We start from the raw sequence: 56,466 nt of genomic DNA, 5'->3' as shown, positions 1-56,466 counted from the left end.
GCCGGTGCGGGGCGGCCTGGGCGGGCGGCTGCGCAGGGGCGGCGGCGGTGTCCGCAGCGCCGGCGGCCGGCGCGCCGGGCTCCGCGCCGAGCAGCCCCTGCGGTACGACGAGGACGGCCTGCACCCCGCCGTAGATGTTGCTCTGCAACCGGACGTGGATGCCGTGCCGGCGGGCGAGCTGGGAGACCACGAACAGGCCGATGCGGCCGTCGGCCAGCAGGCTGGCGACGTTGACCTGGTCGGGGTCGGCGAGCAGGGCGTTCATCCGTTCCTGCTCGGCGACGGGCATGCCGAGGCCGCGGTCCTCCACCTCCACGGCGAGCCCCGAGGTGACGAGGCCGGCGCGGAGCAGCACCTGGGTGTGCGGGGCGGAGAACACGGTGGCGTTCTCGACGAGTTCGGCGAGCAGGTGGATGACGTCGGCGACGGCGTGGCCGCGCAGGGTGCCGTCGATGGGCGGGACGAGTTTGACCCGGGAGTACTGCTCGACCTCGGCGATGGCCGAGCGCAGCACCTCGGTCATGGAGACCGGGTTGCTCCACTGCCGGCGGGAGACGGCGCCGCCGAGGACGGCGAGGTTCTCGGCGTGCCGGCGGATCCGGGTGGCGAGGTGGTCGACGTGGAAGAGGCCCTTGAGCAGGTCCGGGTCCTCGATCTCGTTCTCCAGCTCGTCGAGGATCGAGATCTCGCGGTGGACCAGGGACTGCAGCCGCCGGGCGAGGTTGACGAAGACCTCGAGCTTCTGTTCGCTGCCGGCCTGGCTGGAGAGCTGGGCGGCCTGGACGACGGCGGTGACGGCCCCGTCGTGGGCGCGGGCCAGGTCGGTGGCGAGCAGGTCGAAGTCGTCCGCGTCCTCGGGCGGGCCACCGCGGGGAGTGCGCCCGGGCGGCGCTTCGCCGCGGCGCAGGGAGTCGACGAGGGCGCGCAGCTCGGCCTCGCCGCGGGCGCTGCCGCGGCGCAGGGCGCCGAGCCGTTCGCTGATGGACCGGGCGGTGCGGTCGGCGACCACGACGGCGACCACGATGCCGGTCAGGGCCACCGCGACGGCGCCGCCGAGCATGCCCCACAGGGTGGGGCCGGGGCGGGCGCCGGTGGCGCGGACGGTGAACAGCACGGCGGCGCAGGCGGCGAGGGCGACCGCGACGGGGGGCAGTACGGCGAGGCGGAGGAGCTGCGGCCGTATGTGCGTCTCGGGCAGCGCCGGGGCGGGGCGGGCGACCGGCCGACCGTGCCGCCCGCCCTCACGGCGGTCTGCGCGTGGGGCCGGTGCGCGGAGGTGAGACATCGGTGTCCTCGTACTGTCCGTCGGGAGTGCCGCCGGGCCGGAGCGCCGGGTGGGGGCGGCCTGATCCACACGCCGCCCGGCTCGTCGTGCGCGCCGGGCGTGCGCCATCGCGGTGTCGGCCGAGAGAGCCAAAATGCGGCCCTGCGTCGCCCGACGGACACTGACAGTAGTCGGCAACGCATCAGGTGCGGTGGGCAGTTGACAAACTCGCACGCGACTTGTCCGGCTCTGGTATGAGCGCTCGCACGACAGAGCGGGAGCGGGCGACGAGCCTCGCGCTCGAAGGACAAAACAACGATCAGACCTGTTCGGAACCGGTCCCGGACGGACAGCGAGGGCCGGGGGGCTTTCCGCTCCCCGGCCCTCGCTGTCCGCTTCTCCCCCGATCGCGGGTCAACCCTCCGCCGCCGGTTTCACCCTCCCGTGGGTTCTGGCCCGACCGTCACCCGCCGTGTCGGCGGTGTGCGCCCCCTGCTCAGCGGTCGCCGGCCAGGTCGAGGTCGCCGCGGGCGCCCCCGTCGGGCGAGGCGACCGGCTCCGGGCGCTGCCAGGGGCGCGCGAGGGGCGCCGAGACGGCTCGCCACCAGGGCTGCACGGGCAGCGTCCCGGCCGGCTCGAAGGGCTCGCCGGGCCGTGGGAAGGCCGCCGCCTGACCCGCCTCGTCGGCCGCGTCCCGGGTCCACTCCCCCGGCTCCGCCCAGGCGTGCGCGGCGAGGTTGAAGGTGGCCCAGTGGATCGGCATCAGCACGCCGTGCGGCTGCCCGCCCTGGAGGTCGAGGTGGGCCCGGACACCCTCCGCCGGGGTCATGTGGATGTCGGGCCAGAAGTCGCTGTAGGCCCCGATCTGGATCATCGTCGCGTCGAACGGGCCGTGCGCGGCGCCGATGTCCTTGAAGCCCTCGAAGTACCCGGTGTCCCCGCTGTGGTAGATCCGGTGCTCGGACCCGGCGACCGACCAGGAGGCCCACAGCGTGTGCTGGGTGTTGCGCAGGCCGCGCCCGCAGAAGTGCCGGGCCGGGGTGGCCGTCAGGGTGAGGCCGCCGACCTTCGCCGACTCGTGCCAGTCCAGTTCGCGCAGCCGGTCGACGGAGACGCCCCAGCGCTCCAGGTGGGCGCCGACGCCGAGCGGTACGGCGAACACGGTGTCCGTGCCGGCCAGCGCCTTGATCGAGGGCAGGTCGAGGTGGTCGTAGTGGTCGTGGGAGATCACGACGACGTCGACCGGGCCGAGCGCGGCCAGCGGCAGCGGCGCCGGGTGCAGCCGCTTGGGCCCGGCGAAGGAGAAGGGGGAGCAGCGCTCGCCCCACACGGGGTCGAAGAGCACCCGCTGCCCGTCGATCTCCGCGAGCACGCTGGAGTGGCCCATCCAGGTGAGCCGCAGTCCGGTGGCGGGCGGCCGGGCGATGTCGGCCAGCGTGGTGGCGTGCAGGGGCACGGCGCCGCGGGGGGCGCGGCGCGCCCGCTCCTCCTTGGCGAAGAAGACCTTCGCGAACTCCAGCATCGAACCGGACGGCCGGGTCCGGGCGACGCCTCCGGGGTTCTGGAAGACCCCGTTGTCGAAATGGGGCGATCTACGGATGCGCGCCATGCGCTCGCCGGTCGGGTCCGCGCCGAAGGCCGCCGGCTCCAGCGCGCGGAGCACGGAGCTCAGGGAACGGGAACCGGTCACGGTACCTCCAGGTGGAGTCGTAGAGGCATCCCATTATGGTCGGCCCCCGCGACAACGACCGCCGAGGTTTTCCCGCCGGGGATCCGTTCAGCGGATTGACAGTGCCGGGCCCCGGTCAAGATACTGACCCGCGATTCAGTAAGGAGACCCATGACGGCCCCGTTCCTCTCGCTGACCTGGACCGATGACATCACCGGCCGCCAGGGCTTTCTCGTGATCGACCGGCTGGTGCGCGGGGTGTGCAGCGGCGGTCTGCGGATGCGCCCGGGCTGCACCCTGGACGAGGTCACCGGGCTCGCCCGCGGCATGTCCATGAAGGAGGCGCTGCACTACGACCCGGACGGACGGTACATCCCGCTCGGCGGTGCCAAGGGCGGTATCGACTGCGACCCGCGCGATCCGGCGGCGTACGGCGTGCTGGTGCGCTATCTGAAGGCCGTACGCCCGTACGTCGAGGGTTTCTGGACCACCGGGGAGGACCTCGGGCTCAGCCAGGACCTGGTGGACCGGGCGGCGGCCGAGGCGGGGCTGGTGTCGTCGATCCAGGCCGTGTATCCGCTGCTGGACGACGAGGCCGCGGCCCGGCGGCGGCTGGCCGACGCCTTCGCCGTGGAGGTGGACGGCATCGGGCTCGACGAGCTGGTCGGCGGCTGCGGGGTGGCGGAGTCGGCGCTCACCGCCCTGGACCGGGCCGGGGTGCCGTACGCGGGCACCCGGGTGGCGGTGCAGGGGTTCGGCACGATGGGCGGGGCCACCGCGCGCTTCCTCGCCCGGGCGGGGCTGACGGTGGTGGCCGTCGCGGACCTCAAGGGCACCGTCGCCAACCCGGCGGGCCTGGACGTGGAGGCCCTGCTCGCCGCGCGCGACGCCCACGGCACCGTGGACCGCGGCGCGCTGCGCTCCGGGGACCGCGAACTGCCCGGTGACGCCTGGCTGTCGGTACCGGCGGAGGTCCTGGTGCCGGCGGCCGTGTCGTACGCCGTCGACGCCGCGAACCAGGAGCGGGTGACGGCCCGTTGGATCGTCGAGGCGGCCAACATGCCGGTGCTGCCGGAGGCGGAGGCGCTGCTGGCCGCGCGCGGCGTGACGGTGCTGCCGGACGTGGTGGTGAACTCCGGGACCAACGCCTGGTGGTGGTGGACGCTCTTCGGCGACATCGGCCCGGACGCGGAGGGCGCGTTCGCCCACACCCGCCGTTCGATGCGCGCCCTGACCGAGCTGATGCTCACCCGCGCGGAGGCCGACGGGACGACCCCGCGCGCGGCGGCGCACGCCATCGCCGCCGACCGGCACCCGGTGATCGCCGAACGGTTCGGCCACTACCGCTGACGGCGCCCCCACCGGTCGGGGCGGCCCGGAACCGAGGGATTAGGGTGTGCCGCGTGGCGAGGGTGCGGTTGAGTGTGGCGGAGCGGCGCGAGGAGTTGCTGCGGGCCGCCGTGGGGCAGATCGAGGCGCGGGGCGTGGCGGCGGTCAGGATCGCCGACGTGGCCGCGGCCCTCGGCGTCAGCAACGCCCTGGTGCTCTACCACTTCTCCACCAAGGAGAAGCTGGTCGCGGCAGCCTTCGCGTACGCGGCCGAGGACGACCTGGCCCATCTGCGCAAGCTGCTGGGCCGCCGTACGACCGCGCTGCGCCGGCTGCGGACCGCGGTGCGCTGGTACGCGCCCACCGGGCAGGCCAAGGGCTGGCGGCTGTGGATCGAGGGCTGGGCGGCCGCGCTGCGCGAGCCCGCGCTGCGCGAGGTCACGCAGGCGCTGGACAAGGAGTGGAAGGCCGCGCTCGCGGAGGTGATCGCCGAGGGCGTGGCAGCGGGCGAGTTCCACTGCACCGACCCCGCGGGGACGGCGCTGCGCCTGACGGCCCTCCTCGACGGTCTGGCCGTCCAGCTGACGTCCTATCCCGGCGCCCTCTCCCGCGCCCGCGCCCAGGACTGGGCCGACGAGGCCCTCGCCCGTGAACTGGGCCTGACCCGCGAGGCGTTGGCCCCGACCGCCCGCTGACGGCCGCGGGCCCGCACCCCGACCACCACGCCCCCGAAGAGGCTCGGACCACCCGGGAGCCTCAGACCGCCGCCTCGATGCGCATCTTGATGTCGTCCGGCGACAGGGCGCCCTTGGCCGTCACATGGTCGCCCGAGGACTCGCCGCGCAGTCGGCGGCCGATCCACGGCACGAGGTACTCGCGCGCCCAGTGCACGTCGTCCCGCCGGACCTCCAGCGTGCCGCGCGGCGGGAGCGGGGGCCAGGGCTGGTCGGGGTCGGCCGGGACCTGGAGGCCGAGGAGCTGGCCGGCGCGCAGCGCCACCCGGGTGTGGCCCTCCGCCGAAAGGTGCAGCCGGTCACCGTCCCAGGCGCGCCGGTCCTGGACGGTCTTCAGGGACCACAGGTCCAGCACCGGGCAGCCGTACCGGTCGGCGATGGCCCGGACATGCAGGTTGTACGTGGCGATCTTGCCCCGCAGGTGCTTCAGCACCGGGACGCCCCGGGTGTCGAAGCCGGTGGTCACCACGACGGTGCCGGCCGCCTCGGTGAGCTGTGCCACGGCCCGCTCGAAGCGCTCGGCGACCTCGTCGGGGTCGGTGCCGGGCCGGATGATGTCGTTGCCGCCGGCGCAGAAGGAGACCAGGTCCGGGGCGAGTTCCACGGCCCGCGGCAGCTGGTCGGCCACGATCTGGTCGAGCAGCTTGCCGCGCACGGCCAGGTTGGCGTACCTGAAGTCACCCTCGGGCCGGCGGTCCGCGAGAAGCACCGCGAACCGGTCGGCCCAGCCGACGAAGGCCCCGTCGGGGCCGGGGTCGCCCACTCCCTCGGTGAAGCTGTCCCCCAGCGCCACGTACGACCCGACCACTACCCTGTCGTCACTCTTCTCATCGTCTGCCACATCGGCTCATGATTCACCTTCCAATGTGACCTACGCGACCGTAAGGAGGGGTTGACGGACGGTGAGATAGGCCACTCGCAAAGGGTTGACCAAGCCCGGAATACGCCTCCGATCAGGGATGTTGAGGGCTCAGCCGCCACACCCGGAAGTCCGTGAAGCGGAAGTGGCTCCAGGTGGTGCGGAAGGCGAAGTGCCCACTGGTGTACGGCTCGGGATCGGTGAGGTCGAAGACCAGCCGGCCGTTGATCCACCAGCGCTGGCGGGTGCCGTCGGAGACGATCCGGACCCGGTGCGGCCGGTTCGCCGTGAGCAGCGGCTCGGTGTAGTCGAAGACCAGCGGGCGGACCCCGGCCTGGCCGACGTAACGGCGCAGCCGGGTCGTGGTGTTGGTGTTGGCGCCGTAGCCGACGTAGTACGTCCTGAGATGGTCGTACTCGGCCAGCGCTCCCCCGCGCGGGGTGGCGAAGACGTCCTCGGGGGAGCGCGCGTCGACCGCGTTCCAGAAGTTGTTGAGGTCGGAGACCCGGTCGTTGGCGCCGCCCTCGGAGACGGGCGTGGCGGTGTACTCGATGACGTACGGCCCGTCGAGTCGCCGCTTGAACCAGATCGTCGCGCCCGCGGGCACGTCGGTCTCCAGGATGCCCCGGGCGGCGGTGACGGTGCCGCCCTTCTCCAGTTCCACCGCCCACTGTCCGAGGCCGTGGCGGAAGTCGTCGTGGGCGATCAGCCGGCGGTGCCGGGGCCGGGCCGCGGCGGGGGTCGCGGGGGCGAGCGCGGCCAGGGCGGCGCCGGCCGTGAGGGCGGCGAAGGCTCTACGCGTGGTCGTCACGGGAGACGGCTCCTTCCGGGAGCGTGAGGGAGGGCCTGGGCGCCCGACGGGTCTCGGTGCCGAGGTAGTAGTCGGTGTAGGTGGACTGCAGGTAGCCGCGCACGGTCCAGCCGAGCCGGTAGGCGGGGTTCTGGGCGAGCGTGTACAGCCGGGTCCGGGTCGGCTCGGTGGTGGTGTAGAGGCGCAGGGCGGTGCGGTCGGCGGTCTCGGCGAGGATCTCCTCGCGCCAGTCGCCGAGCAGGTCGCCGTAGAAGGGGGTCGCGTTGCGGGCGCCGGAGACGACGCCGTCCGGCTGGAAGATCCGCTCGGAGGTCCCGGTCGCCGGGTCCCACTTCTCGACGTGGGTGAAGTCGAGGTTCTCCGACGCCCGGTCGCCGTCCCACCAGATGCGGAAGTTGACGCTGGGCGTGGTGGTGGAGACCTTGCCGTCGCGGACGTTGTAGACGCCCGCGCCGGGTGCGGTGACGTCGGCGGTGGAGGTCCAGTACTCGTAGCCGGGGTGGTCCGGGTCGATGTCGCCGGTGCTGCCCCGGCCGACGTCGATGTCGGTGTCGTTCACCCAGTCCGCCGGGTGCTGCCCGGTGACGAGGCGCTCGCCGGTGTCGGCGTCGTAGTAGTACCAGGGGAAGGCGGGTACGACGCCCAGTTCGGCCTGCTGGATGGCGAAGCCCTCCAGGCCGGGCCGGGCGGGGTCGAGGTCGGCGATGTGGAAGCGGTCGCCGTGCCCGGCGCCGTCGACGACGTACCGCAGGGTTCCGTCGCTGTTGACGACGTAGTTGCCGTCGGCGATCTCGTCCCTGCCGTCCCCGTCGACGTCGACGGTGCGGATCTGGTGGAAGCTCGTCGCCCCGCTGTCGGCCGGGACGACGTACTTCCAGCGGCGGGTGAGGTCGGTGCCGTCGAAGTCCCAGGTCTGGAAGAGGATCCGGAAGGCACCCCGCCTGGCGCCGACGCGGGTGACGAGCTTGGTGACCAGGCTCGGGTGTTCGCCGTCGAGGTGGGCGATGCCGAAGTGGCCGCCGGAGGGGCCGTCCGCCGTGAAGTCGTCCGGGACTGGCTGCCGGGTGCGTTCGGCGCCGGTGAGGCCGTCGATCACGGAGACGAACTGGTCGGCGGGCGAGGCGGCGGTGACCCGGGAGCCGTCGGCGAAGGTGGTCCCGTCGGCCGTGTGCGCCAGTACCTCGGCCCGGCCGTCGCCGTCGAGGTCGTACACGGTCACGTTGTCGTCGTTGCGGTAGCCGCCGATGGCCGTGGAGCCGCTGATCGCGGCGGGCGCCGGATCGTTGGCGCCGTTGCCGCCGGCCTGGGTGTACGAGCCGGGCCCCTGGTCGACGCGCCACAGCCGTTCGCCGGTGAGCGTGTACGCCTCCAGCAGGTCGGGGCGGTCCCGGGTCTGCGAGAGCCGGGAGACGACGATCTCGTACCGCCCGTCGCCGTCGAGGTCACCGGGCCAGGCGTGCTGGACGGTGTACCCGGTGGCGGTGGCGAGGCGGATCTCGGCGTACCCCCGCGCGAGGTCGAGGGCGGCCCGGCCGGGCCGCTGCTCACGGCCCCGGACGACGGCCCGTACGGTGTACACGCCCTCGCCGGGCGTCCTGTCCAGGTACGTCGTGGAGCGGGTGACCGGTGCCCGGTTGAGGCGCCGGCCGTCCTTGTAGACGTTGAAGGAGACGGCGTCGCCGTGGCGCGCGTACTCCGTGCCCAGCAGCCGCCAACCGAGGAAGGTGCCCTCGTCGGTCGGGACGGCCACCAGGCCGCGGTCCAGGTTCTCGACGACGCGGCGCGGCGTGTGCTCGGCGGTGTGACCGGACGGCGCGGAGACCAGTCCGGCCAGCAGGGTCGCCGCGACGACGGTGACGGTTCTTCGGCGATGCACCGATACTCCCTTGGAAAGCGCTTGCAATCCTTGCGGGCATCACTCTGACCTCACCTTCCCCCGGATGTCGACGCCCTGGCCACCCGTGCCACACGACCGCAATGCGGCGATCATGAACGCGCAAGAACACCGAAGGCCGGACCCGGGGATCGGGGGTCCGGCCTTCGGCTGCGTGTCAGGCAGGTGGTGCGTGGCGGCCGCGTCAGCCGATGGAGACGCCCTTGGCCCGGAGGTAGGAGACCGGGTCCACGTCCGAGCCGTAGCTCGGGGTGGTGCGGATCTCGAAGTGCAGGTGCGGACCGGTGGAGTTGCCGGTGGAGCCGGAGAGGCCGACCTGCTGGCCCGCGGTCACGCTCTGGCCGCTGGAGACGGAGAGCGAGGACAGGTGGGCGTACTGGGCGTAGTGGCCGTCGGCGAGCTGGATGACGACCTGGTTGCCGTACGCGCCGGCCCAGCCGGCCGAGACGACGGTGCCCGCGCCCACGGCCTTCAGGGAGGTGCCGGTCGGGACGACGAAGTCGACGCCGGTGTGGTAGCCGCTGGACCACATGCTGCCCGCGACCTTGTACTGCGTGCCGACACCGGCGCCGGAGACCGGGGCGGAGAAGGCACTCGTGGAGGTCTGCGCGGCCTGCGTGGTGGCGGCCGTGGACTCGGCGGAGTTCGAGGAGTTGGAGGAGTTGGAGGAGTTCGAGGACTGCTCGGTCTGCTCGGCCTGCGGGGACCGCTCGGCCTGCGAGGACTTCGCGGAGTCGGCGGAGCCCGAGGAGGACTCGGCGGACGACTTGGCCGCGGACTTCTCGGCACCGCCCGTCGCGGCGGCCTTCGCGCCGATCGACAGCTTCAGGCCCGGGTGGATCAGGGACGGGTCGGAGCCGACGGCGTCACGGTTGTCCTGGTAGAGCTTCTCCCAGCCACCGCTGACGTCCTGCTCGTCGGCGATCTTCGAGAGATAGTCCCCGGAGACGACCGTGTAGGACTTCGTCGCGGTCTTGGCGGTCTTCTTCGCGGCCTTCTTCTCGACCGACTTCTTCTCCACCGACTGAACCGTCTGGACCGACTGGGCGGCCTTTTCCGAAACGGACTGGGACGGGGCCGCGTGCGCACCCGCGGCTCCGAGGAGCGGAAGGGCGAGCGCGGCGCCACCGGTACCGGCGACGGCGATCGAACGGGTCAGGCTCAGGGTCTTGGGACGACGGTGCTTACCCTTGGCGGGCATGGCGCATTCCTCTCCGGCGCCTGCGAGGTGAGCTGTCGGGTTCGGACTGGAGATGTCCGGCCGCGCGCTGGGCGCGACTTGACCCCGAGCCTGTTCCGGAGACCGGAGCAGGCGGTGATGCCTGTGGGTCCCCCGCTCCTGCCGGGTACGGGTGAGTGTGCGGACTCCGGGCGGTGGCAGGATTCGGCGTCCGCTCGGATTGGTGGCGAACGTAAGCGACCAAGACGCAAACGGACAAGCAGAAGGTTCCGCCCGAAGGCGCCCTTCTTGATCCCTTGGGAGAATTCGCCGTCACTTTCCGTGCAAGGGGCGGCCGCGCTTTCCGGTAAACACCCTTGAAAAGCACATGCATTACGTGAACATGACGGGCGACTCACCGTCACGGTTATGACGCTGCTCACTGACGCTGCTCCAGCCTCCCTTATTCCACAGCGAGTTGGAATGAAGGCAGCAATTCGGACAGAAGGCCCAGAAGCCCCAGAGAAGGAGAACCGTTACATCGGAGCCGCACTCCAAACTCGTGGCGAATCGCAGGGCTTTAGGCGCCCTTAGTCCGTTTTGCGACACTCCGGGGGCGGCCGGGCCCGATGTCGTATCGTCGGAGCGTGCCCGCCGGACACCGGAGTCGGCGGGACCGGTGGGAGGAGCCCAAGTGACGCAGCAGGTCCCGTCGACCGAGCCCGAGCTGGCCGGAGTTCGCAACTTCCGCGACGTGGGCGGACTGCCCACCGTCGACGGACGGCGGGTACGGCAGGGAGTGCTGTTCCGCAGCGGTCACCTCGCGCACGCGACCGCCCAGGACGCCGCCTTCCTCTCCGAGCTCGGCCTCCACACGATCTTCGACTTCCGCAACACGGCGGACCAGAAGCTGGAGGGCCCCGACATCGAGCTGCCGGGGGTGCGCAATGTGAACCTCCCGCTGAGCGACCCGGCCGACGGCGCCGAGTTCTGGAAGATGGTCCGCGACGGCGAGATCGAGCAGCTGCGGGAGATCCTGGACGACGGCAAGGCCGCGAACCGGATGATCGAGTCGTACCGCACGATCGTCAAGGAGCGCACCGCCGAGCACTCCCGGGTGCTGCACTCCCTCGCCGAGGACAGCGTCCCGGCCCTGATGCACTGCGCGGCCGGCAAGGACCGCGCCGGTCTGTCGGTGGCCGTCACCCTGCTCGCCGTGGGCGTGGAGCGCGAGGCGATCCTCGCCGACTACCTGGAGTCGAACGCCAAGCACCGCCGCTACAAGGTGCAGCGCAGCAACACGTACACGCCCGAGATCATGGAGCTGCTCAGCCCGCTGTTCGACGCCCGCGCCGAGTACCTGAACGCGGCCTTCGAGACGATCGAGGCGACCTGGGGCGATGTGGACACCTATCTGACGGACGGCCTGGCCGTCGCCCCCGAAACCCGCGAGCGGCTGCGGGAGCGACTGCTCGACTGAGGGCGCCGGCTACTGCTTGGCGCCCAGCTCGAAGAGCAGGTAGATGAAGGCGGCGAAGACGTGTCCGACCGCGATGTAGACGAACAGACGGACCCACAGCGCGCGCGGGAACTTCTCCTCCATGTCCTTCATGGCATGTCTCCAGGGTTCGGGCCCAGGCACAGGGCGGCCGTCGGGCTCTGCAGCAGGGTGTGGACGAAGAGCAGCTCAGCCCCGTCCGGGTCCGCGGCGGCGATCCGGTGCGGGGTGAGCGAGTCGAAGTGGGCGCTGTCGCCCGGCGCGAGCCGGTGCGTGGCGTCCCCGAGGCGCAGCCGCAGCCGCCCGGTGAGGACGTAGAGCCACTCCTCGCCGGGGTGCACGCGCACGATGTCGCCCTGGGAGCCGAAGGGGACGTGCAGGCGCAGCGCCTGCATGCCGCGGCCGGGGGCGCCCGCCTGCCGGTAGGTCCAGCCGCCGGCCTCGGTGGGTTCCATGTCGGCGGAGCGCACCACGGCGTCCCGGTCGGCGACCGCCTCGCCGAGCAGGTCCGAGACCGTCGTACCGTAGACGCGGGCAAGCGCGAGCAGCATCGGCAGCGAGGGCTGGCGCCGCCCGGTCTCCAGCCGGGAGAGGTGGGCCGGCGACAGTCCGGCTGCCCGGGCGGCGGCCTCCAGGGTGAGGGCGGCCCGGCGGCGCAGGGCGCGCAGCTGGGGCGCGACCACGGGCAGGTCGTCGTCCGACCCGGTCTCGGGAGAGCTCATGCTCTCCATTCAGCCCGATTATTGCCTCGGGGGCAAATTCCTTGCCTCTGAGGCAAAAGGGCTACTGGCGGTTGGCGACGGCCTGCTTGACCAGGGTCTTTCCGAAGTCCCACATCAGCCCGCCGCCACCGTGCGCGTCGTCCATCACCTCGGTGAAGGCGTCCACGAACCGGTCCACCTCCCGTTCGCCGATGATCAGCGGCGGAATGAGCTTGATCACTTCGAGGTGGTCGCCGGAGACCTGGGTCAGGATCCGGTGCCGCTGGAGCAGCGGGACGACGACCATCTGCGCGAACAGGCCCTTGCGGGCGGCCTGGAGCATGGTCCACCGGCCGCGCAGTTTCAGGGAGGAGGGCCGGCCGAACTCGATGCCGATCATCAGGCCCCGGCCGCGGACGTCGGCGAGCAGCTCGTACTTGTCGACCAGGGCCGCGAGCCGGGACCTGAGCAGGTCGCCGGTGGCGCGGGCGCCCGCGACGATCTGTTCGTCCTCGATGACCGCGAGGACGGCGAGGCCCGCCGCCATGGCCTGGGCGTTGGAGCCGAAGCTCGCCGAGTGGACCAGCACCCGGTCCATCGACGAGTAGACCTTCTTGAAGATCCAGTCCTTGCCGAGGGTGGCGCCGACCGGGACGTAGCCCCCGGAGAGCGCCTTGGCCACGCAGACCAGGTCCGGCTCGACCCCGTCCTCGTGCTGGTAGGCGTAGAAGTCGCCGGTCCGGCCGAGCCCGGTCTGCACCTCGTCGGCGATGAGCAGCGCCTTGTGCCGGTGCAGCAGCTCCTGGGCGGCTCGGAGGTAGCCGGGCGGGGCCTCGTGCACACCCTTGCCCTGGATCGGCTCGACGATCAGGGCGGCGACGTCGCCCTTCTTCAACTCCCTGGCCAGCGCGTCGAGATCGCCGAGCGGGACGGCCGTGTCGGGCAGCAGCGGGGCGAAGCCGTCGCGGAAGCCGTCCTCGCCGTTGACGGAGAGGGAGCCGGTGGTCAGGCCGTGGAAGGCGTGGTCGCAGTACAGGACGCGGGGCCGGCCGGTGGCGCGCCGGGCGAACTTCAGCGCGGTCTCCACCGCCTCGGTGCCGCTGTTGGAGAAGAACACCCGGTCCAGGTGCGGGCTGTGGGCGAGGAGCCGCTCGGCGAGCAGGCCCGGCAGGGGCTGGCAGTCGAAGCGGGTGAGGTCGGCGAGCTGCGCGTCGAGGACGTCGTGCAGCGCCTTGCGGACGACCGGGTGGTGGCGGCCCAGGCCCATCACCCCGAACCCGGCGAGCATGTCCAGGTAGTCGGCGCCGTCCGCGTCCCAGAAGTAGGCGCCCTCGGCCCGCTCGTAGACCTTGTCGAAGCCGATGGTGTGCAGCATGCGCGGGAGTTGGTGGTTGAGGTGTCTGCCGTGCAGCTCGTAGCGTTCGGCGCCGCGCTCGGCCAGCAGGGCGCCGAGGTCGAACTCGGTGGTCATTCCGCGGTCTCCTTGGCTTGCTCCTGGACGGCCAGGCTCGCGCTGATCCGTCCGGCGACCTCGACGGGCGTGAGGCCGATGTCCGCGAGCACCTCGCCCCGTTTGGCGTGCGCGAGGAACTGCTCGGGGATGCCGAACCGCCGTACGGGCACGTCGACATCGGCGTCGCCGAGGGCGAGCGCGACGGCGGCGCCGACCCCGGCGGCCCGGCTGTTGTCCTCCACGACGGCCACCAGCCGGTGCCGGGCGGCGAGGCCGGGCAGCGCCGGGTCGACGGGCTTGATCCAGCGCGGGTCGACGACCGTGCAGCCGATGCCGCGGGCCTGGAGCAGTTCGGCGGCCTGGAGGCAGACCGGGGCCATGACACCGACGGCGACGAGGAGGACGTCGGGGGCGCCGGAGGAGCGGTGCAGCACGTCCAGTCCGCCGATCCGGTCCACCGCCGGGATGGACGGTCCCACGGACTCCTTGGGGAACCGCACCAGCGTGGGCGCGTCGTCGACGGCCACGGCTTCCCGCAGCTGCGCGCGCAGTTGGTCGGCGTCGCGGGGCGCGGCGATCCGCAGTCCGGGGACGACCTGAAGGATCGACAGGTCCCACATGCCGTTGTGGGAGGCGCCGTCGACCCCGGTGACGCCGGCCCGGTCCAGGACGAACGTGACGCCGCAGCGGTGCAGGGCGACGTCCATCAGGAGCTGGTCGAAGGCCCGGTTGAGGAAGGTGGCGTAGACGGCGACGACGGGGTGGACGCCGCCGGTGGCGAGGCCGGCCGCGGACACCGCCGCGTGCTGCTCGGCGATGCCGACGTCCCACACCCGGTCCGGGAAGCGGGCGGCGAACTTCCCGAGGCCGACCGGGTGCAGCATGGCCGCCGTGATCGCCACGACGTCCTGGCGCTCCTCGCCGATCCGCACGATCTCCTCGCCGAACACCGAGGTCCAGGACGGCCCGTGGGAGGGGGCGAGGGACTCGCAGGTGAGCGGGTCCATCACGCCGACGGTGTGGAAGTGGTCCTCCTCGTGCGCGAGGGCGGGTTCGTAGCCGCGGCCCTTCTCGGTGAGGCAGTGGACCAGGACGGGCCCGTGGAACCGTTTGGCGCGGCGCAGCGCCGACTCCACGGCGCCGATGTCGTGGCCGTCGATGGGGCCGACGTACTTCAGGCCCAGGTCCTCGAAGAGGCCCTGGGGGGCGAAGGCGTCCTTGAAGCCCTTCTTGGCGCCGTGCAGGGCCTCGTAGACGGTGTGGCCGACGACCGGGGTGCGCAGCAGGACGTCCTTGCCCCAGGCCAGGACCTTCTCGTAGCTGTCGGTGGTGCGCAGGGTGGCGAGGTGGTTGGCGAGGCCGCCGATGGTGGGCGCGTAGGAGCGCTCGTTGTCGTTGACGACGATGATCAGCGGCCGGTCCTTGGCGGCCGCGATGTTGTTCAGCGCCTCCCAGGCCATGCCACCGGTCAGTGCGCCGTCCCCGATGACGGCGACGACGTGTCCCTTCCCGCCCTGCACCTGGCGGGCCTTGGCGAGTCCGTCGGCCCAGCCCAGCGCGGTGGAGGCGTGGCTGTTCTCGACGATGTCGTGCTCGGACTCCTCGCGCGAGGGATAGCCGGACAGGCCGCCCTTGCCGCGCAGCTTGGAGAAGTCCTGACGCCCTGTCAGCAGCTTGTGCACATAGCTCTGATGGCCGGTGTCCCACACGATGCGGTCGACCGGCGACTCGAAGACCCGGTGGAGCGCGATGGAGAGTTCCACCACCCCCAGGTTGGGCCCGAGGTGTCCGCCGGTCCTGGCGACCGCGTGCACCAGGAACTCCCTGATCTCGTCGGACAGTTCACCGAGTTCCGGCTCGGACAGCGCCTTCAGGTCGCGTGGTCCCCGGATGTTCTCCAGAATCGTCACGGTCGGGCCCCCTTAGGTCCGTGCTGCTCAACTCACGGTGACGGCCGGCTCCCCCGACTCGACTCCGTCCTGCTCCATCTGCTCGGCGATCCTCATCGCCTCCTCGATGAGGGTCTCGACGATCTTCGACTCGGGCACCGTCTTGACGACCTCGCCCTTCACGAAGATCTGCCCCTTGCCGTTGCCGGAGGCGACCCCCAGGTCCGCCTCCCGGGCCTCGCCGGGACCGTTGACCACACATCCCATGACGGCCACCCGCAGGGGCACCTCCATGCCCTCCAGGCCCGCCGTGACCTCGTCGGCCAGCTTGTAGACGTCGACCTGGGCGCGCCCGCAGGAGGGGCACGAGACGATCTCCAGCCGCCGCTCGCGCAGCCCCAGGGACTGCAGGATCTGGATGCCGACCTTGACCTCCTCTGCGGGCGGCGCCGACAGGGACACCCGGATGGTGTCGCCGATGCCCCTGCTGAGCAGCGCCCCGAAGGCGACGGCCGACTTGATCGTGCCCTGGAAGGCGGGGCCGGCCTCGGTGACGCCCAGGTGCAGCGGGTAGTCGCACCGCTCGGCGAGGAGCGTGTACGCCTCGACCATGACGACGGGGTCGTTGTGCTTGACCGAGATCTTGAGGTCCCGGAAGCCGTGCTCCTCGAACAGGGACGCCTCCCACAGGGCGCTCTCCACCAGCGCCTCGGGGGTGGCCCTGCCGTACTTCTCCAGCAGCCGCCGGTCCAGCGAGCCCGCGTTGACGCCGATCCGGATCGGGGTCGCACGGTCGGCGGCGGCGCGCGCGATCTCCTTGACCTTGTCGTCGAACTGCTTGATGTTGCCGGGGTTGACGCGTACGGCCGCGCAGCCGGCCTCGATGGCCGCGAACACGTACTTGGGCTGGAAGTGGATGTCGGCGATCACCGGGATCTGGGACTTGCGCGCGATGGTGGCGAGCGCGTCCGCGTCGTCCTGCGTGGGGCAGGCGACCCGCACGATCTGGCAGCCGGACGCGGTGAGTTCGGCGATCTGCTGGAGGGTGGCGCCGATGTCCGAGGTGCGGGTGGTGGTCATCGACTGCACCGACACGGGGGCCCCGCCCCCGACGGCCACCGGACCGACCTGGATCCGCCGCGACGCGCGCCGCTCGGCGATCGGCCGGACCGGGACCTCGGGGACGCCCAGGGAGACGGCGGTCATGACGTCACTCCCGGTTCCCGTTGACCGTCTCGCGCATCGCGCGCAGCGACTCCTTCAGGGAGCCCATGGTGGCGAGGACGGCGGTCGGCTCGTAGCCGCAGTGCGCCATGCAGTTGGCGCAGCGCGGGTCCTTGCCGCGGCCGTACTTGTCCCAGTCGGTCTCCTCGATGAGTTCGCGGTACGTCGGCACGTAGCCGTCGCTCATCAGGTAGCAGGGGCGCTGCCAGCCGAACAGGGAGTAGTTGGGGATCGCCCAGGCGGTGCACGGGAAGTCGACCTTGCCCTCCAGGAAGTCCAGGAAGAGCGGGGAGTGGTTGAGGCGCCAGCGGCGCCGGTTGCCGCCCGCGAAGGCCTTCTTGAACAGTTCGCGGGTCTGCTCCACGCCCAGGAAGTGCTCCTGGTCGGGTGCCTTCTCGTAGGCGTAGGCGGGCGAGATCATCATCTCGTCGACCTTCAGGTCGTCGTTGAGGAAGTTCAGGACCTCGACGATGGTCTGCGGGGTGTCGGTGTTGAAGAAGGTGGAGTTGGTGGTGACCCGGAAGCCGCGCCGCTTGGCCTCCTTGATCGCCTCCACGGCCTCGTCGAAGACGCCCTCCTTCGCCACCGACTCGTCGTGGCGTTCGCGCAGTCCGTCGATGTGCACGGCGAACGCGAAGTAGGGGGAGGGCTTGAAGCGGTCCATCTTCTTGCGCAGCAGCATGGCGTTGGTGCACAGGAAGACGTATTTCCGCTTGGCCACCAACTGCCGGACGATCTCGTCGATCTGAGGGTGCATCAGCGGTTCGCCGCCGGCGATCGACACCATGGGTGCGCCGGATTCGAGCACCGCTCCCACGGCCTGGGCGACCGGCATGCGCTGCTTGAGTACGCCCGCAGGATGCTGGATCTTGCCGCACCCCTCGCACTTGAGGTTGCACGCGAACAACGGTTCCAACTCGACGATCAGCGGGAACTTGTCGCGCTTGCGGAGTTTCTGTTCGGCCAAGTAAGTAGCGACTTTGATGGACTGGCGCAGCGGCATGGCCATCTGGCTCACCTCCTGGGGAGCAGCAAGGAACGGTGCCATTCGAAGAAAGCGGGAAGGATCGCCCTGAGAACGCGGAATGCCGATATTCCCCCGCGCACCGTGCCGATCCGGACCAGTTCATGTTCTGGAGCGTCCACGACCACCCGGACGGCCGCAACGGGGCGCTCGGCCCCGCGCACGGCGCTCAGGAGCGTCGCGGCCGACTCCATGTCGACCGCGATCGCGCCGGTCGTGAGCAGGTCGGACCGCTCCTGGCCCCGGACCACGTGATCGGATCCGGTGAGCGGTCCGGTGTGCACGGTCCGCCCGGGGACGGCGCGCACGAGTGCCTTGACGAGCAGTTCGGTGCCCACGCACGAGGTGCTCCCGCGGGGGTCCCGGGTCTCCTCGGCGACGACCAGGTCGCCGGGGTGCATGCCGGGCGCGAGCCCCGCGCAGAAGCCGGTGGCGAGGACGGCGGCCCCGGCGTGCTCCGGGGCCGCCAGGGCCCGTCCGATGGAGCGCTCGGCCGCCTTGGGGCCCATGCCGGTGCGCACCAGGGTGACCGGTCCGTCCGCCTCCCGGTGGGCGCCGGTGCGCAGGGCGAGGTGCTCGATGCGGAGCGCGCAGGCGATCAGCAGCGGGGCGGGGACGGGCCGCGGGTCCATCAGCCCTCCTCGGTCCGGGCGAAGGGCTCGCCGTGCACGTACCGGCCGAGCGCGGTGAGCGGGAAGACCTGCCGGTAGAGGTGGTAGTTGATGGAGAAGTCCCACGGGAAGCCGGTGCCGGTGAAGTGCGGCTCGTCCCAGGAGCCGTCCTCGCGCTGGGTGCCGACCAGCCATTCGACGCCGCGCTGCACGGACTTGGCGTCCCTCTCCCCCGCGGCCAGCAGCGCCATCAGCGCCCACGCCGTCTGCGAGGGGGTGGAGTCGCCGCGGCCGCTCCAGCCCTTGGCGTCGCCGTAGGAGCGCAGGTCCTCGCCCCAGCCACCGTCCTCGTTCTGGACGGACTCCAGCCAGGTCACCGCCCGCCGGATCGCGGGGTGCGAGCCGGGGAACCCGGCGGCGGCGAGGGCGGGGACCACCGACCCGGTGCCGTAGATGTAGTTGACGCCCCAGCGGCCGAACCACGAGCCGTCCGGCTCCTGTTCGGCGAGCAGCCACTGGATGCCGCGCCGGGTGCGCGGGTCGTGGGTGAGGCCCTCGACGGCGAGCATCTCCACGACGTGCGCGGTGACGTCGGCCGACGGCGGGTCGATGACCTCCCCGAAGTCGCAGAACGGCAGCCGGTTGGGGAAGGGGCTGGTGTTGTCGACGTCGAAGGCGCCCCACGCCCCGTTGCGGGACTGCATGCCGAGGTTCCAGCGGACGCCGCGCCCGATGGCCTTCTCCACCCGCCCGGGGTCGTGGTGGCGGACCCGGCGCAGGGCCAGCACCACCTCGGCGGTGTCGTCGATGTCGGGGTAGTTGTCGTTGTGGAACTCGAACGCCCAGCCCCCGGGCGGCAGTCCGGGCCGGCGCACCGCCCAGTCCCCGGGCCGGACGATCTCCTCGCCGAGCATCCAGTCGGCGGCCTTCACCAGTTGGGGATGGTCGGCGGGCACCCCCGCGTCGGCCAGCGCGATGGTGGCCAGACACGTGTCCCACACCGGTGACTGACAGGCCTCGATCATCCGGGCGCCGTCCTCGCGCCAGATGGCGAAACGGTCCAGCGAGGCCAGTCCCTCGCGCATCACCGGATGTTCGAGGTCGTAGCCGACCAGGTGGAGCGCGATGATCGAGTACACCGCCGGCGGCTGGATGCCGCCCCAGCAGCCGTCGTTCTCCTGCCGTTCGATGATCCAGCGGGCGGCGGTGTTCATCGCGGCCCGGCGCAGCCTGCGCGGCGCGACCTTGCGCAGTTGGTGCAGCGCCCGGTCCAGCCGCTGGAAGGCGCCGTCCCAACTCGCCGCGGGGGCGAGGCGCCTGGGCGGGTTGGGGTGCGCGGGGTCGGTGTGCAGCTCGTCCAGCGGGAACGGCGCGGGCCGCACCGGGCGCGTGGCGGAGACGATCGTCAGCGGGACGATGGTCTGCCGGGCCCAGCACCCGAAGTCGTAGATGTTGAGCGGCACCCAGGTGGGGAAGTAGATCAGCTCGGGCGGCAGTTCGGGCAGGTCCTCCCAGTCCCACCAGCCGAACAGGGCGAGCCAGATCCGGGTGAAGACCCGGGCGGAGGCGATGCCGCCGCGGGAGCGGATCCACTCCGAGGCGCGCGCCATGTGCGGCGCGTCGGGCGCGTCCCCGGCCAGGCGCAGGGCGACGTAGGCCTCGATGGTGGTGGAGAGTTCGCCCGGGCCGCCGTGGAAGGTGGCCCAGGTGCCGTCCTCGCGCTGCTCGCCGCGGATGAACAGGGCGGCGGCGCGGGTGACGGACTCGTCCTGGATGCCCAGGAACTGGCGGAGCAGGAGATCCTCGGCGTCCATGGTGACGTTCGTCTCGAGGTCGCCCTTCCACCAGCCCTCGGGGTCCTGCCGGGCGAGCAGGTAGTCGGTGGCGCGTCGGACGGCGTGCGCGGCGGTGTCGTGAACCCCCGCCGCCACGGGGGCGGTGCTTGCGGTTTCGCTGGCCGCGGCAGACCGGGGAGGCAGGGCCGCCCCGGTGCTTCCGTCGGTCGTCGCTGTCATGGCTTCCCCTTCGTGCAGTGTGCAAGTGGTGCGTCTGCTGTGGGTCCGCCGTCGGCCGGTGGCGCGTGAGAGCCACCGGCCGGCGACTACGCGAGGGCTATTCGACCGATAGTGATCATCTCTTTCGTACGACCACGAAGTCCGCGAGCGCCGTGAAGCGGTCCCGTACCCGGTCGGGCATGTCGACGGCGTCGAGGGCCTCGACGGCGACGGCGTGCTGGCGGCGCGCCTCGTCTGCGGTCCACTCCCGGCCGCCGGCCTCCTCGATGAGGGCGGCCCGGACGGCGAACTCCTCCTCGGAGAAGTTCTCGAAGTCGCTGCTTCGGGCGTCGGCGGCGAGCAGTTCGCCGAGCCGCTCGGAGGCGGGGCCGCCGGCGGCGAGCGCGGCCACGACCGGCAGGGACTTCTTGCGCTGGCGCAGGTCGCTCCAGGTCTGCTTGCCGGTGGACTCCGGGTCGCCCCAGATGCCGAGCAGGTCGTCGACCGCCTGGAAGGCGAGGCCGAGGTGGTAGCCGTAGCGCTCCAGGGTGTCGGCGGTGCGGTCGTCGGCGCCGCCGAGGACGGCTCCGATGGAGCTGGCGCAGGCCAGCAGGGCGCCGGTCTTGTTGCCCTCCATCTCCAGGCACTCCTCGACGCTGACGCGGTCGCGGTGCTCGTAGGAGATGTCCTGGGCCTGTCCGTCGATCAGGGCCCGGGTGGCGGAGGTCAGGCGGCGGGTGGCGCGGCCGGCCTCGACGGTGCCGAGTTCCAGCAGCAGTTCGTTGGCGAGGGCGAAGAGGGCGTCGCCGACCAGGATGGCCTGGGCGGGCCCGTGCACCTTCCACACCGTGTCGCGGTGCCGGCGCTGCTCGTCGCCGTCCATGAGGTCGTCGTGCAGGAGCGAGAAGTTGTGGACCAGTTCCACGGCGACGGCGCCGGGGATGCCGGTCTCCGGCGGGGCGCCGGTGACCTCGGCGGAGAGCACCGCGAGGGCGGGGCGTACGGCCTTGCCGCCGTCGCCGGCGGTGGGCCGGCCCTGGGCGTCGATCCAGCCGAAGTGGTAGGCGGAAACGGTGTCCATGGGAGGGGCCAGGCGGTTGATCGCCGCCCTCAGTACCGGAGTGGCCAGGGTCCGGCCGCGCTCCAGGAGCGCGGTGACGTCCACCGCGGTCTCTCGAGCGGCCTTCGAGGCCGGGGGCACAGTGGGCACAGTCTCTCCTCTTGTTGCGGTACCGGGGGTGCGGGGGCCTGCCGCGCGCTGACCGAGCATCAGGCCGCCTCCTCGACGTCGAAGAGGCGGCGGGGGCGGGGCCGGCCCAGGGCGCTCAGCGCGGCGTCCGCCGCACTCACACCGCTGCGGACCGCACTCTCCATGGTCGCGGGCCACCCGGTGGCGGTCCACGCTCCGGCCAGGTACAGGCCGGGGGCCTTGGTACGGGTGCCGGGCCGCAGCCGCCCGACACCGGGTCCGGGCGCGAACGTCGCTGTGCGCTCCCGGGTCACGAAGAAGTCCTTCACCTCGGCCTCGCGGGCCAGCGGCAGCAGCCGGGCCAGCTCGGGCAGATAGCGCTCGCGCAGCTGGGCCACGGGCGCGTCGATCTCGCCGTGGGCGGCCGACTGGGAGACGGCGAGGTACTGGCCGGCGCGCAGCCCGGAGGAGCCGGTCCGGTCGAACACCCACTGCACCGGGGTGCCGAGGGCGGCGAAGAAGGGCGCGTCGAGCACCTTGCGGTCGTAGACGACGTGGACGTTGAGGATCGGCGCGGTGCCGATGTCCAGCAGGCGTCCGGGGTCGTCCAGGGCGCCGTCGGGGAGCAGTTCGTGGGTCTCGCCCTGGGGTACGGCGAGGACGACCGCGTCCGCCCGGAGGGTCTCCCCGGGAACCTCCACGGCCCAACGGCCGTTGTCGTCCTGGGAGATGGAGGTGACCCGGGTGCGTACCTCGGTACGCACGCCCGCGGAGTCGAGCGCCTTGCGGGCCAGCCGGTCATGCAGTTCACCCAGCGGGACGTGCGCCCAGCCGATGTCGGCGGCGCCGGGGTCGGAGAGCAGACCGGTCTTGAACACCATCGCGGCGAGCCCCAGCGAGGAGTCCTCCGCGACCGCGTTGAGCGTGGCGATCCCGACCAGGTTCCACAGGGCCCGGACGGCGCGCGGGGACTGGCCGTGCGCGGCCAGCCAGCTGCCGAAGTCCTGGTCGTCCAGGGCCGGGTCGTCGAGGTCGAGTCCCTTCAGCGCGAGCGCGGCACGGCCGACGGCGGCACGCTCGGTGAGGGAGAGGTGCGGATAGGCGGCGAGGCTGCGGCCGAGGTGCAGCGGCACCGGCAGCGGGTCGCGCCGGATCCTGCCCAGCCGTCGCCCCTCGGGCTTCGCCAGATCGAGAACGGGCACGTCGAGACGATCCTGCAGGGGCGCGAGCGACGTTCCCTCGATGCGGTCGAGGAACCAGCGGTAGGCCGTGCAGCAGCGCAGGTAGACGTGCTGGCCGTTGTCGACGGTGAGGTCGCCGCGCCGGAAGGAGAAGGCGAGCCCGCCCAGGCGCGGCCGGCCCTCCAGGAGCGTCACCCGCACCCCGGCGTCGGCGAGCGCCAGTGCGGTGGTGATGCCGGCCAGTCCGCCGCCCACCACGACGGCGTCGCCGCCGGTCGTCCTGCCGTCGGTCATCGCGTGCCCTCCCCCGAACGGTCGCCGCGGTGTTCGAACGGTGCGCGGCCGGCCGTCTCAGTCAGGGACGCCGTCCCGGACCGGAGGGTTGCGTGCCGTTTTTCTCCGGTGGCATCGCCTTGGACCGGATTGTCCATCAGACCCGCCTCCTGACGGTCCGCCGCGTCATGTGCCGGGTGTCCAGACCGGAGAGCCCGCGCACCGCGACATAGGCCTTCTCCCGGCCGGGCAGTGAGACCCGGCCGCGCAGGACGGCCTCCGGCTCGCGCTCGATGCGGTCCAGCAGCCGCCGGTAGATGCCGGCCATGGCGGCGACACAGGCGCCGCTGCGCCGGTCGAGCATGGGCAGCAGCCGGTACCCCTCGGCGAAGAGGGCGCGGGCCCGGCGCACCTCGAAGTGGACGAGGCCGGCGAAGTCGGCGCCCTCGGGCACGGTCGGCTCGGCGAACCCGGCCGAGCAGCCGAACTTGGCGAGGTCGTCGGCGGGCAGATAGGTACGGCCGCCCTGGGCGTCCTCCCGCACGTCCCGCAGGATGTTGGTGAGCTGGAGGGCGAGCCCGAGGGTGTCGGCGTACTCGGGCGCCCGTTCGGCGCCGCGCGCCCCCGGCTCGGTGCCGAAGACGCCGAGCGAGAGCCGGCCGATGGCGCCCGCCACGCAGCGGCAGTACCCCTTCAGGTCGTCCCAGGTCTCGTAGGTCTCGCCGCGTACGTCCATCAGCACGCCGTCGATCAGCTCGTCGAGGCCGTCGAGCGGGATCGGGAAGACCTCGGCGGCGTGGGCGAGGGCGACCGCGACCGGGTCGGTGTCGTCCTCCTCGACGGCGCCGGCCCGCACCCGGGCCAGCAGTGCGCGGGTCTCCTCCAGCCGGGCGGCCTTGACGCCGTCGGCGAGCGCCCCGTCGCCGATGTCGTCGACCCGGCGCGAGAACGCGTACAGCGCCGACATCGCCCGGCGCTTGGCCGTGGGCAGCAGTCGGATGCCGTAGGCGAAGTTCCGGGCCTGCTGTCCGGTGACGGCCTCGCAGTAGCTGTAGGCGGCGAGTACCGGTGCGGACGCATGCGGTGCGAACTCCACGGTCCGGATCACCCCTTTCCTCGCAGAGTCACGCCCGCCTCGCGCAGCAGCTGAACCCTGCCGGGCTTGGGCGGGCCGGGAAGTACGTCGTAGTCGGCGGCGGCGATCGCGTGGATCGCCGCCCGTCCCCCCGCCACGAACCCCGCGAGCAGCAGTCTCAGCCTGCCGTGGACGCTACCCACCAGGGGGGCGCCTTCATTCAGGAGATCGCGGGCGCGTTGGGCTTCGAACGCGACCAGCGCGCGCACCGATGCGCCCGCGGTCCGCGTGGCGAGATCCGCCTCCTGGACATGGAAGCGTTTCATGTCGGCGGCGGGCAGGTAGATGCGGTCGCGGCCGAGGTCCTCGGCGACGTCCTGGAGGTGCTCGACGATCTGCAGGGCGGTGCAGACCGCGTCGGAGCGGCGGATCCGCTCGGGGGTGGCGGTGCCGGTGACGGCGAGGACGAGGCGACCGACCGGGTTGGCGGAGAGTTCGCAGTACGCGAGCAGGTCGTCGTAGGTCTCGTAGCGGCTGACGAGCTGGTCCTGACGGTTGGCGCCGATCAGGCCGAGGAAGGGCTCGGGGCTCAGCCCGCACCGGCGGACCGTGGGCTGCAGGCGGCGCAGCAGGGGGTGGCGGGGGGTCGAGGCGAAGACGCGGTGGAGGTCGGCCTCGAAGGCGTCCAGCATCACCAGCCGGTCCTCTGCGTCCTCGGCCGGGACGCCGAGGAGGCGGGCGTCGGCGCCGCCGGGGGCCAGATCGCCGTCGCCGATGTCGTCGACGAGGCGCGCGAAGCCGTAGACGGCCATCAGGTCGGTGCGCCAGGCCCGGGGCAGGAAGAAGGGGGCCACGGGGAAGTTCTCGTGCGCGGCCTTGTCGAGCGTGCCGCGCTCCGCCCCGGCGGCGCGCGACCTGCCGGTTCCCGTCACCACGGGCCGCCCTGGGCGGGGACGGCGCACGCTCCGCCGAGCCGGGGAGTCTCCGTAGCCATTGCCGTCACATCTCCCGTTCTACACTGCCTACCCAATACGCACTATTTCGGACACGCCGCCCAGCCTTCGGCCCGGACTCCCGGGGCGTGGGTGTGGGGCATTATTGCCCCACTTGCCGCGATTGGGGACCGGAACAGCTTACGTTGTACAACGCACGGTGGTTCGCCGGGGTGTCCCGCGCATCACAAGAACACACCGATTGGTCCCAAGATTCCTACGCGCAGGCGGAGTTGACGTTTCCTTTGCAGACGCGGAGCCCCGCCGGAAGGGTTCCGGCGGGGCCGTGGGAAGCGCAGTGGGCCGGGTGAACCGGTCCGGGGTGGACTACTTGCCCGTGAACTTCTCGTACTCCTTGAGGACCTCGTCCGTGGGGCCGTCCATGCGCAGCTCGCCGCGCTCCAGCCACAGCACCCGGTCGCAGGTGTCCCGGATCGACTTGTTGTTGTGGCTGACCAGGAAGACCGTGCCGGCCTCCTTGCGCAGCTCGCGGATGCGGGCCTCGGAGCGCTTCTGGAACTTGCGGTCACCCGTGGCCAGGGCCTCGTCGATCATCAGGACGTCGTGGTCCTTGGCGGCGGCGATGGAGAAGCGCAGGCGGGCGGCCATGCCGGAGGAGTAGGTGCGCATCGGCAGGGTGATGAAGTCGCCCTTCTCGTTGATCCCGGAGAAGTCGACGATCTCCTGGTAGCGGGCCTTGATGTCCTCGCGGGACATGCCCATGGCGAGGCCGCCGAGGATGACGTTGCGCTCGCCGGTCAGGTCGTTCATCAGGGCCGCGTTCACGCCCAGCAGCGAGGGCTGGCCGTCGGTGTAGACCTTGCCCTCCTCCGCCGGGAGGAGTCCGGCGATGGCCCGCAGCAGGGTCGACTTCCCGGAGCCGTTGGAGCCGATCAGGCCGATGGCCTCGCCGCGGTAGGCCGTGAAGGAGACGCCGCGGACGGCGTGCACCTTGCGCACGCCCCGGGCGGAGTCGTCGGAGCCCCGCTTGAGTATCCGGCTCAGCGCGGCGGTGGCGCTGCCCTTGCCGGTCTTCGCGCCGTTGACGCGGTAGACGATGTGCAGCTCGTCGGCGATGACGGTGGGGATGCGGGTGTCAGCCACGGCCGTACCTCTCCTCCGCCTTCCAGAAGTACACGAAGCCCCCGAGCGCGAACAGCACGGCCCAGCCGCCCGCGGCCGCCCACACGTGGTCGGGGAGGTTCTCGGAGCCGTAGCCGTCGATGAGCGCGAAGCGCATCAGGTCCATGTAGATCGCGGCCGGGTTCCACTGCAGGACCGTGGCGATCCACTGCGGCTTGTCGGCCAGCATGATCGGGATGGAGTACATGACGCCGGAGGCGTACATCCAGGTCCGCATCACGAACGGCATCAGCTGCGCGAGGTCCGGGGTCTTGGCGCCGGCCCGGGCCACGATCAGGGCGAGGCCGGTGTTGAAGAGGAACTGCAGCGCCAGTACGGGAACGATCAGCAGCCAGGACAGATCGGGGTAACTGCCGAAGACGCAGGTCACCACGAACAGCACGATCATCGAGAAGAGCAGCTGCTGGAGCTGCTGGAGCGCGAAGGAGACCGGCAGCGAGGCGCGCGGGAAGTGCAGCGCGCGGACCAGGCCGAGGTTGCCGGAGATCGCCCGCACGCCCGCCATCACCGAGCTCTGCGTGAAGGTGAACACGAACACGCCGGTGACCAGGAACGGGATGTAGACCTCGCGGGACATGCCCCGGTCGGCCTCCAGGATGACGCCGAAGATGAAGAAGTAGACGGCCGCGTTGAGCAGCGGTGTCACCACCTGCCACAGCTGGCCGAGCTTGGCCTGGCTGTACTGGGCGGTCAGCTTCGCCCGGGAGAAGGCGAGGATGAAGTGACGCCGGTCCCAGAGCTGGCGGACGTACTCGACGAGCGAGGGGCGGGCGCCGCTCACGCTCAGCCCGTACTTGGCGGCCAGTTCGGCCGCCGTGAGTCCCTCGTCGGGCGACGGGGGCGCGGTCACCGCGACCTGTCCGTCGTGCGTTGTCTCACTCACTAGCGGAAACTTTCGTCTTCGGGATGCGCAGCCTGTGGGGGCGTGCCGTGATCCTGAGGTCTGGGTGTGGACCTCCTGTGCGTGGGGTGAAGCTTGTCAGATCACAGGGGGACGGCCCAGCCGGGTCAGCCGCCACACCGTACGCCACTTCATGGGCCGGCGGGGACCGCAGGGGCTCGTCCAGCCTTCCCGGAAGCCGCCGAACCATGCCTTCAGCGCGGGCCGGGAGGGGCGGCGCACCAGCGTGAGCAGCAGCCAGACGCCCAGGTAGACCGGGACCAGCGGCGCGGGGAGGTTGCGGCGGGCGAGCCAGACCCGGTTGCGGGCGACCATGCGGTGGTAGACCGCGTGCCGGGAGGGTGCGGTCGTGGGGTGGTACAGCACCATGTCGGAGCGGTAGTCGATCATCCAGCCCGCGTCGAGGGCCCGCCATGCCAGGTCGGTTTCCTCGTGCGCGTAGAAGAATTCGTCCGGGAGCCCGCCGACTTCCTCGAAGACCCGGGTGCGGACGGCGTTGGCGCCGCCAAGGAAGGTGGTGACCCGGGAGGAGCGCATCGGGTCGTTGGCGCGCAGCCGGGGGACGTGGCGGCGCTGGGTGACGCCGGTCTCGGGGTCGGCGATGCGGAAACTGATGATGCCGAGCTCGGGGTCGGCGGCGAAGGCCCGGCGGCACAGCTCGGCGGTGTCGTGCTGGGCGAGGAGCCCGTCGTCGTCCAGGAAGAGCACTATGTCGACGTCGCGGCCGCCGGGGCCGAATGCCTCGATGCCGACGTTGCGGCCGCCGGGGATGCCGAGGTTCTCGGGCAGCTCGACGGTGCGGACGCCCTCGGGGACGTCCGGGACGGGTGAGCCGTTGCCGACCACGACGACCTCGACGCGGTCGCCGTCCTGCTTGGCGACCGAGTCCAGGAGGGCACGCAGCTCGTCGGGGCGGTTGCCCATGGTGATGATCACCGCGCCGACCTTCATGGGCGCGCTCACTTCAGCCTGCTCGACGCGAGGATGGACACCAGGTGCAGCAGGGTCTGCAGCAGCGCGATGCCGGCGAGGACGGCGACGCCGAGGCGGGTGAAGAACAGGTCGCCGCGGATCTGGTCGACGACGGCCAGCGCGAGGATCAGCAGGGACGCCTCGATGCCGAGGATGAGGCGGTGGAACTTGAGCATGGCGGCGGCCCTGCGGGCCAGGGCCATGCCGGAGGAGCGCATCTCGGACGCGGACTCCTGGACCGGCGGCTTGCCGGCCTGGTGCCGGGCGACGCCGACCAGGTCGGTCTCGGCCTTGATCAGGATGGCGCCGAGCGCGGCCAGGGTGCCGAGGAACGCCCACAGCCAGTCGATCCGGCCGCTGCCCCACAGGTCGGCGGCGCGCAGTCCGAAGCCGACCAGGACGGCGGCGTCGGTGAGGTAGGCGCCGACCCGGTCGAGGTAGACGCCGTTGAGCGAGTACTGCTTCTTCCAGCGGGCGATCTCGCCGTCCACGCAGTCGAGCAGCAGGTACATCTGGACGCACACGACGCCCAGCACGGCGCCCGGGATCCCCGGCACGAGCAGTGCCGGGGCCGCGAGTACGCCGAATACGGTCATCAGGTACGTGAGCTGGTTGGGCGTGACCCTGGTGTTCACCAGGTAGCGGTCGACCCGCAGGGACACCTCACGCATGTAGAGGCGCCCCATCCAGTGCTCACCGCTGCGCCGGTCCTTCACCCCCGCGGGGTGGACGACCGGACGGAGTTCAGCTACCGATGGCCTTGACATAGTCGGTGTAGATGTCCTTGATCTGGTCGGTTTTCAGGTCGAGGTGTTCGAGGATCGTGTAGCGGCCGGGGCGGGTCTGCGGAGCGAACTCCACCGCGCGGACGAACTCGTCGCGGGTGAAGCCGATCTCGTGAGGCAGCACGGGAAGTCCGTGCCGTCGCAGCACCTCGGCCATGTACGCCGACTCCTCGTGGGCTCCGCGCAGGTACATCGCGAAGGCGGCGCCCAGTCCGCACTGCTCACCGTGGGCGGCGGCCCGCTTGGGGTAGAGCAGGTCGAACGCGTGGTTGATCTCGTGGCAGGCGCCGGAGGACGGGCGGGAGTCGCCCGACACCGACATGGCGATACCGCTGAGCACCAGGGCCTCGGCGAGGACCTGGAGGAAGTCGGTGTCGCCGATGCCGCCGGGGTGGCGGAGCACGGCCTCGCCGGCCTGCCGGGCGATGGCGGCGGCCAGGCCGTCGATCTTCTCGCCCTTGACCCGGTTGGCCAGCTCCCAGTCCGCGATGGCGGAGATGTTGGAGACGGCGTCCCCGATCCCGGCGCGCACGAAGCGCACCGGGGCCTCCCGGATGACGTCGAGGTCGATGACGACCGCGATCGGGTTGGGCACGCCGTAGGAGCCGCGGCCCGCGTCGTTGTCGAGGGTGGCGACCGGCGAGCACAGACCGTCGTGGGCGAGGTTGGTGGGCACGGCGACCAGCGGGAGGCCGACCCGTGCCGCGGCGAACTTGGCGCAGTCGATGATCTTCCCGCCGCCGAGTCCGACGACGGCGTCGTAGTGGCCGGCCTTTATGTCGCCGGCCAGCCGGACGGCGTCGTCGAGGGTGCCGCCGCCGACCTCGTACCAGGCGGCGCCGGGCAGCGAGGGGGCGAGCCGCTCGCGCAGCCGGGCGCCCGAGCCGCCGCTGACGGCGACGGCGAGCTTGCCCGAGTGCGAGACGCGCTCGTCGGCGAGGACGCAGCCCAGGTCGTCGAGGGCACCCGGGCGGATGTCCACGACGACCGGTGAGGGGATCAGCCTGGTCAGTACCGGCACGCGATCTCCCGTCCGCGGGCGAGATCGTCGTGGTTGTCGATCTCGACCCAGTCGACGTCGCCGATCGGCGCCGTGTCGATCCGGAAGCCGCGGTTGACGAGCTCCTGGTAGCCGTGCTCGTAGAACTGCTGCGGGTCGGTCTCCCAGACCGTCTTCAGGGCGTCGGCCAGCTCCGGGGCGGCCGCGCCCTCGATCAGGGTGACGCCGATGTACTCGCCGGTGGCCTCGGCGGGGTCCATCAGCTTGGTGATCTTCGTGACGCCCTTGTCGGGGTCGACGACGACCTTCATCTCCTCGTCGGCGAGGGACTTCACGGTGTCGAGGGCGAGGATGATCCGCTTGCCCTCGCCGCGGGCGGCGAGCAGGGTCCGCTCGACGGAGACCGGGTGGACGGTGTCGCCGTTGGCGAGGATCACGCCGTCCTTGAGGGCGTCACGTCCGCACCACAGGGAGTAGGCGTTGTTCCACTCCTCGGCCTTGTCGTTGTCGATGAGGGTGAGCTTGAGGCCGTACTTGGCCTCCAGCGCCTCCCGGCGCTCGTACACGGCTTCCTTGCGGTAGCCGACGATGATCCCGACCTCGGTCAGACCGATCTCGGCGAAGTTCGCGAGGGTCAGGTCGAGCACCGTGGGCTCGCCCTCTATGCCCGCGGGGCCCACCGGCACCAGAGCCTTGGGGAGGCTGTCGGTGTAGGGGCGCAGACGCCGTCCGGCGCCGGCCGCGAGCACGAGGCCGATCATGCGGTTTCTCCTTCATCGTGTACTGCAGGGGCTCCGGCGGAGACCCAGAAGCGGACGCTCTCGACGAGCACCACGAGGGCGACGGCCACGGCGAGCACCGTGAGCGCGACCGTGAACTGCGAGGCGGTGAGCACCGCGGCCAGGACGGTGACGAGCAGCGTCCGCCCTTCGTGCCCCCCGATGACGCGCACCAGCCAGGCCGGGGGCGCTCCGGCGTCCCCGCGGATGCGGTACACCGTGTCGTAGTGATGGTAGGCGACCGCGGCCACCAGTCCGAAAGCCGCGGGAAGGGCTCCGTTCACCCCGGCGTTGGCCGCGAGGGCGAGCACGGTGCCGTACTCGGCGGCGCGGAAGAACGGCGGGACGAGCCAGTCGAGGGCGCCCTTGAGCGGGCGGGCGACGGCCAGGGCCGAGGCGGCGACGTAGATAAGGGCGCCGAGCACCGGCCACGGTCCGCCGAAGTCGGTGAACGCGGCGGTGGCGACCAGCACGAGGCCGCCGAGCAGGGCGACGGCGGGGGCGGTGAAGCCGGGCAGCCGGGCCGCGCGGTCCTTGAGCGCCTTCGCCAGGCCCTGGGCGAGCGGGCCGGAGTCCGCGAGGTCGGCCAGCGCCTGTGCCGCGCGGTCGGTGCGGCGGGCCTTGCGGGTCAGGGAGCGCAGTACGCGGCCGGCCGTGGTGTACGTCGCCGCGAAGGCGCAGCCGACGAGCAGCGCGTAGAACGTGATCCGCGGGGTGGTGAAGGCGGTCAGGACCGCGATCATCGCCCAGCGTTCGCCGATCGGCAGCACGATCATGCGGCGCACCCAGACCGTCCAGCCGACGCTGTCCAGCTTGTCGGAGAGGGCGGCGGTGGGGCTGGTGTTGGCGGTGGCGTCGTGGTTGGCCTCGTTGAAGGAGAAGTCCACGACATGGCGGCAGGTCTGCAGGACCATCGCGCCGAGGGCGAGGGCCCAGACGTCGTCACCGCCCCGGGCGGCTCCGAGGGCGAGGCCCGCGTAGTAGGCGTACTCCTTGGCGCGGTCGAAGGTGGCGTCGAGCCAGGCGCCGAGGGTGGAGTACTGCAGGGAGTAGCGGGCGAGCTGACCGTCGGCGCAGTCCAGCACGAAGGAGAGGAGCAGCAGCACTCCGGCGGCGACGAAGCCGGGGCGGGTGCCGGTGGCGGCGCAGCCGGCCGCGACGAGCGCGGTGAGCAGGGAGGCGGTGGTGACCTGGTTGGGGGTCAGGCCGCGGCGGGCGCACCAGCGCGCGACGTAGCGCGAGTAGGGGCTGATGCAGTAGGTCGTGAAGAAGCCGTCCCGGGCCTTCACCGCGGACTTCAGGCGTACGGCCTCGTCGTCGACGGCGGCGACGGCCTGCCGTGCCTCGTTGCGGGCCTGGGGGTCGTCCGGGACCTCGGCGACCAGGCTGCCGAGCTGGGGCCGGTGCACCTCGGTGTCGAGGGTCTCCACCAGCCGGTCGGGGAGGCTGTCGACGAGGGTGGTGCCGGTGCCGGAGGTCTCCCGGGCGAGCGCGCGGGTCAGGTCCTGGCGGGCGGCGGGCTGGGCCGTCATGGCGCCGGGGATCGCGGCGAGCGGGAAGCGGGGGTCGGTGAGGCCGAGGCGCAGCGCGTGCACATGGCCGACGAAGCGGGCGTCGACCACGGCGACCCGCTCCCGGCCGTCCACCGCGGCCAGCAGCGTCTCGGTCTCCGCTGCGTCGGCGGCGGTCCGCACGTCGAAGCCGAGGGAACGCAGTTCGCCCTCGATCGACGATCCGGGGACCGGCTGACCGGTGAGGATGGCGGTCGACAACCGAACTCACTCCCTGGGTGCCGACGCGCTGACGTCGGTCGTTGACAGGTGGGGTCGCCCCTGGTCCGTGGACGGCCGGGCGGCATGTCGGCAGAGGCTATCGGATGCGTGGAACGCGGCGTTCACCGCCTGTTTCACGGCCCGATCGGCGCGGTTCGCCCGCGCCGCTTCCGCGATCATCATCGGGGAAACGGGGCCCGGCCCACAAACTCCGCTACCAGATCGGATATTTGACGCATTTCCATCAGTCGCGGGCGCTGAGCATAGGGTGGGTGCCCATGACATGGCTGATCACAGGTGGGGCCGGGTACATAGGGGCGCATGTGGCGCGGGCCATGGCCGGGGCCGGGGAACGCGTCCTGGCGCTGGACGACCTCTCCGCGGGTGTGCCCGCGCGGCTGCCCGCCGGGGTGCCGCTGATCCAGGGTTCGTCGCTCGACGGCGACCTGCTCAAGAGCGTCCTGGCCGAGCACGACGTCACGGGTGTGGTGCATCTCGCCGCGCGCAAGCAGGTCGCGGAGTCCGTGGCCCGGCCCACCCACTACTACCGGGAGAACGTCGGCGGTCTCGCCACGCTCCTGGACGCGGTGGCCGAGGCGGGGGTGCGCCGGCTGGTGTTCTCCTCCTCCGCCGCGGTCTACGGCAACCCGGACACCGACCTCATCACCGAGGACACCCCGTGCGCGCCGGTGAACCCCTACGGCGAGACCAAGCTGGCCGGCGAGTGGCTGGTCCGGGCGGCCGGACAGGCGCACGGCATCTCCACCGTCTGCCTGCGGTACTTCAACGTCGCCGGCGCGGCCGCGCCCGAACTCGCCGACACCGGCGTCTTCAACATCGTGCCGATGGTCTTCGACCGGCTCACCCGCGGTGAGGCCCCGCGGATCTTCGGCGACGACTACCCGACGCCGGACGGCACCTGCATCCGCGACTACATCCATGTCGCCGACCTCGCCGAGGCGCATCTCGCGGCCGTCCGCCGGCTCACCGGGCCGAACGCCCCGGCCGGCGATCTGACGCTGAACATCGGCCGGGGCGAGGGCGTCTCGGTGCGGGAGCTGATCGACGTCATCGGCGAGGTCACCGGCGACCGGCGGCCGCCGCTGGTGGAGGGTCGCCGCCCCGGCGACGCGCCCCGGGCCGTGGCCTCGGCCGCGCGGGCCGGGAAGGAGCTCGGCTGGACCGCCTCCCGCCCGGTGCGCGAGATGGTGGAGTCCGCCTGGCTCGGCTGGCGGCTGCACCACGGAGAATGATCACCCGACGCTCTGACCTGCGGATCGTTTCCGCAGGTCAGAGCATATGACAACGGTGTTCAGTGCCGCGTTGCCCCATACCCCCCACCCGTAGTTCACTGTGATCCCGGAAGCGATGACAGGAGGCGGCTCTCCATGGGGGCTGGGCACGATCACGGGCACGCGCACGGCGGTCACGGCGGCACCGCGACCGCGGCGTACCGCGGCAGACTGCGCATCGCGCTGTGCATCACGCTCACCGTCATGGTGGTGGAGATCGTCGGCGGTGTGGTCGCCGACTCGCTCGCGCTGGTCGCGGACGCGGCGCACATGGCGACCGACGCGGTGGGGCTCGGCATGGCGCTGCTGGCGATCGGCTTCGCCGGCCGGCCGGCGACCGGCAACCGCACCTTCGGGTACGCCCGCGCCGAGATCCTCGCCGCCCTCGCCAACTGTCTGTTGCTGCTCTGCGTCGGCGGTTACGTGCTGTACGAGGCGATCCAGCGGTTCCTGACGCCCGCCGCGACCGAGGGCGGACCGACCCTGGTGTTCGGCGCGATCGGCCTGGTCGCGAACATGATCTCGCTCACGCTGCTGATGCGCGGCCAGAAGGAGAGCCTGAACGTGCGCGGCGCGTTCCTGGAGGTGGCGGCGGACGCGCTGGGCTCGGTCGCGGTGCTGATCTCCGCGGTGGTGATCCTGACCACCGGCTGGCAGGCCGCCGACCCGATCGCCTCGCTGGTCATCGGACTGATGATCGTGCCGCGGACGGTGAAGCTGCTGCGCGAGACCCTCGACGTGCTGCTGGAGGCGGCCCCCAAGGACGTCGACATGACGGAGGTACGGGCCCACATCCTGGCGCTGGACGGGGTCGAGGACGTTCACGACCTGCACGCCTGGACCATCACCTCCGGTATGCCGGTGCTCTCCGCGCATGTGGTGGTCAGCTCCGAGGCGCTCAACGCCATAGGGCACGAGAAGATGCTGCACGAACTCCAGGGCTGTCTCGGCGACCACTTCGACGTGGAGCACTGCACCTTCCAGCTGGAGCCCGGCGGGCACGCCGAGCACGAGGCCAGGCTGTGCCACTGACGGGTTCGCGCCGGAGCGCAGCGGTCCGGCGCGCGGCGGCGTCTTCACTCCCACAGCCGGGCGGGCCCAGGGTTCCGCCGTCGCCGCGCCGGGCACGATCAACTGCCGGGAGTGCCGGATTCGTGGGGCACACTTGGGGCGCAAGAACGATGTGAAGGATGGGTATGCCGATCACACCTGCCGCCGCCGCGACGCACACTCCGTCGACCGGCACCGCAGAGGAGATTCTGCTCGAACTGGTCGACGAGAACGGTGTGACGATCGGCACCGCGGAGAAGCTCGCCGCCCACCAGCCGCCGGGTCTGCTGCACCGGGCCTTCTCCGTGTTCCTCTTCGACGAGCGGGGCCGGCTGCTGCTCCAGCAGCGGGCGCTCGGCAAGTACCACTCCCCCGGTGTGTGGTCCAACACCTGCTGCGGCCACCCCTACCCGGGCGAGGCGCCCTTCGCGGCGGCGGCCCGGCGGACGTACGAGGAGCTCGGGGTCTCCCCGTCGCTGATGGCGGAGGCGGGCACGGTCCGCTACAACCACCCGGACCCGGACTCGGGTCTGGTGGAGCAGGAGTACAACCATCTCTTCGTGGGCATGGTGCAGTCCTCGCCGCGGCCGGACCCGGAGGAGGTCGGCGACATCGCCTTCGTGACGCCCGAGGAGCTGGCCGAGCGGCACGCCAAGGACACCTTCTCGGCCTGGTTCATGACGGTGCTGGACGCGGCCCGTCCCGCGGTGCGCGAGCTGACGGGCCCGTCGGCCGGCTGGTGAGCGCGCGCTCCCTCAGAGGATGTGCGCGGGGGTGAGCGGCAGGGCGGCCCAGATCACCTTGCCGCCGCTCGCGGTGTGTTCGACGTCGCACACCCCGCCCGCCTCCCGGGTCACCTCGCGCACCAGCAGCAGTCCGCGTCCGCCGGTCTGCCCGTGGTCGGCCTCCAGGGCGGTGGGGCGGTAGGGGTGGTTGTCCTCCACGGACACCCGCACCCACTCGGCGCCGACGGCGACCTCCACGGCGAGCATCGGTGACAGCAGCGCCGCGTGCCGGACGGCGTTGGTGACCAGCTCCGAGACGATCAGCAGCAGGCCCTGCAGCCGGTCGTCGGTCAGCGGCACTCCCTGGCGGTACAGCAGGTCCCGCACGGCGTGCCGCGCCTGCGGGACGGACACGTCGACGGCCGAGGCGGTGAACCGCCACACTCCCTCGTAGGGCAGTGGGTCGTCGGTGGGGCGTGGGGCGGGCCCGCGCCCTGGGTTGTCCATGGTCCGGTCGCCACCCTTGCGCTCGATTGTCGCCACGGGTCGAGTGTTGGTAACGAGCCGCTCCGGTCCATCGAAGTGACCAGAAGTGTGCGCTTTTCGAGCACTTTCCGACCGATGGCGTATGTCGTCGCCAGGTAGGAGACCGCTCCTGTCCCACCTGTGCCGACTTTACGAACTATTCGGGTTGTACGGGTTTGACGGCCCCGGCCCGCCCGCGGGGGCGCCCGGCCCTGCGGATAGCATCCGGCGCATGGAGCCGCAGCTGCTGCACAGCGTCACCGACTCGGTGGCCACCGTCGTCATCCACCACCCCGAGAAGCGCAACGCGATGACGTCCGCGATGTGGGCGGCGCTGCCGCCGCTGCTCGACGCGCTCGCGGCCGACCCCGGGGTACGGGCCCTGGTGCTGACCGGTTCCGGCCCCACCTTCTGCGCCGGCGCCGACATCGGCGCGCTGCGGGAGCGCCCCGAGGAGGCGCAGCTCCTCGCCCGGCTCGCCGAGGACGCGCTGGCCGCCTTCCCCAAGCCGACGCTGGCCGCCGTGCGCGGGCACTGCGTGGGCGGCGGCACCCAGCTGGCGGCCGCCTGCGATCTGCGGTTCGCCGAGGAGGGCGCCCTGTTCGGGGTGACGCCGGCCAAGCTGGGCGTGGTGTATCCGGCTTCCTCCACCCGGCGATTGGTCGCGCTGACCGGCCCCTCCGCCACCAAGTACCTGCTCTTCTCGGGCGAGTTGATCGACGCCGGGCGCGCCCTGCGCACCGGGCTGGCCGACGAGGTGCTGCCCGCCGGTGAACTGGACAAGCGGGTCGCGGAGTTCACCCGGATCCTGGTGAGCCGCTCCCGGCTGACCCAGGCGGCCGCGAAGGAGTTCGCCGACGGTCACCGGGACCGGGACGAGCACTGGACGGAGCAGGCGCGCGCCAGCGGCGACCTCGCCGAGGGGGTCGCCGCCTTCCTCCAGCGCAGGCGGCCGGAGTTCACCTGGAACGCGTCTACGTCAGGATGAACCGGCTCTTGGCGCGGAACTCCTCCACCAGGTGCGCGGGCGCCTTGTCTGGCGAGCCGGCGTCGTAGGGCGGCTGCGGGTCGTACTCGGTCAGCAGCTGTACGGCCCGCGCGTGGTCGTCGCCCGCGATGCGGCCCAGCAGCGTCAGGCCCATGTCGATCCCGGAGGAGACCCCGGCGGCGGTGACGTACTTGCCGTCGGTGACGACCCGTTCCCCGGTGGGCTCGGCGCCGAACCTCCGCAGGTGCTCCAGGGCCAGCCAGTGCGAGGTCGCCCGGCGCCCCTGGAGCAGGCCCGCCGCCGCGAGCAGCAGGGAGCCGGTGCACACGGACGTCGTCCAGGTGCTGGTGGCGTCGGCGGCGCGCAGCCAGTCCAGCAGCGCGGTGTTCTCCATCTGCGGGGTCTGCCCGGGGCCGCCGGGCACGACCACGAGGTCCGGGGCCGGCACCTCGGCCAGGCTCCGGTCGGCGGTGAGCGCGAGGTTCCCGGTGTCGGTGCGCACGGGTCCGGGCCGCTCGGCCACGAAGACGGTCTCCGAGTCCGGGAGGCGGCCCAGGGTCTCGTAGGGGCCGACGGCGTCGAGGGCGGTGAAGCGGTCGAACAGGACGATGGCGATCTGCATGGGGTGCCTTTCTTCGTCGGTCAGGTCCGGGCGGCCGGGCGGAAGCGCCGGCGGTACTCCGCGGGGGCCGCGCCGAGGGCCTTGAGGAAGGCGCGGCGCATCGCCTCGGGAGTGCCGTAGCCGCTGGCGCGGGAGATCTCCTCGACACCGCCCGCGGTGTCCTCCAGCAGCCGGCGCGCGTGTTCGAGGCGGACCCGGTCCACGTACCGGCCGGGCGTGGTGCCGGTCTCGGCGCGGAAGGCGCGGGCGAAGTGGCGCGAGGAGAGCCCGGCCCGTGCGGCGAGGGTCTCCACACCCAGGTCAGCGGCCGGGTGCTCGGTGATCCACTGCTGGACGTCCCGCAGCGGCTCGCGCCGGGCGGTCTGGGCGGCGAGCTGCGCGCTGAACTGGGCCTGGTTGCCCGGCCGGCGCAGGAACACCACCAGATGGCGGGCGATGGTCAGGGCCACCTCCCGGCCCAGGTCCTCCTCCACCAGGGCCAGCGCCAGGTCGATGCCGGAGGTGACCCCGGCCGAGGTGGAGACGGTTCCGTCCCTGATGTAGATGGGATCGGGGTCGACCTCCAGCTCCGGGTGGTCGCGGGCGAGTTTCGCGCTGTACGCCCAGTGGGTGGTCACCCGGCGGCCGTCCAGCAGGCCCGCCTCCGCGAGCAGGATCGCCCCGGTGCAGACGGAGACGAGGCGCTCGGCGCGCGGCCCGTGCTCACGCAGCCAGTCCGTCAGCCGGGCGTCGGGGTCCCGGGTGCCCCGGCCGCCCGGGACGACGAGGGTGTGCGGGTCGGGGTCGTGCGGGTCCAGGGCGGCGTCCGGGACGAGCGTCAGACCGCTCGACGTGCGCACCGGCGCCCCGTCCAGGGAGGCCGTACGGATGCGGTACGAGCCCGGGACCTGCACCTCCGCCCCCGTGAAGACCTCCAGGGGGCCGGTGACGTCCAGGCTCTGCACGCCGTCGAAGAGAACCAGGAGAACCGTTCGCTGCGCCATGCACCTGATTCTTCGCGGGCGCCGGGACGTCCGCAACGACGAGTTCCCCACCTTTTCCGCCCTGTGCGGCCACCCGCCTGGACCGGGGATACCAAGCGGTCGGTAACCTGCCGGGCATGACTACTGCCGCCCTGGACCCGCGTGCGGGCCGCCGTTGCCACAACGCGCTCAACACGCTGCACTCCATGCACTACTTCGCGCCCGAGCTGGGCGCGGAGGCCGCCGCCCTGGGGATCACCCACCCCAAGGCCGTGAACTTCGCGGTGCGGGCCGCCGCGCTCGGCGCGGTCGGGCCGGGCACGGTCGCGGCCACCTTCTACAACTACAAGTACGAGGCCGTGGCCCGGCACGTGCCCGCCGTGTGGCGGACCGCCTCCCCGGAGCAGGTGCTGGCGGCACGCGCGCGTGCGGTCGACGCCATGCTGCGCCGGCTGCTGGGCGAGGAGACCCTCGCCTCCGCGGAGATGGCCGAGGCGGCGCGGCTCGCGCTGCGCGCCACCGAGGTGTGCGCCCGCCACGCGCGCCCGCTGTTCGCGGCCCACGCCGACCTGCCGGTCCCCGAGGAACCGCACATGGCGTACTTCCACGCGGCGACGCTGCTGCGCGAGTACCGGGGCGACGGGCATCTCGCCGCGCTGCTCTCGGCGGAGCTGGACGGTCTGGAGGCGCTGGTCACGCACACCGCGACCGGCCGGGGCTTCACCCCGAGGTGGCAGCTGGTGACGCGCGGCTGGAGCGAGGAGGAGTGGGAGGCGGCCCGCGAGCGGCTGCGCGGACGCGGGCTGCTGGACGAGTCCGGCGAACTCACCGAGGCGGGCGTGGCGCTGCGCGCCGCGGTCGAGGCCGAGACGGACCGGCTGGACCGTGCACCCTACGAACACCTCGGCGCGGACGCCGTGGCCCGACTGACGGAACTGGGCTCGACCTTCGCCCGAACGGCCCTGGCAGCGGGCGCGTTCCCGGCTGACCTGATCGGGAAGGACTGAGCTGAGCGGGCTGGGTCGACTGAGGTAGGTCGGCTGGAAACTGGCCGGCCGAGGGCTCGCCCACAGAGGCCGGCGGCCGGCTACTCGGACGCAGAGGCTCCGCCACGTACGCCTTCGACCCGGCCGACGGCAACACCGTCACCGTGGCCTTCCCGGCCGCCCGGACGCGCTACGTCCGGGTCAACGTCACCGCCAACACCGGCTGGCAGGCGGCCCAGCTCTCCGAGCCGGAGGTGCACTCCGATCGGGCCGAGGGCTCACCCCCAGAGGCCAACAGCCGACTGCCGGCCCACGCAGGCTGATCGGCCAACGGCTCGCCCACGAGGCTGACCGGGCCGAGGGCTCGCGCGTAGAGACGGGCCCCGGCGGCTCGCCCGCGGAGGCCGGTCGGGTGGGGCTTGTTGGGGTGAGGTGGATTCGGGGGTGGCGGGCATGTCTGCGTGTGATCGAGGTACACGGTCGTCTCCGGCCGCTGTGGTCGGGGACGAGAGGAGATGTCCGTGTTCCGCGCTCTTGCCGATGTTCTGCGTCAGATCGGGTCCGCCGTGGCCACCGTCGTGACGCTGCCGTTCCGGGCGCTGGCCCGGCTCTTCGGCGGCGCGTCCGGAAGCGCGCGCGGGCGGCGGGCCTGACTCCCGGCCACGCCCTGATCCCCGGCCCGATGTCCGCCCTGATCCCCGTCTGTCGGTGTCACCTGCCACAATTGCCGCGCAACCTCAGTGAGAAGGCGGTACCGGATCGTGACGACACCCGGGTCCAGCGGGTCCATCGAAGGCAGGATCGCCGAGGAGCTCGGCGTACGGGAGCGGCAGGTGAGGTCCGCCGTGGAGCTGCTCGACGGCGGTTCGACGGTGCCCTTCATCGCCCGCTACCGCAAGGAAGCGACCGAGATGCTCGACGACGCGCAGCTGCGCACGATCGAGGAGCGGCTGCGCTATCTGCGGGAGCTGGAGGAGCGCCGGACGGCGATCCTGGAGTCCGTGCGCGAGCAGGGCAAGCTCACCGACGAGCTGGAGGCGCGGATCCGCGGCGCGGAGACCAAGGCGCGCCTGGAGGACATCTACCTGCCCTACAAGCCCAAGCGGCGCACCAAGGCGCAGATCGCGCGCGAGGCGGGCCTCGAACCGCTCGCCGAGGGCCTGCTGGGCGATCCGGGGGTGGAGCCCCTCGCCGCCGCGGCCGCGTTCGTCGACGCCGACAAGGGCGTCGCCGACCCGCAGGCCGCCCTCGACGGGGCGCGGGCGATCCTCACCGAGCGGTTCTCGGAGGACGCCGACCTGATCGGCGAGCTGCGCGAGCGGATGTGGGTGCGCGGGCGGCTGGCCGCCAAGGTGCGCGAGGGCAAGGAGGAGGCGGGCGCCAAGTTCGCCGACTACTTCGAGTTCGCCGAGCCGTTCACCGAGCTGCCCTCGCACCGCATCCTCGCCATGCTGCGCGGCGAGAAGGAGGAGGTCCTCGACCTCGTCCTGGAGCCGGAGGAGGCGACCGAGGGGCCGTCCTCGTACGAGGCAGTCGTCGCCTCGAAGTTCGGCGTGGCGGACCGGGGCCGGCCGGGCGACAAGTGGCTGAAGGACACGGTCCGCTGGGCCTGGCGGACCCGCATCCTCGTCCACCTCGGGATCGACCTGCGGCTGCGGCTGCGTACGGCCGCCGAGGACGAGGCGGTGAACGTCTTCGCGACGAACCTGCGGGACCTGCTGCTCGCCGCCCCGGCGGGCACCCGCGCGACGCTGGGCCTGGACCCGGGCTTCCGTACGGGCGTGAAGGTCGCCGTGGTCGACGCGACCGGCAAGGTCGTCGCCACGGACGTCATCCACCCGCACGTCCCGGCCAACCGGTGGGACGAGGCCATCGCCAGGCTGGCCCGGCTCGCCAAGGAGCACACGGTCGACCTGGTCGCCATCGGCAACGGCACCGCGTCCCGGGAGACCGACAAGCTCGCCGGTGAACTCATCACCAAGCACCCCGAGTTGAAGCTCACCAAGGTGATGGTGTCCGAGGCCGGCGCCTCGGTGTACTCGGCGTCCGCGTTCGCCTCGCAGGAGCTGCCCGACATGGACGTGTCGCTGCGCGGCGCCGTCTCCATCGCGCGCCGGCTCCAGGACCCCCTCGCCGAACTGGTCAAGATCGACCCGAAGTCGATCGGTGTCGGCCAGTACCAGCACGACCTGTCCGAGGTGAAGCTGTCGCGGTCGCTGGACGCGGTGGTGGAGGACTGTGTGAACGGCGTCGGTGTCGACGTCAACACCGCGTCCGCGCCGCTGCTCTCCCGGGTCTCCGGGATCACCTCCGGGCTCGCCGAGAACATCGTGGCGCACCGTGACGCCAACGGCCCCTTCCGGTCACGTTCCGAGCTGAAGAAGGTGGCGCGGCTCGGCCCGAAGGCGTACGAGCAGTGCGCGGGCTTCCTGCGGATCCGGGGCGGCAGCGACCCGCTGGACGCCTCCAGCGTGCACCCGGAGGCGTACCCGGTGGTGCGGCGGATGGTGAAGACCTCCGGGCAGGAGGTGGCCTCCCTGATCGGCAACACCGGGGTGCTGCGGTCGCTCAGGCCGCAGGAGTTCGTGGACGAGACCTTCGGTCTGCCGACCGTCACGGACATCCTCAAGGAGCTGGAGAAGCCGGGGCGCGACCCGCGGCCCGCGTTCAAGACGGCCACCTTCAAGGAGGGCGTCGAGAAGATCTCCGACCTGGCGTCGGGGATGGTCCTGGAGGGCGTGGTCACCAATGTGGCGGCGTTCGGGGCGTTCGTGGACATCGGTGTGCACCAGGACGGGCTGGTGCACGTCTCCGCGATGTCCAGGACGTTCGTCAAGGACCCGCGGGACGTCGTCAAGTCCGGTGACATCGTCAAGGTGAAGGTCCTGGACATCGACATCCCGCGCAAGCGGATCTCGCTGACCCTGCGGCTGGAGGACGAGGCGGCCCCGCAGGGCCAGTCCGGCGGCGGTGAGCGGCGTCAGCAGCGCGGTGGCGGGCGCCCGCCACAGCAGCGGCAGAGCCGGGGCGGCGGTGGCGGCGGGGCCGGCGGCGGCTCGCGCCAGGCGGCGCCCCCGGCGAACAGCGCGATGGCCGACGCCCTGCGCCGCGCGGGTCTGGTGGACCCCAAGAAGGGCAAGCGCTGACGGGCGGCCCGGCCCCTTCGCCGGGAGGGGCCGGGCCGTTGGGCCGTGTGCAGCAACACGAGCGGCCCGTGGAGGGCCCGCGGGCGAGGCTGGACGGCGACCAGCCTCGCGCCTCACGGGAGTGCCCATGCCGATCCGCCGCAGTGCGTCCCGCCGCCCCCGCCTGGGGACGGTCCCGCTCGTCGCCCTCTGTCTGACCAGCCTGTCCCCCGCCGTCGCGGGCGCCGCCACACACCCCCGGCCGGACACCGACTCCGCCCTCCAGCGCCAGCTGGCGGACCTGGTGCGCAGTCCGGGCGGTCCCCCCGGGGTGATCGCCGTCCTCAAGGACGGCCACCGCACCCGGGTCGTACGGGCCGGGGTGGCCGACCTCGACACCGGGCGCGAGCCCCGGCCGGACGACCACATGCGGATCGCCAGCGCCGCCAAGGCGTTCAGCGGCGCGGTGGCGCTGTCCCTCGTCGACCGCGGGGACCTGAGCCTGGACGACACCCTCGGCGAACGCCTCCCGGACCTGCCGGACGCCTGGGCCGCCGTGACCCTGCGTCAGCTGCTGAACCACACCAGCGGCCTGCCCGACTACTCGGAGTCGCCCGCGTTCCTGGAGATCCTGTTCGCGGACCCCCGGCACCGCTTCGACTCCCGCAAGCTGCTCGACTTCGTCGCCGACCGTCCCCTGAACTTCCCGCCGGGCAGCCGCTACCAGTACTCCAACTCCGACAACATCGCCGTGGCCCTGATGGCCGAGGCCGCCACCGGCACCCGGTACGAGCGGCTGCTGCGGGAGCTGGTGTACCGGCCGCTCGGCCTGCACGACACCAGCCTGCCGCAGGGCTACCGCATGCCGAGGCCGTTCCTGCACGGCTACGACGTCTCCCCGCCCGACCCGCCAGAGGACGTCAGCGAGCTGATCGGCATGTCCGGGGTGTGGGCCTCGGGCGGCATCGTCTCCACGCCCGCCGACATGACCCGCTTCATCCGCGGCTACGCCGGCGGCAAGCTCTTCGGCCGCGACGTCGTCCGGGAGCAGCGCGCCTGGATCGACGGCGCGTCCGAGCCCGCCGGGCCGGGGGGCAACGAGGCGGGCCTCGCCCTCTTCCGGTACACCACCCGCTGCGGTGTGCTCCTCGGCCACACCGGCAACACCCCCGGCTACACCCAGCTCGCCGCGGCGACCCCGGACGGCAGGAAGTCCCTGACCTTCTCCACCACGACGCAGATCAACCGGACGCTGAAGCCGGAACTCCTGGGGCAACTGCGCGCCGTCCAGGAGAACTTCGCCTGCGCCCTCCTCAAGGGCAAGGACAAGGGCAGGTCCTAGCGTTCGGTGACCTTGCCGTCGCTGACCTCCAGGCGGCGGGTGAGCCGGACGGCGTCCAGCATGCGCCGGTCGTGGGTCACCAGCAGCAGCGTGCCCTCGTAGGCGTCGAGCGCCGACTCCAGCTGCTCGATGGCCGGGAGGTCGAGGTGGTTCGTCGGCTCGTCGAGGACGAGGAGGTTGACACCCCGGCCCTGGAGCAGGGCCAGGGCGGCCCTGGTGCGCTCACCGGGTGAGAGGGTGGCCGCCGGGCGCAGGACGTGGTCCGCCTTCAGCCCGAACTTGGCCAGCAGGGTGCGCACCTCGCCCGGCTCGGTGTCCGGGACCGCCGCGCAGAAGGCGTCCAGCAGCGCCTCCTCGCCGTGGAAGAGCCCGCGGGCCTGGTCGACCTCGCCGACCAGGACGCCGGGGCCGAGCGCGGCCTGTCCTGCGGTCAGGGGGACGCGGCCCAGCATGGCGCCGAGCAGGGTCGACTTGCCGGCGCCGTTGGCCCCGGTGACGGCGACCCGGTCGGCCCAGTCGATCTGGAGCGAGAGGGGGCCCAGGGTGAAGCCGCCCCGGCGCACCTCGGCGTCGCGCAGGGTCGCCACCACCGCCCCGGAGCGCGGGGCGGAGGCGATCTCCATGCGCAGTTCCCACTCCTTGCGGGGCTCCTCCACGACCTCCAGGCGCTCGATCATGCGCTGGGTCTGGCGGGCCTTGGCGGCCTGCTTCTCGCTGGCCTCGCTGCGGAACTTGCGGCCGATCTTGTCGTTGTCGTTGCCCGCCTTGCGGCGCGCGTTCTTGACGCCCTTGTCCATCCAGGAGCGCTGGGTCTGGGCCCGGTCCTGGAGGGCGGCCCTCTTGTCGGCGTACTCCTCGTAGTCCTCGCGGGCGTGCCGGCGGGCGACGTCGCGCTCCTCCAGGTAGGAGGCGTAGCCGCCGCCGTAGAGGTTGATCCGCTGCTGGGCCAGGTCGAGTTCGAGGACCTTGGTGACGGTGCGGGTGAGGAACTCGCGGTCGTGGCTGACCACGACGGTGCCGGCGCGCAGGCCGGTGACGAAGCGCTCCAGGCGTTCCAGGCCGTCGAGGTCGAGGTCGTTGGTGGGCTCGTCGAGGAGGAAGACGTCGTAGCGGGAGAGCAGCAGGGAGGCGAGTCCGGCGCGGGCCGCCTGGCCGCCGGAGAGGGAGGTCATGGGCTGGTCGAGGTCGACGGCGAGGCCGAGGGTGTCGGCGACGTCCTCGGCGCGTTCGTCGAGGTCGGCGCCGCCCAGGTCCAGCCAGCGCTCCAGGCTGGTGGCGTAGGCGTCGTCGGCGCCGGGCGCCCCGTCGACCAGGGCCTGGGTGGCCTCGTCCATGACGCGCTGGGCCTCGGCGACGCCGGTGCGCCGGGCGAGGAAGGCGCGGACGCTCTCGCCGGGCCTGCGCTCCGGCTCCTGCGGCAGGTGACCGACGGTCGCGCCGGGCGGGGAGAGCCGCAGCTCGCCCTCCTCCGGTGCGAGCAGCCCCGCGAGCAGCCTGAGCAGGGTGGACTTCCCGGCACCGTTGGCGCCGACCAGACCGATCACGTCCCCGGGCGCGACGACGAGGTCGAGCCCGCTGAACAGGGAGCGGTCGCCGTGGCCGGCGGCGAGGTTCTTCACGACGAGGGTGGCAGTCATCAGGCCCCGATCCTAATGGCCGACCGCTCGTCGGCCCTCCTCCCCTCTCATCGGGCCATCGCCTCGACCAGGACGCTTCCGGAGGTGCGGGCGACGACGAAGGACTCGCCGCGCACCGCCTTGGCGTCCAGGGCGATACGGTGCCGGCCGGGTTCCAGGTGGCCGTCGAAGACCTCGTGGGTGTGGGTGCGGTAGAGCCGGTCCAGGCGGTACGCGGTGAGCCGGACCCGGCAGGGCGAGGTGACCTCCACCCCGGCCTCGCCGTCGGCGGCGACCAGGCGGGTCAGCCGGCGCTGCTGGACCGGGCTGCGGTCGAGGGCGTGTTCGATCTGGGCGACGAGGAGCGGGACGATCGGGGCGAGGCCCAGGACAAAGGCGACGTCGACGCCGGCCCGGTCGAAGGCCCGGCGTACGGCGGCCCGTTCCTCCTCGCCGACCGCGCGGCCGAAGGCCACGGCGCCGTAGGCGCGGAGTTCGTCGGCGGGGACGTCCTCGGCGTCGCGGGTGATGTCGGCGCCGATGCCGATGGTGCGCAGCGCCGCGGCCAGTTTGGCCAGCACCGCGACGCGGGCGCCGATCAGCAGGACCCGGCGGCGGGCGGCGTCCGGGTTCCGGTCGAGCAGGGAGGCCAGTGCGGTGCGGTACTCGGCGCCCTGGAAGCGGAAGGGCCCTATGCCGTGGTAGCCGTTGAGGTCCAGGTCGGCGCGTTCCTCGGTCTGCCAGGCGAAGTCCCGCCAGATGAAGTCCTCGCCGTCGGGCTCGATGGCGGCGGTGACCGCCCCGCAGGCGAGGTTCTCGCAGTCGGGGCAGCCGTAGATGACATAGCGGCCGCCCGGAAGCGGTGCTTCGGCTTCCAGTAACAGGCTCCGTACCTGGGCGGTGAAGATCGCGGGCGGTACGTCGGAGGCCAGCGGGGAGACGGCGTCGAGGTCGGAGAGCTGGAACAGCAGCGGGCGTCCGTCGACGATGAAGTCCACGAAGTCCCGGTGCGCCTGGAAGTGACCGTTGGAGAGGACGCCACCGGCGCGAATCGCCGGTGCCAGGCCGAAGGTCGCGTACTCGGCAGACATGGTGTGAGTATCCCCAGCGCGGGACCGATGCGAGCACGGCATGACATATTCCGCTACGGTCCACGCGTGGAGACCGGGCGGAACGACGAAGTCATCGTGGTCGGCGGCGGGGTCATCGGCCTCACCACGGCGGTGCTGCTGGCCGAGAGCGGCCGCCGGGTGCGGGTATGGACCCGGGACCCCGTGGAGCGGACCACCTCGGCGGTCGCGGGCGCGCTGTGGTGGCCGTACAGGATCGAGCCGCTCGCCCTGGCGCGGGACTGGGCGCTGCGGTCCCTGGAGGTCTACGCGGAGCTGGCGGACCGCCCCGGGGCGACCGGCGTACGGATGGTCGAAGGGCTACTGGGCGAGGGGGACCTGGACGGGGCCGACTCCTGGACGGCAGGGCGGGTGCCGGGGCTGCGGGCCGCCACGGCCGAGGAGTCCGGCGCGGCCGAGGGGCCCGGCGGGACCGGGCTGTGGGCGCGGCTGCCGCTCATCGACATGCCGACCCATCTGCCCTGGCTGCGGGAACGATTCCGCGCGGCGGGCGGTTCGATCGAGACGCGGACGGTGTCCTCGCTCGCCGAGGCCGAGGCACCGGTGGTGGTGAACTGCACCGGGCTCGGCGCCCGCGAGCTGGTGCCGGATCCGGCGCTGCGGCCGGTGCGCGGGCAGTTGGTGGTCGTGGAGAACCCGGGGATCGACACCTGGCTCACCTCCAGTGACGCCGCCGGGGAGATGGCGTACTTCTTCCCGCAGCCGGGCCGGCTGCTGCTGGGCGGGACGGCGGAGGACGGCGCCTGGTCGCTGGAGCCGGATCCGAAGGTGGCCGAGGCGATCGTGCGGCGCTGCGCCGGGGTGCGGCCGGAGATCGCCGGGGCGCGGGTCCTGGAGCACCGGGTGGGGCTGCGGCCGGTGCGGGACGCGGTCCGGCTGGAGCGCGAACTCCTGCCGGACGGACGGGTGCTGGTGCACAACTACGGTCATGGCGGCGCCGGTGTGACGGTGGCCTGGGGCTGTGCTCAGGAGGCGGCCGCCCTCGCCTCCTGAGCGTTCAGGAGTGCTCGTGGCCGAGCGGGTCGCCCTCCGTCCCGGTGCCGGCGCCGGGGCCGACCCTGATCTCGAAGTCGCCGTCGTACCTGCGGTGGCCGGTGATCACGGCGTTCTCGACGGCCTCGTCGCCCATCTCGCTGCGGACGATGACCGGGTCCCGGCGCAGGTCGCGCATGAGGGCGACGCACATGCCGATCATCACCAGGACGAAGGGGGCGGCGGCGAGGATGGTGAGGTTCTGCAGGCCGGTGAGCGCGTCGCCCTCGCCGCTGCCGACGAGCAGCATGATGGCGGCGACCGCACCGGTCACCACGCCCCAGAACACCACGACGAGACGGCCGGGTTCGAGCGCGCCCTTCTGGGAGAGCGTGCCCATCACGATGGAGGCGGCGTCGGCGCCGGAGACGAAGAAGATGCCGACCAGGATCATCACCAGCAGGCTGGTGGCCGTGGAGATGGGGAACTCCTGGAGCAGGGCGAAGAGTTGTCCCTCCGGGGTGTCCTCGCCGCCGAGCCCGCCGCCCTCCTTCAGCTTCATGGCCGTACCGCCGAAGATCGCGAACCAGACCAGGCTGACGGTGCTGGGCACCAGGATGACCCCGCCGACGAACTGCCGGATGGTGCGGCCGCGGCTGATCCTGGCGATGAACATGCCGACGAACGGTGTCCAGGAGATCCACCAGGCCCAGTAGAAGACGGTCCAGCCGCCGAGCCAGTCCGCGACGCCCTCACCGCCGCTCGCCTCGGTGCGGCCGGCCAGTTGGAACAGGTCGTTGAGGTAGGCGAAGACCGAGGTGGGCAGCAGGTCGAGCACGATGATCGTGGGGCCCGCGACGAAGACGAACAGGGTGAGCACCAGCGCGAGCACCATGTTGATGTTGGACAGCCACTGGATGCCGCGCTCGACGCCGGAGACGGCCGAGGCGACGAAGGCCAGGGTCAGCACGGCGATGATGGCGACCAGCAGGCCGTCGCTGACGTCGTCCATCCAGTCCAGTTCCTGGAACCCGGAGCCGATCTGGAGCGCGCCGAGGCCGAGGGAGGCCGCCGAGCCGAAGACCGTGGCGATGATGGCGAGGATGTCGATCACCCGGCCCCCGGCGCCGTTGGCGTGCCGCTCGCCGATGAGGGGGGTGAAGACCGCGCTGATGGTCTGGCGGCGGCGCCTGCGGAAGGTGCTGTAGGCGATGGCGAGGCCGACGACCGCGTAGATCGCCCAGGGGTGCAGCGTCCAGTGGAAGAGGGTCGTCGCCATGGCCGTCTCCATGGCCTCACCGGAGTCGGCGGGGTCGGTGCCCGGTGGCGGAGTGGTGTAGTGGGCGAGCGGCTCGCTCACCCCGTAGAACATCAGGCCGATGCCCATGCCGGCGCTGAACATCATGGCGATCCAGGAGACCGTGCGGAACTCCGGCTCCTCGCCCTCGGCGCCGAGGTGGATGCGGCCGTAGCGGCTGATCGCGAGCCACAGGGCGAAGACGACGAAACAGGAGGCGGCCAGGACGAAGGCCCAACCGGCGTTGTGGATCAGCCCGTCGAGCATCTTCGTCGAGGCGCTCTCGAGCGAGTCGGTGGCCGTCGCGCCCCAGATCACGAAGGCCACGGTGATGACGGCGGTGACACCGAACACCACCCGGTCCGTCGGCTGGCGGCTGGGAACGTCCGAGGGGCCTTCCCGGCCGCCCCTCATCTTCAGGTCTTCCGACAACTGCGGCACCTTCCGTGGAAAGCCGTAGGTTTGCCCCTTTTCGTGGGGTTCCTACGGCCTACCACAGGTGTCGCCCTTCCCGGCTGTTTCAGCAGTCGGTGTCGGGCTCCGCGACCGCGAGGTGGTACGGCGCGCGTCCGTCGAGGAGCAGCGGGACGAGGGCGCGCAGGGACTGCCTCAGCGGGACGTACGTGCCGTGGGTACGCACTCCGTGCAGGGCCAGTTCGTCGCCCACCTCGGTCAGCTGTTCGTCCGTCAGGCGGTAGCCGCAGGGCGGGTCCTGGAGCACCTCGGCGGGCTCGGCCGGGTCGTTGTCGGCGCCGCCGAGGTAGACCGGTCCGGTGTCGCGCAGGCCGGCCAGCCGGGCCGCCGAGGTGATCGCGTCGACCTTGGCGCCGCGCGTGTCGGCGAAGGCGAACAAGCCGTCCAGTGCGGCGAGTTGGGAGTTCACCCGGCGCAGGTTGTTGACCGGCTCCGACACGTCGGTGAGGGGTTCGACCCGGCTCTCGATCAGCAGGCCGACGGTGTGCTTGATTCCGGACATGTTCCGCAGGATGCGCTCCTGGCCGTCACCGGCGACCTGCCGGATCGGCTCGCCGGTGACCGGATCGGTCCAGATGCCGTACGTGCCGGTGGTGTACCCCTCCTTCGCGGCGGCGGGACGTACGTGGTCCAGGGAGAGCGAGCGGGCCTCGGTGTGCACGGCCGGGGCGGTGTTGAGGTTGCGCGGCCAGAGGTCGAACAGGTCCTTGTCGTAGTACGGGGGTGTGCCGCCGTACTCGTGCAGGTCGTAGACGACGTCCGGCCGGCGGTCGCGGATCACCGCGGCCAGCGCCCGGCCCTCGGCGGTGCGCAGGGCGAGGTGGTCGCGGTTGACGTCGACGCCGTCGCTGTTGCCCCGGGTGTTCGCCGCCCGGCCGTCGGGGTTGGCGGTGGGCACGACCAGCACGGTGGTGGTGGCGAGCAGTTTCCTGGTGCGCGCGTCCCGGCCGAAGGCCAGATCGCGGACCGTGGTCAGGCACGCCTCCCGGCCGGACGGCTCGTCGCCGTGCTGGCTGCACACCAGCAGCACCGTACGGGTGGTGGGGCGGGTCCCGATCCGCACCAGCTGGAGCGGGCGGCCTTCGCCGGTGGTGCCGATCCGGCTCACCGACACCCGGCCGCTGCCCCGGTCGACGGCGGTGAGGAAGTCCTGTTCCTCGGGCTGGGAGGTCCAGCGGGCGCCGCCGGACTCCTCGAAACCGGTGCGGGGCGGGGTGTCCGCCGCGTGCGCCGGGAGGGAGAGCAGGGGCACGGTCAGGGCGGCCGCGATCAGCGCGGCGATGCGGGACTTCACGATGCCTCCGGGACTCGCTGGGCGGTGCGCGGTTCGCGTACGCCGTCCAGGACGGCCCCGCCCGGCGCGGCCGCGGTACCCGAGGTCGCCGCGCGGAACGCGTCCGCGCCGCCGACCAGCGGCAGCCGGGCCGAGGTACGGGCCAGGTCGAGGGTGAGGGCGGGCCGCGTGGACGGCGGTTCGATGAGGCCCCTGTCGGTGCCCGCCACGATCAGCGCGAGCCGGTGGCCGGCCGGGACCACATGGTCGGTGGCGGCCAGGTCGAGGGTGATCGTGTACGGCGTGCCGGGAGTGAGCGGGACGCCCTCACGGCCGGAGCGGTGGTTGCCGAGGTCGGCCCAGCCGCGGCTGACGATCGTGTACTCGACGTCGGTGGTGCGGGCGGCGGTCTCCTTGAAGCAGGCGCTGTCGCCGGTGGTGCTCGCGCCCCAGCAGGTGCGCTCGGTGAGGGTGGTGATGCCCTCGCCGGGGGCGGCGTAGTCGCGGACGGTGTCCGGGCCCAGGTCCACCAGGACGGCCGAGAGGTGGGCCGTGGCGGTGGTCGGGGTGGCGGTGACGGTGACCTTCGAGGAGCCCGACAGCCGCAGGTCCCGGGTGAGCGGGCCGGTCGTGAAGCCGGCCTTGTCGGGGGTGGGCCGGTCGATGCGGGCGGCCCAGTCGGTCTCGTCGAGCGCCGGGTCGTCGGTGAAGGTCTCGGTGCCGGTGCCACGGGTCGGGCCGAGGCGGCCGACGCCCTCCTCGGTGCCCTCGGCGGGGCGCAGGGTGGTCCGTTCGGTGCCGCGGGGCGGCCACACCGCGGAGGTGGCCCACTGCTCCGGCTTGCGTTCGATGTCGGCCATCGGTTCGTCGTCGATGCCGTTGTCGTAACCGAGGAGTTCGTGGTCGAACCAGCGGTGCAGGGTGTCCACCCATTCGGCGCGCCGGAAGTCGAAGGGGTCGACGTGGCCCGCCTGGGTGAGCCAGATCTTGCGGTCGACGCCGTTGCGGGCGAGCGCGTCCCACCACTGGCCGAAGTGCTTGGCGCGGACGTTGAGGTCCTGCATGCCGTGGATGACGAAGACGCTGGCCTCGACGCGGTCGGCGTCCGGCACATGGTTCCGCTCGCTCCACAGCGGCGTCCAGTCACCGGTGCGCGGGGCGCCGTCGACGAGCCGCTGCTGGACGGCGCCGCAGCGGGCGCGGGCCTCGGGGCTCTCCACGTAGTTCGACAGCCACTCGGGACCGGAGTCGTAGAGCGGGGCGCCCTGGGAGAAGTAGTAGTCGTACCAGGAGGAGATGGCGCCGATGGGGACGACCGTCTCCAGGCCCTCGACGCCGGTCGCGGCGACACCGTTGGCGATCGTGCCGTCGTAGCTCTTGCCGATCATTCCGGTTCTGCCGTCGGTCCAGCCCGTCGCCCTGGCGCGGGTGGTGCCGGTGCGGGTGGTGTACGCCTTGGCGCGTCCGTTCAGCCAGTCCACGACGGCCTTGGCGGACTGTACGTCGGAGCGTCCGCCGACGTCGACGCAGCCGTCGGAGCGGTTGGTGCCGGCGAGGTCGACGCCGACGAAGGCATAGCCGCGGGGCACGAAGTAGTTGTCGTAGAACAGCGGCATCCGGACGACTTCGCCGTCGGCGTCGTAGGTCTTGCGCTGGCTCTCGTTGCCCCGTCCGCAGCACGCGTAGTAGGGGCTGGCGTCCATGATGACGGGGATCTTCCGGCCCTGGCGGGCGGTTTCCCGGGGGCGGACGATGTCGACGGCGACCCGGTCGGTGCGTCCGTCGGCGTCGCCGTCGAGTCCGGTGTCCACCCATACGGCTTCGCGGATGGCGTCGTCGTAGGAGTAGCGGGGCTCACTCACCCGCGGGGCCGCCTGGGCGGTGGCGGGGGTGAGGAGGGTGGCCATCAGGGCGGCCGCGGCCGCCGTCGCGAGCGGTCTCCAGATCGTGAAGCGCATGCGTATCGGCATGCGCGGGACGGTACCCCGGTCAACTCCCGTGCAGAAGAGGGCGATCGGGCGCGCGAGGGGGCCGTGGGTGCAGCGGGACGGGGTGGTCCGTGACGGCCGAATGGCGATCGTGTGACGGGTGCGGCGATGGACACCTGCGGTGACACAGGGAGTCAATAGGGTCCGAACAGACTTCGGTCCCCAACGACTTGGAGCTTTCGTGCACCGCAGATTCTTCGCGCCCGGCGCGCTCGCGGCGGCCTCCGTACTGCTGGCGATCCCGGCATCGGCCGCGAGTTCCGCCCCCGGCGCACCGGGCATCGGCGACCCCTACTACCCGGCCTACGGCAACGGCGGCTACGACGTCTCCCACTACGACCTGCGGCTGAAGTACCAGCCGGAGACGGACCGCCTGGAGGGCACGGCGACCCTGCTGGCCCGCACCACCGAGGACCTGTCGCGGTTCAACCTGGACTTCCTGCTGGACGTCGGGGAGGTGCGCGTCAACGGCGCGAAGGCGTCGTTCACCACCTCCGGCGAGCACGAGCTGGAGATCACCCCGAAGGAGCCGCTGGCCAAGGGGTCCCGCATCACCGTGGTGGTGCGCTACAGCGGAGTGCCGTCCGAGGAAGAGGCGTACGGCTTCACCAGCTGGCACCGCACCCCGGACGGCGGTGTCGCGGCGAACGAGCCCGAGGCCGCCTGGTGGTGGTTCCCGAGCAACGACCACCCGCTCGACAAGGCCACCTTCGACGTGTCGGTGCAGGTCCCGGACGGCACCCAGGCCATCTCCAACGGCACGCTCCAGTCGACGAGTTCACGGCTCGGCTGGACCCGGTACAACTGGCGCTCCAACAAACCGCAGGCGACGTATCTCGCCACGCTCGCCGTCGGGCGGTTCGACATCACCACGGGCCGCTCCGAGAGCGGCATCCCGGTCGTCAACGCCTACAGCAAGGACCTCGGCGACCACGACGGCGCCGCCCGCGCCAGCATCGAGCGGACCGGGGAGATCGCCGACTGGCTCGCCGGGTACTTCGGGCCGTACCCGTTCAACGCGCTGGGCGGCTATGTGCCGAACACGAACACCGGGTACGCGCTGGAGACCCAGACGCGGCCCTTCTACAGCCCTCGGCAGTTCGCCAACGGCACCAACACCACGCTGGTCGTCCATGAACTGGCCCACCAGTGGTACGGCGACCTGGTGTCGGTGGCGGGGTGGAAGGACATCTGGATCAACGAGGGCTTCGCCCGGTACGCGCAGTGGCTGTGGTCGGAGCACGAGGGCGAGGGGACGGCCCAGGAGATCGCCGACTACCTGTACGCGACGCGGACGGCGGACGATCCGTTCTGGACGGTCCGGCCGGGGGACCCCGGGCCGGACAACCAGTTCCACATCGCCGTCTACGACCGGGGGGCGCTGGCGATCCAGGCGCTGCGCAACGAGATCGGGGACGAGGACTTCTTCGCGATCCTCAAGGGGTGGCCGCAGAGGTTCACCCACGGCAACGCTTCCGTGGGGGACTTCGTGTCCTATGCGGAGGAGGTTTCCGGGGAGTCGTTGGGGGCGCTGTTCGACACCTGGCTGTTCCAGCCGGAGAAGCCGGGGCGCTCCGCCGGGTCGGCTCGGGACTTGTCGGTGCCGGTGCGGCCCGAGTCGTGGGGGAAGATCGCTGCGACGAATGGGGTGCACGCGCACTGAGCGCTCCGCTGGGGGCGGGGGGAATGGTCGTGGTTCGGCTGCGGGTTCGTCGTGGCCGGTCGCGCAGTTCCCCGCGCCCCTTGGTGGGGTGAGTGTCGTTGATCAGCTGCTGGTGCGTCGTGGTCGGGCGCGCAGTTCCCCGCGCCCCTTGGTGGGGTGAGTGTTGTTGGTTGGCTGCGGGGTTGTTGTGGCCGGGCGCGCAGTTCCCCGCGCCCCTGGGGTCGGGGCGCTGTGTGCCCCGACATCAGTCGTGGTCGTAGATCGTGACCGGGATGTTCCGGGTGAGCAGGCGTTCTGTGATCAGGGGTTCCACTCGGGGCCATTTGCCGCCCGCCAGGCCGCAGCCTATTCGGGGCATGTGGACCGAGGCGTCGAGTTCGGTGGCCTTGACGGCTACTTTCGCGAGGGCCGCGTCGATCGCCTCGTAGCGGACGGGGACGCCCTTGCTGCCGGTGCGGATGCCGCGTTGGCCGATCATGTTGGCCACCCAGACGTACCGCTCGACCTGGACGAACTGGACCGCGCCCAGGGCGAAGTCGTTCGCGGCGCGGTCCCGGTGCCAGGCCCGGTACGCCTTCTCCGGCTCCGGCCAGCGGCGTGACACGGCCAGCACGAAGCCCTTTCCCCAGCCGCCGATGTCGTTGCAGACATGGGCGATCACCTTGACGCCCTTCACCGACGGTACGGTGGCGTCACCCCGCACATAGTTGATCTCCCGCATGACCACACCGTAGACGCCGCCACTGACAGCCGCCTCCGAGTTGTGCGGCGGGTTTCACAGCAGTGGTGAGACAGCGATACTGCTGCACATGACGACCGACGCCGAGGACCCGACCCTCACCATCGACGAGCTGGCCGCGCGGGCGGGCGTCACGGTCCGTACGGTGCGGTTCTACGGCACCAAGGGCCTGCTGCCGCCGCCGGTGATCGGCCCGCGCCGGGTGGGGCACTACGGCAGGGACCACCTGGCGCGTCTCGCGCTGATCGAGGAGTTGCAGCAGCAGGGGATGACGCTGGCCGCGATCGAGCGGTACATGCAGCGGCTGCCGGCCGGGCTGAGCCCCGAGGACCTCGCCATCCACCGGGCCGTGGTGTCCTCCTGGACCCCGGACGCGGTGGAGACGGTGGACCGGGCCGAGCTGGAGCGGCGGGCCGGGCGGGCGCTGACCGGTGACGACATCGCCCGGCTGGCCGCCATGGGCATGATCGCCTCGGACGGCGAGGAGTACCGGGTGGACGTCGGTGTGCTGCGGCTCGGGGTGCGGCTGCTGGACATGCCGCTGTCGCAGGAGGCGATCCTCGCCGCGCGCAAGGTGCTGATCGAGCATTCGCGGGCCGCCGCGCGCGAGCTGTCGCTGCTGTTCCGCGGGGAGGTGTCGGAGCGGGCCGCGCGGGAGGTGAAGTCCCTCTCCGCCGACATGCAGCCGCTGGTCGTACAGGCCCTGCTGACGACCTTCCAACGGTCCCTCAAGGAGGAGCTGCGGGAATGGGTGAAGGTGTCAGAGGTAGACGGATCCGCCTGAGACGTTGAGGGTCTGCCCGGTGAGGAAGCCGCTGCCCTCGTCCACCACGTAGAGCAGCGTCGACACCAGGTCGGACGGCTCCTGGGTGCGGGCCACCGCCTGCCGCGCCCGGACCTGTGTCCTGCCGGCGGTCGTGGTTCCCGTGCGGGGCTCCTCGGGGGCGGGGCCCGGGGAGCGGTTCTCCGGTCGGCCTGCGGGGGCGGTGGGGCGGGGTGGAGGCAAGCGGCCCGTGGCGCTCAGCGGTACGCCCGCCCCACGGCCCCTCGTCCCCGGCCCTCTCGCGTCGGGCTCCCCCGGCCTCCTCGCCCTCGGCCCCCGCCTCCGGCTCCGCGGCGTCCACGCCCCCGGCGCCTTGGCCCCCGGCCCCCGGCTCTCGCGTCAGGCGTCCCTGAAGGGCTCCCCCTTCTCCGCCTTCTCCACCAGCAGCGCGGGCGGCGTGAAGCGGTCGCCGTACCGCTCGGCGAGTTCCCGGGCGCGGGCCACGAAACCGGTGAGGCCGCCCTCGTAGCCGTTGATGTACTGGAGCACTCCGCCCGTCCAGCCGGGGAAGCCGATGCCGAAGATCGAGCCGATGTTGGCGTCGGCGACCGAGGTCAGCACGCCCTCCTCCAGGAGGCGGACGGTGTCCAGCGCCTCGGCGAACAGCATCCGCTCCTGCATGTCGCGGAAGGGGATCCCGGCGCCCTCGCGGGTGAAGTGCTCGCGCAGGCCCGGCCAGAGTCCGGCGCGCTTGCCGTT

The 56,466-nt window shown here is 72.1% G+C and carries 51 protein-coding genes, 1 pseudogene and 1 riboswitch (1 of these 53 only partly in view); of the genes and pseudogenes, 15 read left to right on the top strand and 37 right to left on the bottom strand.

Features of this window, described 5'->3' with window-relative positions; genetic code table 11:
• Both ABT296_RS12650 and ABT296_RS12645 read right to left on the bottom strand, forming a co-directional pair.
• Positions 1 to 1,285: the 5' portion of an ATP-binding protein gene (locus ABT296_RS12650; protein ID WP_351926218.1), read on the bottom strand. 557 nt of this gene lie to the left of the window's left edge; 1,285 of the gene's 1,842 nt are visible here — the first part of the coding sequence; it begins with the start codon at positions 1,283 to 1,285; its stop codon lies off the left edge, out of view.
• Between the two features lie 475 nt (positions 1,286 to 1,760).
• Entirely contained in the window at positions 1,761 to 2,954 is a 1,194-nt protein-coding gene (locus ABT296_RS12645; protein WP_351926216.1) for an MBL fold metallo-hydrolase, read from the bottom strand.
• 150 nt (positions 2,955 to 3,104) lie between these two features.
• On the opposite strand from ABT296_RS12645, the gene ABT296_RS12640 reads away from it, so the two are divergent.
• Complete coding sequence (locus ABT296_RS12640) at positions 3,105 to 4,283, top strand: Glu/Leu/Phe/Val dehydrogenase dimerization domain-containing protein (RefSeq protein ID WP_351926214.1); 1,179 nt, start codon at positions 3,105 to 3,107, stop codon at positions 4,281 to 4,283.
• Positions 4,284 to 4,336: 53 nt separating this feature from the next.
• Positions 4,337 to 4,957 carry a TetR/AcrR family transcriptional regulator gene (locus tag ABT296_RS12635; RefSeq protein ID WP_351926212.1) on the top strand — a complete coding sequence of 207 codons (621 nt, stop codon included), beginning with the start codon at positions 4,337 to 4,339 and terminating at the stop codon, positions 4,955 to 4,957.
• Positions 4,958 to 5,018: 61 nt separating this feature from the next.
• Here the strand turns inward: ABT296_RS12635 and ABT296_RS12630 are convergent, their stop codons facing one another.
• The 4 genes from ABT296_RS12630 to ABT296_RS12615 form a co-directional block, all read right to left on the bottom strand.
• On the bottom strand, positions 5,019 to 5,804 hold the full coding sequence (locus ABT296_RS12630) for an SGNH/GDSL hydrolase family protein (RefSeq protein ID WP_351926573.1): 786 nt from the start codon (positions 5,802 to 5,804) through the stop codon (positions 5,019 to 5,021).
• A gap of 145 nt (positions 5,805 to 5,949) precedes the next feature.
• On the bottom strand, positions 5,950 to 6,666 hold the full coding sequence (locus tag ABT296_RS12625) for a DUF6250 domain-containing protein (protein WP_351926210.1): 717 nt from the start codon (positions 6,664 to 6,666) through the stop codon (positions 5,950 to 5,952).
• Entirely contained in the window at positions 6,650 to 8,542 is a 1,893-nt protein-coding gene (locus ABT296_RS12620; protein WP_351926208.1) for a rhamnogalacturonan lyase family protein, read from the bottom strand. Before ABT296_RS12620 ends, ABT296_RS12625 begins: the two co-directional genes overlap by 17 nt.
• A 202-nt stretch (positions 8,543 to 8,744) precedes the next feature.
• Complete coding sequence (locus tag ABT296_RS12615) at positions 8,745 to 9,761, bottom strand: M23 family metallopeptidase (RefSeq protein WP_351926206.1); 1,017 nt, start codon at positions 9,759 to 9,761, stop codon at positions 8,745 to 8,747.
• Between the two features lie 4 nt (positions 9,762 to 9,765).
• Positions 9,766 to 9,925, bottom strand: a riboswitch (cyclic di-AMP (ydaO/yuaA leader).
• Positions 9,926 to 10,413: 488 nt separating this feature from the next.
• Between ABT296_RS12615 and ABT296_RS12610 the strand changes: the two genes are divergently transcribed.
• Entirely contained in the window at positions 10,414 to 11,199 is a 786-nt protein-coding gene (locus ABT296_RS12610; RefSeq protein WP_351926204.1) for a tyrosine-protein phosphatase, read from the top strand.
• Positions 11,200 to 11,208: 9 nt separating this feature from the next.
• Here ABT296_RS12610 and ABT296_RS12605 read toward each other — a convergent pair whose 3' ends face one another.
• From ABT296_RS12605 to ABT296_RS12510, 20 genes are all read right to left on the bottom strand, one after another.
• Positions 11,209 to 11,331, bottom strand: coding sequence for a DUF6126 family protein (locus ABT296_RS12605; protein WP_351926202.1), 123 nt, complete (start codon positions 11,329 to 11,331; stop codon positions 11,209 to 11,211).
• Positions 11,328 to 11,948 (bottom strand): helix-turn-helix domain-containing protein, encoded by a 621-nt coding sequence (locus ABT296_RS12600; RefSeq protein WP_502977237.1) that lies wholly within the window; start codon positions 11,946 to 11,948, stop codon positions 11,328 to 11,330. The genes ABT296_RS12605 and ABT296_RS12600 overlap by 4 nt, the downstream gene beginning before the upstream one ends.
• A 52-nt stretch (positions 11,949 to 12,000) precedes the next feature.
• Complete coding sequence (locus tag ABT296_RS12595) at positions 12,001 to 13,389, bottom strand: aspartate aminotransferase family protein (protein ID WP_351926198.1); 1,389 nt, start codon at positions 13,387 to 13,389, stop codon at positions 12,001 to 12,003.
• Positions 13,386 to 15,281, bottom strand: coding sequence for a 1-deoxy-D-xylulose-5-phosphate synthase (dxs, locus tag ABT296_RS12590; protein WP_351926197.1), 1,896 nt, complete (start codon positions 15,279 to 15,281; stop codon positions 13,386 to 13,388). The genes ABT296_RS12595 and dxs overlap by 4 nt, the downstream gene beginning before the upstream one ends.
• Positions 15,282 to 15,308: 27 nt before the next feature.
• The gene (ispG, locus tag ABT296_RS12585) at positions 15,309 to 16,466 is read right to left on the bottom strand and encodes a flavodoxin-dependent (E)-4-hydroxy-3-methylbut-2-enyl-diphosphate synthase (RefSeq protein WP_351926195.1); all 1,158 of its coding nucleotides are present in this window, start codon (positions 16,464 to 16,466) and stop codon (positions 15,309 to 15,311) included.
• Between the two features lie 4 nt (positions 16,467 to 16,470).
• Positions 16,471 to 17,493, bottom strand: a complete 1,023-nt coding sequence (hpnH, locus tag ABT296_RS12580) for an adenosyl-hopene transferase HpnH (RefSeq protein WP_351926193.1) — start codon at positions 17,491 to 17,493, stop codon at positions 16,471 to 16,473.
• Between the two features lie 5 nt (positions 17,494 to 17,498).
• A complete protein-coding gene (locus ABT296_RS12575; protein WP_351926191.1) occupies positions 17,499 to 18,140 on the bottom strand; it encodes a phosphorylase family protein in 642 nt (213 codons plus the stop codon).
• Complete coding sequence (gene shc, locus ABT296_RS12570) at positions 18,140 to 20,134, bottom strand: squalene--hopene cyclase (protein WP_351926189.1); 1,995 nt, start codon at positions 20,132 to 20,134, stop codon at positions 18,140 to 18,142. The genes ABT296_RS12575 and shc overlap by 1 nt, the downstream gene beginning before the upstream one ends.
• Positions 20,135 to 20,249: 115 nt before the next feature.
• Entirely contained in the window at positions 20,250 to 21,383 is a 1,134-nt protein-coding gene (locus ABT296_RS12565; protein WP_351926187.1) for a polyprenyl synthetase family protein, read from the bottom strand.
• Positions 21,383 to 22,777, bottom strand: a complete 1,395-nt coding sequence (gene hpnE / locus ABT296_RS12560; RefSeq protein ID WP_351926185.1) for a hydroxysqualene dehydroxylase HpnE — start codon at positions 22,775 to 22,777, stop codon at positions 21,383 to 21,385. Before hpnE ends, ABT296_RS12565 begins: the two co-directional genes overlap by 1 nt.
• Positions 22,774 to 22,914 (bottom strand): DUF6380 family protein, encoded by a 141-nt coding sequence (locus ABT296_RS12555; RefSeq protein ID WP_351926183.1) that lies wholly within the window; start codon positions 22,912 to 22,914, stop codon positions 22,774 to 22,776. Before ABT296_RS12555 ends, hpnE begins: the two co-directional genes overlap by 4 nt.
• Positions 22,914 to 23,864 (bottom strand): presqualene diphosphate synthase HpnD, encoded by a 951-nt coding sequence (hpnD, locus tag ABT296_RS12550; RefSeq protein ID WP_351926181.1) that lies wholly within the window; start codon positions 23,862 to 23,864, stop codon positions 22,914 to 22,916. The genes ABT296_RS12555 and hpnD overlap by 1 nt, the downstream gene beginning before the upstream one ends.
• Positions 23,861 to 24,763 carry a squalene synthase HpnC gene (gene hpnC / locus ABT296_RS12545; protein WP_351926571.1) on the bottom strand — a complete coding sequence of 301 codons (903 nt, stop codon included), beginning with the start codon at positions 24,761 to 24,763 and terminating at the stop codon, positions 23,861 to 23,863. Before hpnC ends, hpnD begins: the two co-directional genes overlap by 4 nt.
• A gap of 387 nt (positions 24,764 to 25,150) precedes the next feature.
• On the bottom strand, positions 25,151 to 25,927 hold the full coding sequence (locus ABT296_RS12540) for an ABC transporter ATP-binding protein (protein ID WP_351926179.1): 777 nt from the start codon (positions 25,925 to 25,927) through the stop codon (positions 25,151 to 25,153).
• Positions 25,920 to 26,849, bottom strand: a complete 930-nt coding sequence (locus tag ABT296_RS12535; protein ID WP_351926177.1) for an ABC transporter permease — start codon at positions 26,847 to 26,849, stop codon at positions 25,920 to 25,922. Before ABT296_RS12535 ends, ABT296_RS12540 begins: the two co-directional genes overlap by 8 nt.
• A 96-nt stretch (positions 26,850 to 26,945) precedes the next feature.
• A complete protein-coding gene (locus tag ABT296_RS12530; RefSeq protein ID WP_502977241.1) occupies positions 26,946 to 27,818 on the bottom strand; it encodes a glycosyltransferase family 2 protein in 873 nt (290 codons plus the stop codon).
• An 8-nt stretch (positions 27,819 to 27,826) separates the two neighbouring features.
• A complete protein-coding gene (locus tag ABT296_RS12525; RefSeq protein WP_351926173.1) occupies positions 27,827 to 28,606 on the bottom strand; it encodes a CDP-alcohol phosphatidyltransferase family protein in 780 nt (259 codons plus the stop codon).
• Positions 28,584 to 29,645 carry an iron-containing alcohol dehydrogenase family protein gene (locus ABT296_RS12520; protein WP_351926172.1) on the bottom strand — a complete coding sequence of 354 codons (1,062 nt, stop codon included), beginning with the start codon at positions 29,643 to 29,645 and terminating at the stop codon, positions 28,584 to 28,586. The genes ABT296_RS12525 and ABT296_RS12520 overlap by 23 nt, the downstream gene beginning before the upstream one ends.
• Positions 29,633 to 30,385: a phosphocholine cytidylyltransferase family protein gene (locus ABT296_RS12515; protein WP_351926171.1), complete on the bottom strand. Its 753-nt coding sequence runs from the start codon at positions 30,383 to 30,385 to the stop codon at positions 29,633 to 29,635. Before ABT296_RS12515 ends, ABT296_RS12520 begins: the two co-directional genes overlap by 13 nt.
• A complete protein-coding gene (locus ABT296_RS12510; protein ID WP_351926169.1) occupies positions 30,382 to 32,175 on the bottom strand; it encodes a DUF5941 domain-containing protein in 1,794 nt (597 codons plus the stop codon). Before ABT296_RS12510 ends, ABT296_RS12515 begins: the two co-directional genes overlap by 4 nt.
• 278 nt (positions 32,176 to 32,453) lie before the next feature.
• Here ABT296_RS12510 and galE point away from each other — a divergent pair, with 278 nt between their 5' ends.
• The 3 genes from galE (at position 32,454) to idi (ending at position 35,260) form a co-directional block, all read left to right on the top strand.
• Positions 32,454 to 33,428, top strand: a complete 975-nt coding sequence (galE, locus tag ABT296_RS12505) for a UDP-glucose 4-epimerase GalE (RefSeq protein WP_351926167.1) — start codon at positions 32,454 to 32,456, stop codon at positions 33,426 to 33,428.
• A 135-nt stretch (positions 33,429 to 33,563) separates the two neighbouring features.
• A complete protein-coding gene (locus tag ABT296_RS12500) occupies positions 33,564 to 34,499 on the top strand; it encodes a cation diffusion facilitator family transporter (protein WP_351926165.1) in 936 nt (311 codons plus the stop codon).
• A 164-nt stretch (positions 34,500 to 34,663) separates the two neighbouring features.
• Complete coding sequence (gene idi / locus ABT296_RS12495; protein WP_351926163.1) at positions 34,664 to 35,260, top strand: isopentenyl-diphosphate Delta-isomerase; 597 nt, start codon at positions 34,664 to 34,666, stop codon at positions 35,258 to 35,260.
• Positions 35,261 to 35,272: 12 nt separating this feature from the next.
• Here the strand turns inward: idi and ABT296_RS12490 are convergent, their stop codons facing one another.
• The gene (locus tag ABT296_RS12490; protein ID WP_351926569.1) at positions 35,273 to 35,749 is read right to left on the bottom strand and encodes an ATP-binding protein; all 477 of its coding nucleotides are present in this window, start codon (positions 35,747 to 35,749) and stop codon (positions 35,273 to 35,275) included.
• 250 nt (positions 35,750 to 35,999) lie between these two features.
• On the opposite strand from ABT296_RS12490, the gene ABT296_RS12485 reads away from it, so the two are divergent.
• On the top strand, positions 36,000 to 36,755 hold the full coding sequence (locus ABT296_RS12485; RefSeq protein ID WP_351926161.1) for an enoyl-CoA hydratase/isomerase family protein: 756 nt from the start codon (positions 36,000 to 36,002) through the stop codon (positions 36,753 to 36,755).
• Here ABT296_RS12485 and ABT296_RS12480 read toward each other — a convergent pair.
• Complete coding sequence (locus tag ABT296_RS12480) at positions 36,742 to 37,377, bottom strand: DJ-1/PfpI family protein (protein WP_351926159.1); 636 nt, start codon at positions 37,375 to 37,377, stop codon at positions 36,742 to 36,744. The two genes, ABT296_RS12485 and ABT296_RS12480, sit on opposite strands and share 14 nt — an antisense overlap.
• A 20-nt stretch (positions 37,378 to 37,397) precedes the next feature.
• Positions 37,398 to 38,360, bottom strand: coding sequence for a GlxA family transcriptional regulator (locus ABT296_RS12475; protein WP_351926156.1), 963 nt, complete (start codon positions 38,358 to 38,360; stop codon positions 37,398 to 37,400).
• A gap of 116 nt (positions 38,361 to 38,476) precedes the next feature.
• Between ABT296_RS12475 and ABT296_RS12470 the strand changes: the two genes are divergently transcribed.
• The 5 genes from ABT296_RS12470 to ABT296_RS12450 all read left to right on the top strand — a co-directional run bounded on the left by ABT296_RS12470 (position 38,477) and on the right by ABT296_RS12450 (position 43,792).
• Positions 38,477 to 39,346 (top strand): SCO6745 family protein, encoded by an 870-nt coding sequence (locus ABT296_RS12470; RefSeq protein WP_351926154.1) that lies wholly within the window; start codon positions 38,477 to 38,479, stop codon positions 39,344 to 39,346.
• 143 nt (positions 39,347 to 39,489) lie between these two features.
• The gene (locus tag ABT296_RS12465) at positions 39,490 to 39,648 is read left to right on the top strand and encodes a hypothetical protein (RefSeq protein ID WP_351926152.1); all 159 of its coding nucleotides are present in this window, start codon (positions 39,490 to 39,492) and stop codon (positions 39,646 to 39,648) included.
• 198 nt (positions 39,649 to 39,846) lie between these two features.
• A complete protein-coding gene (locus tag ABT296_RS12460; protein ID WP_351926150.1) occupies positions 39,847 to 39,978 on the top strand; it encodes an LPFR motif small protein in 132 nt (43 codons plus the stop codon).
• Positions 39,979 to 40,086: 108 nt separating this feature from the next.
• Positions 40,087 to 42,471 carry a Tex family protein gene (locus tag ABT296_RS12455; protein WP_351926147.1) on the top strand — a complete coding sequence of 795 codons (2,385 nt, stop codon included), beginning with the start codon at positions 40,087 to 40,089 and terminating at the stop codon, positions 42,469 to 42,471.
• A 127-nt stretch (positions 42,472 to 42,598) separates the two neighbouring features.
• A complete protein-coding gene (locus ABT296_RS12450) occupies positions 42,599 to 43,792 on the top strand; it encodes a serine hydrolase domain-containing protein (protein ID WP_351926145.1) in 1,194 nt (397 codons plus the stop codon).
• On the opposite strand, the gene ABT296_RS12445 is transcribed toward ABT296_RS12450, so the two are convergent.
• Positions 43,789 to 45,429: an ABC-F family ATP-binding cassette domain-containing protein gene (locus ABT296_RS12445; RefSeq protein WP_351926143.1), complete on the bottom strand. Its 1,641-nt coding sequence runs from the start codon at positions 45,427 to 45,429 to the stop codon at positions 43,789 to 43,791. The genes ABT296_RS12450 and ABT296_RS12445 overlap by 4 nt on opposite strands.
• A 47-nt stretch (positions 45,430 to 45,476) precedes the next feature.
• Complete coding sequence (locus ABT296_RS12440) at positions 45,477 to 46,499, bottom strand: oxidoreductase (protein ID WP_351926141.1); 1,023 nt, start codon at positions 46,497 to 46,499, stop codon at positions 45,477 to 45,479.
• A 27-nt stretch (positions 46,500 to 46,526) separates the two neighbouring features.
• Here ABT296_RS12440 and ABT296_RS12435 point away from each other — a divergent pair, with 27 nt between their 5' ends.
• Positions 46,527 to 47,531 (top strand): FAD-dependent oxidoreductase, encoded by a 1,005-nt coding sequence (locus tag ABT296_RS12435; protein ID WP_502977236.1) that lies wholly within the window; start codon positions 46,527 to 46,529, stop codon positions 47,529 to 47,531.
• A 4-nt stretch (positions 47,532 to 47,535) separates the two neighbouring features.
• Here the strand turns inward: ABT296_RS12435 and ABT296_RS12430 are convergent, their stop codons facing one another.
• The 3 genes from ABT296_RS12430 to ABT296_RS12420 form a co-directional block, all read right to left on the bottom strand.
• Positions 47,536 to 49,221: a BCCT family transporter gene (locus tag ABT296_RS12430; protein ID WP_351926567.1), complete on the bottom strand. Its 1,686-nt coding sequence runs from the start codon at positions 49,219 to 49,221 to the stop codon at positions 47,536 to 47,538.
• A 106-nt stretch (positions 49,222 to 49,327) separates the two neighbouring features.
• Entirely contained in the window at positions 49,328 to 50,575 is a 1,248-nt protein-coding gene (locus ABT296_RS12425; RefSeq protein ID WP_351926137.1) for a M14 family metallopeptidase, read from the bottom strand.
• Entirely contained in the window at positions 50,572 to 52,524 is a 1,953-nt protein-coding gene (locus ABT296_RS12420) for a Xaa-Pro dipeptidyl-peptidase (protein WP_351926135.1), read from the bottom strand. Before ABT296_RS12420 ends, ABT296_RS12425 begins: the two co-directional genes overlap by 4 nt.
• A 199-nt stretch (positions 52,525 to 52,723) precedes the next feature.
• On the opposite strand from ABT296_RS12420, the gene ABT296_RS12415 reads away from it, so the two are divergent.
• On the top strand, positions 52,724 to 54,205 hold the full coding sequence (locus ABT296_RS12415) for a M1 family metallopeptidase (RefSeq protein ID WP_351926133.1): 1,482 nt from the start codon (positions 52,724 to 52,726) through the stop codon (positions 54,203 to 54,205).
• A gap of 244 nt (positions 54,206 to 54,449) precedes the next feature.
• On the opposite strand, the gene ABT296_RS12410 is transcribed toward ABT296_RS12415, so the two are convergent.
• Positions 54,450 to 54,926 carry a macro domain-containing protein gene (locus tag ABT296_RS12410; protein ID WP_351926131.1) on the bottom strand — a complete coding sequence of 159 codons (477 nt, stop codon included), beginning with the start codon at positions 54,924 to 54,926 and terminating at the stop codon, positions 54,450 to 54,452.
• A gap of 88 nt (positions 54,927 to 55,014) precedes the next feature.
• Here ABT296_RS12410 and ABT296_RS12405 point away from each other — a divergent pair, with 88 nt between their 5' ends.
• Positions 55,015 to 55,728 carry a MerR family transcriptional regulator gene (locus ABT296_RS12405; RefSeq protein WP_351926129.1) on the top strand — a complete coding sequence of 238 codons (714 nt, stop codon included), beginning with the start codon at positions 55,015 to 55,017 and terminating at the stop codon, positions 55,726 to 55,728.
• Here ABT296_RS12405 and ABT296_RS38725 read toward each other — a convergent pair.
• A complete protein-coding gene (locus tag ABT296_RS38725; protein ID WP_502977235.1) occupies positions 55,705 to 55,950 on the bottom strand; it encodes a hypothetical protein in 246 nt (81 codons plus the stop codon). The two genes, ABT296_RS12405 and ABT296_RS38725, sit on opposite strands and share 24 nt — an antisense overlap.
• A 156-nt stretch (positions 55,951 to 56,106) precedes the next feature.
• Positions 56,107 to 56,466, bottom strand: a pseudogene (locus ABT296_RS12395) (3-hydroxyacyl-CoA dehydrogenase); the annotation flags it as partial.

Origin of the sequence: Streptomyces sp. NPDC000983, from assembly GCF_040299205.1 — a bacterium.
Taxonomy (GTDB): domain Bacteria; phylum Actinomycetota; class Actinomycetes; order Streptomycetales; family Streptomycetaceae; genus Streptomyces.
Note: the sequence above shows the minus strand (reverse complement) of the source record. Positions and strands in the feature narration are given on the sequence as shown.

Coding starts and splice junctions, on each gene's coding strand:
- ABT296_RS12640 (WP_351926214.1), top strand. CDS start 3,105: ATGACGGCCCCGTTCCTCTCGCTGACCTGGACCGATGACATCACCGGC.
- ABT296_RS12615 (WP_351926206.1), bottom strand. CDS start 9,761: ATGCCCGCCAAGGGTAAGCACCGTCGTCCCAAGACCCTGAGCCTGACC.
- ABT296_RS12605 (WP_351926202.1), bottom strand. CDS start 11,331: ATGAAGGACATGGAGGAGAAGTTCCCGCGCGCGCTGTGGGTCCGTCTG.
- ABT296_RS12600 (WP_502977237.1), bottom strand. CDS start 11,948: ATGGAGAGCATGAGCTCTCCCGAGACCGGGTCGGACGACGACCTGCCC.
- ABT296_RS12595 (WP_351926198.1), bottom strand. CDS start 13,389: ATGACCACCGAGTTCGACCTCGGCGCCCTGCTGGCCGAGCGCGGCGCC.
- ispG (WP_351926195.1), bottom strand. CDS start 16,466: ATGACCGCCGTCTCCCTGGGCGTCCCCGAGGTCCCGGTCCGGCCGATC.
- hpnH (WP_351926193.1), bottom strand. CDS start 17,493: ATGGCCATGCCGCTGCGCCAGTCCATCAAAGTCGCTACTTACTTGGCC.
- ABT296_RS12575 (WP_351926191.1), bottom strand. CDS start 18,140: ATGGACCCGCGGCCCGTCCCCGCCCCGCTGCTGATCGCCTGCGCGCTC.
- shc (WP_351926189.1), bottom strand. CDS start 20,134: ATGACAGCGACGACCGACGGAAGCACCGGGGCGGCCCTGCCTCCCCGG.
- ABT296_RS12565 (WP_351926187.1), bottom strand. CDS start 21,383: ATGCTCGGTCAGCGCGCGGCAGGCCCCCGCACCCCCGGTACCGCAACA.
- hpnE (WP_351926185.1), bottom strand. CDS start 22,777: ATGACCGACGGCAGGACGACCGGCGGCGACGCCGTCGTGGTGGGCGGC.
- ABT296_RS12555 (WP_351926183.1), bottom strand. CDS start 22,914: ATGGACAATCCGGTCCAAGGCGATGCCACCGGAGAAAAACGGCACGCA.
- ABT296_RS12530 (WP_502977241.1), bottom strand. CDS start 27,818: ATGAAGGTCGGCGCGGTGATCATCACCATGGGCAACCGCCCCGACGAG.
- ABT296_RS12525 (WP_351926173.1), bottom strand. CDS start 28,606: ATGTCAAGGCCATCGGTAGCTGAACTCCGTCCGGTCGTCCACCCCGCG.
- ABT296_RS12515 (WP_351926171.1), bottom strand. CDS start 30,385: ATGATCGGCCTCGTGCTCGCGGCCGGCGCCGGACGGCGTCTGCGCCCC.
- galE (WP_351926167.1), top strand. CDS start 32,454: ATGACATGGCTGATCACAGGTGGGGCCGGGTACATAGGGGCGCATGTG.
- ABT296_RS12500 (WP_351926165.1), top strand. CDS start 33,564: ATGGGGGCTGGGCACGATCACGGGCACGCGCACGGCGGTCACGGCGGC.
- idi (WP_351926163.1), top strand. CDS start 34,664: ATGCCGATCACACCTGCCGCCGCCGCGACGCACACTCCGTCGACCGGC.
- ABT296_RS12490 (WP_351926569.1), bottom strand. CDS start 35,749: ATGGACAACCCAGGGCGCGGGCCCGCCCCACGCCCCACCGACGACCCA.
- ABT296_RS12485 (WP_351926161.1), top strand. CDS start 36,000: ATGGAGCCGCAGCTGCTGCACAGCGTCACCGACTCGGTGGCCACCGTC.
- ABT296_RS12480 (WP_351926159.1), bottom strand. CDS start 37,377: ATGCAGATCGCCATCGTCCTGTTCGACCGCTTCACCGCCCTCGACGCC.
- ABT296_RS12475 (WP_351926156.1), bottom strand. CDS start 38,360: ATGGCGCAGCGAACGGTTCTCCTGGTTCTCTTCGACGGCGTGCAGAGC.
- ABT296_RS12470 (WP_351926154.1), top strand. CDS start 38,477: ATGACTACTGCCGCCCTGGACCCGCGTGCGGGCCGCCGTTGCCACAAC.
- ABT296_RS12450 (WP_351926145.1), top strand. CDS start 42,599: ATGCCGATCCGCCGCAGTGCGTCCCGCCGCCCCCGCCTGGGGACGGTC.
- ABT296_RS12445 (WP_351926143.1), bottom strand. CDS start 45,429: ATGACTGCCACCCTCGTCGTGAAGAACCTCGCCGCCGGCCACGGCGAC.
- ABT296_RS12440 (WP_351926141.1), bottom strand. CDS start 46,499: ATGTCTGCCGAGTACGCGACCTTCGGCCTGGCACCGGCGATTCGCGCC.
- ABT296_RS12435 (WP_502977236.1), top strand. CDS start 46,527: ATGCGAGCACGGCATGACATATTCCGCTACGGTCCACGCGTGGAGACC.
- ABT296_RS12430 (WP_351926567.1), bottom strand. CDS start 49,221: ATGAGGGGCGGCCGGGAAGGCCCCTCGGACGTTCCCAGCCGCCAGCCG.
- ABT296_RS12420 (WP_351926135.1), bottom strand. CDS start 52,524: ATGCCGATACGCATGCGCTTCACGATCTGGAGACCGCTCGCGACGGCG.
- ABT296_RS12410 (WP_351926131.1), bottom strand. CDS start 54,926: ATGCGGGAGATCAACTATGTGCGGGGTGACGCCACCGTACCGTCGGTG.
- ABT296_RS12405 (WP_351926129.1), top strand. CDS start 55,015: ATGACGACCGACGCCGAGGACCCGACCCTCACCATCGACGAGCTGGCC.